The following is a 55,804-nucleotide window of genomic DNA, read 5'->3' on the forward strand; positions in this document are numbered from 1 at the left end:
TCCTGCGCACGGTTCTCGACTGTGCCCGGGTGCTCCCGTTCGGCGAGGCGCTCGCCGTGGCCGACGCCGCCCTGGCCAGTCGGCACCTGCACCCTGAGGAGTTGCTAGCCGCGGCGCCTCGGGCACTGGCCTGCAGGAGACGGGCGCCTCTGAGCTATCGCGTCGAGACGCCCATCGTCTCGCGTTCTGCGAGGAACTCGTCGAGTAGGTCGAAGAGGACCGCGATGACCTGCTGTTCCTGGTCGGCGGGCAGATCCCAGTGCTCCCACTCGTCGCCGAGTGCAAGATGGCGGACCTTGCCGTTCCACCCGTGACTGCATTCGCGGCCCATTCTGGCCGCCAGCCAGTCGGTCCAGCCATCCAGGCCCGATCCACCATGGCGGTGCGCATGCGCGTCGTACCCGAACAGGTAGCCCTCAAGGCCGGTAAGCGTCGTTCGGCCGATGAACATCGCAGGCCTCTTGGCCACCTCTGCCCAGTACTCGCGTTCACTCATCCGCATGAGGTCCATTCGCCAATGATCCCGCTAGCGGTAGCCGTGTTTGAGGAGGTATTTGGCTCCGGCTTCGAAGGATGCCGGGGGCAGGATTTCGAAGGCGAAGGCGTCGGATAGGCGGGTGGTGGTGTTGAAGGCGGTGCAGACTGCGAGGGCGTCTGCGACCTGTTGGGGAGAGGTGCCTGTGGCGAGGACTTGGCGCATGTCGTCGGCTGTCACGGTGCCGTGTTGGGTGAGGTGACCGAGCATCTTCAAGGTTGCCCGGAGGGCGGGGGTTATGGGGGCAGAGTCCAGGTCGGTGAGGACGGCTTGGACCAGGGGCGGGTCTTGGTAGGCCTGGGTGGCGGTTGCGGTGTGGGCTCGGGTGCAGAAGGTGGATTGGTTGAGGTTGGAGATGTAGGCGGCCATCAGTTCTCGGTCGGCTACTGACCAGGCTGACGCGCCGCGCATGGCTTCGTGGGTGAAGAGTTTGGCTTTGGTGCCGTAGAAGTCGGGGCGGTAGAAGACCAGTTTGGCGGCGTCGGGGACGGGGTGGCCGGAGAACAGGCGGATGACGGCGAAGAGGAGCTTGGTACGGCGGCGGTAGCCGTGGTTGAGGATGGCGGGTCGCATCAGCCGTCCTCCCCGGTGGCTTCGGCGAGGGCGGCGAGGCCCGCGTCGTACAGGCGGGTGGATTGGCCGACGGCGGCGGCGATGACCAGTTCGAAGAGCTGGTCATCGGTGAGGCCGGTTGCGGCGAAGTCTTCGTCGGTGATCTGGGTCGGTCTGGTGGCGACTTTGTCGATCAGCGGGTGCCTGGGTTCGGCATTGTCGAACGCGCGGGCTCGCTGGTCGGCGGGCGCCGTACCGGGGCCGTTCAGGATCTGGTTCACCAGGGCTTGATGCGCAGCTCGCTTCTCGTCCATCACAGTCACTATGACGCACGCGACCGGGCGAGATGTGACATCAGGTGCGCGGCGGCTCCTCGACGAAGGGGATCTTGCTGACGCTCTCCTGGTACTGCTCGACCGCGTCCTCGACCGAGAGGTGGCCGAACTGGAGCGAGGTCAGCACGCCTTCGAGCTCGGTGTTGCAGACCTCGGCTGCCGTGACGCGCGCGGCGAGGTCCTGGGACTTGCTCAGGTTGCTCGAGATGACCGAGATCAACGAGACGATCAGTGCGGCCAGACACAGCGGCTGCCAGACGGCCGCGGAGGTGTCGAGGGACAGGTCTTCCTTGACTCGCTCTGTGAATTGCACGCCGGTCAGAGCCGGGCCGGCCACGAAGGCCGCGGCCAGGGCGCTGCTGACGATGCTGATGTTGGTCAGCCGGTTGCGGCGCGGCCGGACGTCGCGCAGAAACGCCGCGATGCCGGCCCGCCGGGTTTCGATCCGCGCCCGCAACTCCGCGCGGACGTCGATGTCTTCAGCCATGGTCCTCCTCCTGCCACTTGCCATGCCGACAAGACGCGCGACGCGGAGGATAAATACCGCTTACGGGAACTCAACCGGTTGCCAGGAACGCGTGGAGGGTGCCGAAATCCGCGTCGGTGAGGCCGCGCTGGGGATCGACGGCGTGCAGCAGGGCTTGGCCTTGGTGGTGGTTGCGCACCCAGGCCTGGTCTGTGGCGGTGATCTCGTCGTCGATCCAGATGAACGTCCGACCGGCGGCGCGGTCGACCAGCGCGCGAGTCTTCCAGTGGAGACCTGCGCGCTCGTCCTGCTCGTCCTGGTCGGACGGCTCCGGCCAGGTCATCACCGGCAACTCCGGGAAACCCAGCCAGGGGGAGATGCAGTCGTTTGCGTCGTTCATCCAGGTGGTGGCCCAGATCAGCTCGCATCCGAGGGCCAGCAACCGGGGGCCGTGCGCTGGGTTGATCCGTTCCACGAGGGGATTGGATCCGGCGCTCAGCGCCGTACTTGCCGGTCGGTAGGTCGGATAGCTCTTCGCGCCGAAGGGGATGAGCGGGCCGTCGACATCGAGGAACAACAGCACTCCAGCACGATAGCGATGAGGCCCCACCAGCGGGATTGGTGGGGCCTCAGAGGATCAGCTGCAGAAGGCGGTGTTGAGGAAGTTGTTGATGGTGTCGTCGGGGTCGTTGCCGTTGAAGTTGGGGGTTACTACGACGGTGGCCTGGTGGTGGGTGTTTTCGGTGGAGAAGGACCAGGACTGGTAGGTGAGGGAGTCGCCGTCGTTGCCGTAGACGCGGGTTCCGCAGGAGGTGTCGCGCCAGGCCAGGCCCAGGCCGTAGTTGCGGCCGGGGACGGCTGGGGTTTTCATCTCGGCCAGGAGGTACGGCGGTAGCAGGTCGCCGTCCAGCAGGGCGGCGAAGAAGTGGTTGAGGTCGGCCGCGGTGGAGATCAGCTCGCCGCCGGCGCCGAAGATCGACGGGTTCATCTCGGTGTAGTCGAGGAGGCCCTCGCCGGTGGGGACGTAGCCGTGCGGGTGCGGCCGCCGGATCCACGGCGACGTACCGGGCAGCTCGGTGCCGTGCAGCCCCAGCGGCACGATGATGCGGCGCTCGATCTCGTCGGCGTACGACGCTCCGGTCACCTTCTCGATGACCATGCCGAGCAAGGTGTAGTTGGTGTTCGAGTAGTCGAAGACCTTCCCCGGCTCCTTCGACGTCGGCGGTTTCGCCAGCGCCCGCTCGACCATCTCCTCGGCCGTCCAGGTCCGCCACCGGCTGTCGAGGATCTCCTGCATCGTCAGGGTGTCCTTGAAGTCGTACAGCGTGCTGGTGTGGTTGAGCAGGTAGCGCAGCTTGATGTTCTCACCGTTCGGGACAACCCCGGGCAGCCACTTCTCCACCGGGTCGTCCAACCGCAGCTCGCCCTCATCCACCAGCTGCAGTACGACGGTTGCCACAAACGTCTTCGTGATGCTGCCGGCCCGGAACTGACCGCGGACCGGGACCTTCCGCGTCGTACCGACCTCGGCGACTCCGCTGGTCCCACGCCACACGCGATGCCCGTCGCGCACCTCCGCCAGCGCGCCCACCCCACTGGCAGCCACGACGGTGTCCAACTGTCTTTGCAGTTCGGTGCGATCCGGTGGTGCGGCAACGGCGGCCACTGGAGCCGCCATCACCGCCGACACCGTCGTCGCAGCCACCAATACTTGCAGCGCTCGCCGCATACCAAGCCCTCCCTGTCAGCAATTGACTACAGGGCAAGCCTCGCGAAGTCGGGACCGCGGCAGATCCGGGAACACCCTCCGTTCTCCCCCAAAGCCGTATGGGGGTAGACGGCAACAAACCGTCAGGCTTCGATCCGGCGGCCCTCGAACGAACCGGTATCGGTCGAGGGATCCTCGCCCGGGGCGAACAGCGTGAAGGTGAAGGTGCCGCGGATCCGGTTGCCCTTCACCTCACCCCGAAGCCGCAGCCGGGCGGTGGGTCCGGTGGATCCCGGTCCGCTGTCGCCGGGGAATCCGGACCACAGCGTCGCGCGCCACTTGCTTCCGTTCTGCGCCCAGGACCCGGTGAACGGTGGTCCTGCCGGGCTGATGTCGTGCGTGATCGCGACTCCGCCCTCAGCGAAGCTGCCGACCGAGACGAGCCTGCCTCCTTGTGGGCCGCCGGCTGCCACGTTGACCAGCCAGCTCCCTGCCAGTCGCTTGGATCCGCCGCTCGCAGCGGCCGGTTGCGTTGCCAGCGCCCCCACCCCGACAACCACGGCTCCACCGGCAGCTGCGCCGGCTCCGTGCAACAGCCGTCGGCGATCGATCGCGTTCGCTTCCATGACTCCCCCTTGTGATGCTGACCTCCCATTGAATCCACCATGCGCCGCGCCATGGAGGCCCACAACCCCATAGGAACCCGCATCACCAACGGGCAGTGCACGACTACGCCGCGGCAGCGGCCTCGGTCAGCTCTTCGGAGGTCGGCTGCAGTTGCGGAGAAGCCAGTGTCAGAAGGACGTTGGCCAAGGCAAACACTGCAGCCGCCAGCAGTCCACGTTCGTAGCCCGCTACCAGGGCTTGTTGCTGGGTGGCACCGTGCGTGAGTTCCTGCGTGGTGTGGGTGATGGACAGCGTGGTGACGATCGCCAAACCGAGCGCACCGCCTACCTGGTACATCGCGTTGACCACACCGGACGCCGCACCAGCCTCGGCCGGCCGCACCTCGGAGACAGCGGTGATCTGACCAGGTACGCCGACACCGAGGATGCCGAAGCCGAAAATCACCAACCCAGGCAGGAGTTCTGAGGAATAGCTACCAGTCGCATCAGCCTGCGACAGCAGCAGCAACCCGGCAACGCTCAACACTGCGCCGGTGAGCTGCACGGTGCGAGTGCCAACACGCTGCACCAGCTGCGACGCCAGTACGGCGCCGACGATCGCCGCACCGCCCATGGGGAGGAAGTGCACGCCCGCCTCGAGCGCACTGTCCCCACGCACCTGCTGCAAGTAGATGGCAGTCAGGAAGAACATCGACAAGAACGCAGCCCCGTTCAGTGCAAGCGATCCGCCCGACACACTCAACGCACGCGACCGGAACAGCCGCAGCGGCACCAGCGGAGCAGCAGACCGCGTCTCCACCAGTACGAAGGCCAGCAGCAACACCACTCCAGCAGTCAGTACGCCGACCACCTCGAACGATCCCCATCCGGACGGCTCCGACCGCACCACGCCGTACACGACCGCCAGCAAGCCCGTCGTGGCAAGCACAGCGCCCAAGGTGTCGAACGTACGGCGACCAACCGCGTGCCGCACGTCGCGCACGAACACCGGGATCACCGCGACGAGCGCAACCACGATCGGCACGTTGACGAAGAAGATCCACTGCCAGCTGAGCGAGTCGACCAGTACGCCGCCCGCCACAACGCCGAGCGTGCCACCAAGACCCGCAAGACCACCCCACACACCCATCGCGATGTTGCGCTCGCGCCCGTGCGCGAACGTCACCGTGAGAATCGCCAGCGCGGCCGGTGACAGCAGCGCCCCACCAAGACCCTGTACGGCGCGTGCGGCGATCAGGAACTCGGGTGAGCTCGACAACCCCGCGACCAGCGAGGTGGCGCCGAACAGGAGCAACCCGGCGACGAACACCCGGCGCGGCCCGAGCAGGTCGGCCATCCGGCCGCCCAGCAGCAGGAAGCCGCCGAACAGCAGCGTGTAGGCGTTGATCACCCATTGCAGGGAGTCGGCGGAGAAGTTCAGGTCCGCCTGGATGTGCGGCAGCGCGACGTTCACGATCGTCACGTCCAGCACCACGATGAACTGCGCGAGGGCCAGCACCGCCAGGGTGGCCCAGGGACTGCGTCGCATGACTACCTCACTCGAGAATTCAGTCTACGTTGTATGTATACGCTGTATGCGTACGCAGTACACGCTAGGTCTACGGTGTAAACTTGTCAACGTGATCAGCAAAGAACCCGCCCGCAGGCTGGACCCGGACAAGGTCGTGGACAGCGCGCTCGCGATCGCGGACGACGAGGGTCCGGCCGCCGTCACGCTCCGCCGGCTGGCCGGTCAGCACGAGGTCACGCCGATGGCGCTGTACCGGCACTTCAAGGACAAGGACGACCTGCTCGCCGCGCTCGGCGACCGGCTGCTGGCGGACGTCGTGCTGCCGGAGCCGTCCGACGAGCCGTGGGACCGTCAGCTGCACGCCGTGCTGACGGCGTTCGTCACCGCGCTGCGAGGGCACCCGCGGCTCGCGGATCTCACCCTGACCCGCATCCTGGTGGCCGAGCCGGGGCTGGTGATGGCCGAGCGGACGATGGAGCTGCTCACCGCGGGTGGGTTCTCGGTCGACGACGCGGCCGAGGTCGGCCGGCAGTCGATCTGCTCCCTGATCACGCTCGTCACCAACGACCCGATCGCGCGGGAGGCGAGCGACCCGATCACCCGTGAGGATTCGTTGCGGCGGAAGCGTGCATCGCTGGCCTCGCTGCCCCCACGCAAGTACCCGCTCGTCACGTCCGCCGCGGACACCCTGGTGTGCCCGACCTCGACGGACCGGTACTACGAGCTCGGCATCGACCTGGTCGTCGCGGGCATCCGCGGCGTACTGAACGAGGAGAAGTAGCTTGGCACTCAGCGTCCTGACCTACCTGGAGCAGCACAGCCCGGACGAGATCGTGCCGGCGAAGGAACAGCCGATCGAGATCCGGCGGGTCGAGGAGGTCTCCCCGGAGTTCGCCCGCTACCTCTACACCGCGGTCGGTGGTCACTGGCACTGGATCGGCAAGCTCGGCTGGAACTGGGACCAGTGGACGGACTGGCTGAGCCGGCCCGGGTTCGAGACGTACGTGCCGTGGGTCGACGGCGTTCCGGCCGGGTACGTCGCCCTTCGCGGCGTCGGCAGCGAGGTCGAGATCGAGAATTTCGGGCTGCTGAAGGGCTTCATCGGCCGCGGCATCGGCGGCCACCTGCTGACTGTCGGCCTGCAGATGGCCTGGACGCTCGACGAGCGGCACGAAGGCGTCGATCCGATCACCCGGGTCTGGGTGAACACCAACACGCTCGACGGACCGGCGGCGCTGGTCAACTACCAGGCCCGCGGCCTCAAGCCGTACAAGACGGTGGAAGAGGAACGCCCCGACGCCGACGGACCGGCCCCCGGTCCCTGGCCCGGCTGGTCCGGCCCACCCGGCGTGGTGCGTGAGGTCCCGGCAGGCTGACGGGACTACGCTCCGAAACGGCGTGAACACAAAACGGCTGGAGGTAGGGCGAGGCCGTCGCGCTGAACGGGATCGAGTCGATCAAGAGGAGCGCCGCCGACGCCAACGTCGACGACCAGACGGACTGAAAAGCGCAATAGCAAAAGGGGTCTCGCCGCGAGCGCGGCGAGACCCTTTTGCTCAGAGACCGGACTCGAACACCACGCCGCGGACCTCGACGCCGAGGCCCTCGATCGCGGCGTCCGGGATCATCGCGGCCAGCTCGTACGCGCGTTCCGCCGAGGCGACGTCGACGATGTAGTAGCCGCCCAGGAACTCCTTCGCCTCCACGAACGGCCCGTCGGTCACCGCCGGAACCCCGTCGCGGACCTTGACCACGGCGGACTTGGCCGGCTCGGTGAGCGCGACCGTGCTGTGGAACTCGCCCGAGTCCTTGATTGTCGCCATGAACTTCTCGTGCCCGGCGCCGATCGCGGCCTGCTCCTCCTCGGTCAGCGCGGCCAGCACGTCGGCGTTGATGTTCAGCACCAGCAGATACTTCACGGTGTCTCCTTCATCCACGGCCCTCGGTCGGAGAGCCTCTCGCCCATCAGTACGGAGCCGGTCGCGCCATCTTGACATCGGTTTTCGCAGCAGAGCAGATAGCGTCGGCCGCATGACCGAACTGAGTCTCACAGACGTCCGGTCCGCCGCCGACCGGATCGCCGGGATCGCCCACCGCACGCCGGTCCTGACCTCGCGAACCCTGGACGAGCGAGTGGGCGCGCGGGTCTTCCTCAAGGCGGAGAACCTGCAGCGCATCGGCGCCTTCAAGTTCCGCGGCGCCTACAACGCGGTCAGCCGCCTGACCCCGGAGGAGCTCCGGTACGGCGTCGCGGCGTACTCGTCCGGGAATCACGCCCAGGCCGTGGCGCTGGCGGCGCAGATCGCCGGGACGAAGGCGGTCATCCTGATGCCGGCAGACGCCCCGCCGACGAAGGTCGCGGCCACCCGCGGGTACGGCGCTGAGGTCGTCACGTACGACCGGTACGCGCAGGACCGGGCGGCACTGGCGAAGGAGCTGGCGTCCGAGCGGGGGCTCACGCTCATTCCGCCGTACGACCACTACGACGTGATGGCGGGACAAGGGACCGTCGCTCTGGAGCTGATCGAGGAGACCGGGCCCTTGGGCGCGCTGCTCGTGCCGGTCGGTGGCGGCGGATTGATGGCCGGCTGCGCGACGGCCGCAACCGCCTTGGCGCCCGGGATCCGGATGATCGGCGTCGAGCCGGCCGCCGGGGACGACCACGCCCGGTCGCTGGCGGCGGGCGAACGGGTGGAGATCGACGTGCCGCGGACGATCGCGGACGGGCAGGCGATCTCGACGCCGGGCGAGCTGACGTTCGCGGTGAACCGGCGGCTGGTGGACAGCTTCGAACTCGTCACCGACGACGAGATCGTGGCCGCGATGGCGTTCGCGTTCGAGCGGCTGAAGATCGTGCTCGAGCCGAGCGGCGCGAGTGCGCTCGCGGCGCTGCTGGGCGGGCGGATCCAGCCGCTGCCGGAGCGCGTCGGAGTGGTGCTGTCAGGCGGGAACGTCGGCCTGGACCGGTTCGTGGCGCTGCTCGGGAACTAGCTGAATTCGCAAGCACCTGAGGGTGCCCTGAGTACGCACTGTGCCCGTTGTCACAGAAAGCGACCAGCGACTGTGACCGAGATCACATGAGAGCGCTCATTTGCCCTCTGAGCCCCGCTGAGACGCGCTCAGGACACCTGGTGTTCACCCTCGATTCCTGATCCGTCAGAGAGGCCCTCAGGGCCTTTCTGGAGGCTCCCTGTGGATTCGAGGGTTTGCGTCGTGATCATTCTGTTATACAGTCGTCGGCGGTTCGGTAAACAACACGAACCGCACCTGTGTCAACGCCGAGCCCTGCCAGGCACAGTTGCTCCCCTCGAACAACCAAGGCAGGGGTGGGGGACCCAGGAGGTTGGGTCTCGACCGTGAGTGGTCGGAACCCTGGGGTGAAGTCCGCGGGAGCGGACCGGGCGATGAATCCCAGCCCGAACCCGACAGCTAACTCCGCAGGCGTCGGGAGACAACCATGCCCGTCACTGCCCGACGGACGTCGCTTTCGCGCGCCGTCAGTCAGACCAGCGAGGTCAGTACCCGGCCCACCGGCCGCACCCTCGCGAAGCACCGCAAGCCCACCAAGCCCGCAAGCCCTCGGGCCGCGGCCGCCGTCCTCACGGTGGGCCTCACGGTCGGCGGTGGAGCCGCCATCACTCTCGCCGCCCCTCCGGCCACCGCTTCGGCGGCCACCACCTCCGCCACCGCCACCGCCACCCCGCGTGGGTACTGGAGCATCCCGAGTCGGCCGCTGCTCCGGTTCCGCGACAAGGGCCCGACCGTCAAGTACGTGCAGAAGGCCCTGCACCTCGGCCCGGACGGCTACTACGGTGCCAGCACCATCCGGGTCCTGAAGAAGTACCAGGCATCCTGGGGTCTCAAGGTCACTGGTACAACGACCCGGGCGACCTGGAGCCGGCTGACCTGGACCGCCAAGCGCGGACTGCTCTACGGTCCCTACGGCAAGAGCAGCGGGACCACCACCTTCCGCGCGAAGGTGCTGCGCGAGGCGGCGAAGCTGAAGGGCACGCCGTACCGCTACGGCGGCACGACCCCGCGCGGCTTCGACTGCTCCGGCTACACCGGCTACGTGTACAAGAAGGCCGGCAAGAAGCTGCCCCGCACGTCGCGTGCGCAGTACAGCGCGACCAAGCACATCAGCCGCTCCACGGCCAAGCCGGGTGACCTGGTGTTCTTCAAGAGCGGTGGCGGCGGCGTGTACCACGTCGGCATCTACGCCGGCGGCAACATGCTGTGGCACTCCTCGAAGCCGGGTGTCCCGGTCCGGAAGGCCAAGATCTGGACCAAGAGCGTGGCCTTCGGCCGCGTCTGATCCAGTCCCGTCAGCGTTTCCCCTCCCCCAGGATCGCTGACCTGAAACCGGTCGCGGGCCGTCGTCCCCCACCCCTCCGACGGCCCCGACCGGTTTCCTTTGCGCTAGTCGTCCAGCAGTCCCGCGTCGTGGGCGAGGATCGCGACCTGGACGCGGTTGGTGGCGTCCAGCTTCACCAGCACGCGGGACACGTGCGCCTTCACCGTCGCCTCGCTCATGTACAGCGTCTTGCCGATGTCGGCGTTCGACAGCCCGCGCCCGACCGCGGCCAGCACCTCGCGCTCCCGGTCGGTGAGTACGACGATCCGCTCCCGCGCCTGCCGCTGCCGGTCCGAGCGCGAGTCCGCCGCGAAGTGCCCGATCAGCCGCCGTGTCACCGCCGGCGACAACATCGCGTCCCCGGCCGCGACCACCTTCACCGCCTGCACCAGCTCCCGCGGTGGCGTGTCCTTCAGCAGGAACCCGCTCGCCCCGGCCTGCAGCGCCCGGAACACGTAGTCGTCCAGGTCGAACGTCGTCAGGACGACGACCTTCGGCGGATCCGGCAGCGCCTGCACCTCCCGGGTCGCCGCCAGCCCGTCCAGGCGCGGCATCCGGATGTCCATCAGGACGACGTCCGGCCGGTGCTTCACCACCATCGCCGCCGCGTCGGCGCCGTCCTCGGCCTCGGCGACCACCTCGAGGTCGTCGTCCGACTCGAGGATCATCTTCAGCCCGGCCCGGACCAGCGCCTCGTCGTCCACGATCAGCAGCCGCGTCATCGTTCCCCTTCGTCCACACGCGAGTCGATACCCGAGTCCAGGCCCGGCTCGACGTTGTCCCGGCCGTCCGGCCAGGGCAGCCAGGCGTCCACCTCCCAGCCGCCGTCCTGCGTCGGCCCGGTCGACAGCCGACCGCCGACCAGTTGCACCCGCTCGCGAAGGCCGACGAGACCCGCGCCGGAGCCTGGGAGCAGTGAACCAGCAGCGACGGGCCGCACATTCGTCACCCGCACCCGGACGCCGTCTCCCCGGCTGCCATGGACGACGACCTCGGTCGAGGCTCCGCGAGCGTGCTTGTGCACGTTGGTCAGCGACTCCTGCACCACGCGATAGATCGTCCGCCCCACCGACGTCGGTACGTCGTCCGGCAGCAGGAACTCGCCCGTCACACTCACCCCGGCACTACGGGACGCCTGCACCAGCCGGTCCAGGTCCGACGCCCGCGGCACGGGAGCCAGATCGGCCCCGTCGACGCTCAGGTCCGACCGCAGTACGCCGAGAACCTCGCGCAGGTCCTCCATCGCCTGCCGGGCGGTCTCCCGGATCAGCCGGGCCGAGTCCTCCACCTTCTCCGGGCCGACCGCCGGATTCACCTCGAGCCCGCCGGCGTGCAGCGCGATCAGCGACACCTTGTGCGCGAGCACGTCGTGCATCTCCTGGGCGATCCGGGCGCGTTCGCCCAGCCGGGCCTGCTCACCGCGCAACTCGCGCTCCGCCTCGGCCCGCTCGGCGCGGTCCCGCAGCGACACCATCAGGTCCCGGCGCGCACCGACGTACGCGCCGATCGCGATCCAGGTCCCGATCAGGAACGGCGCGGTGAACACCGCGACCCAGAGCTCGCCGTCGCCGGAGGCCGTGTTGGCGACGTAGGCGACGTACGACGCGAGGCCCAGGATGACGAGGACCAGGTCGCGGCGGCGGATCGCGAGGGTCAGCAGGGCCAGGCCCATCGGGACGAAGATCCCCGCGGTCAGCATCGCGAGCACCGTGACCGCGGTGACGGTCGCCGGGAACCGCCGGCGCCAGAACAGGACGACGGAGGCGATCACGCCGGCGCCGAGGACGAACCAGTCCTTGACTCCCCAGCCGCCTCCGCCGGACGCGGCCTGGGCGACCACGGTGAGCAGGCTGAAGCCGACGTACAGGACGTCGCGCAGGCGCGCGGAATGCCTGACCCACCAGGCGTACCACCGGCGCAACCGTCGCATTCTGTCAGCGTAGTTGCGGGGCAAGGGTGTTCTCGTCACCCGTTCGGGTGGGTTCAGGGTCGTTCCCCGACGACTTTCGTAGGGGGTGGCCGCAGCCGCTCGTCCGATGTGCGACCGGGGTCGCGAACGGTTGACTCGTTGCCATGATCACCGTCGAGAACCTGACCAAGCGGTACGGCAGCACCACGGCCGTCCAGGACGTCTCCTTCACTGTCCAGCCGGGCAGCATCACCGGCTTCCTCGGCCCGAACGGGGCCGGCAAGTCCACCACGCTGCGGATGCTCACCGGGCTCACCCCGCCGACCTCCGGCACCGCGACCATCACCGGCAAGCGGTACGTCGACCTGCCCAACCCCGGCCGGGTCGTCGGGGTCATGCTCGACGCCGCGGCCCAGCACCCGGGCAGGACCGGACGGGAGACGCTCCTGCTCAACGCGAGCCTGCTCGGAGTCCCGAAGTCCCGGGTGGACGAGATGCTCGAGGCTGTCGGCCTCAGCCACGCCGCCAAGCGCCGGGTCGGGCAGTACTCGCTGGGGATGCGGCAGCGGCTCGGGATCGCGAGCGCGCTACTCGGCGACCCCGCCGTACTGATCCTGGACGAGCCCGCCAACGGCATGGACCCGGAGGGCATCCGGTGGATGCGCGGGCTGCTGCAGGACTTCGCGTCTCGCGGCGGCACGGTGATCCTGTCCAGCCACCTGCTGGGCGAGGTCCAGGCGACGGTCGACCGGCTGGTCGTCATCGGCGGCGGCCGGATCGTCGCCGACGGCTCGCTGGAGGAGCTGCTGGCCGGGAGCGGCACGCTCGTCCGCGGTCTCGACCCGATCGGTCTGAACCAGGCCCTGACCGCGGCCGGGCTGCGTCCCGAGCCGCTCACCGACGGCGCGCTCCGCGTCGACGCTACCGCCGAGCAGGTCGGCCGGGCCGCCGCGGCCGCCGGCCAGATCCTGCTCGAACTCCGCCAGAGCGACGGCGCCGGCCTGGAGGACCTGTTCTTCCAGCTGACCACGCCCGTCGCCGAAGCCGCCTGACCACACCTACTCTTCTGGAGCTCATAGCCATGACCACTCTGACCGAAGCCGCTCCGCCGGCCCCGGCCAAGCACCTGGCCGAGGTGGCGACCGCGCTGCCGCCGGCCCGCGGCCAGTCCTTCCTCAAGCTCGTCGCCATCGAGCTGCGCAAATCCGTGAACACCCGCAGCGGCCGGGTCCTGATCGCCGCCGTCCTGCTGCTCGCCGTCGTCGCGATCGGCTGGCAGCTCACCCACCTGCCGCAGGGGCCTGCCGGGTTCGACGGCTTCCTCGGCGCCGCGTCCAGCGGTGTGATGCTGATCCTGCCGGTCATCGGCGTGATGGCGATGACGAGCGAGTGGACCCAGCGGACCGCGCTGACCACGTTCACGCTGTCACCGCGCCGGATCCGGGTCCAGCTGGCCAAGTTCGTCTCCGCGATCGTGCTGAGCGTCGTGGTGATGACCGGCGTCGTCGCCCTCGCCCTGGCCGGTACGGCGCTGGCCGGAGCGGTCACCGACCACACGACGTCGTACACCGACCTCGGCGGGCAGCTGGCCGGGGCCTACCTGACCGTCGCGCTCAACGTGGTGATGGGCGCCGCCTTCGGCGCGGTGATCGCCCAGACCGCGGTCGCGATCCTGGTCTACTTCATCGCCCCGACCGCCTGGTCGCTGGCCGGTCCGGCGCTGTTCAAGGACAACGCGAACTGGCTCGACGTGTTCGGCGCCTTCGGCCGGATCATCGAGCGGAACCTGAACGGGATGCTGCCCGAGACGCTCACCGCGATCGGGATCTGGATCGTGCTGCCGACCATCGTGGGACTGTGGGCAAGCTCACGTCGCGAGGTCAAGTAACCGGGGCTCGACGCGGTGGGGTGGGCCGGTTTCGAGGGGACCGGCCCACCCCACCGACCGCGTGATCGGACCTCTCGGGGTCCAGCCAGGGGGCCGGTGCGTGTGTCGATCCCGTGCTCCGGGTATCCTAGAAACACGATTACTGACGACTGATCCGTGGGCGCCACGCTGCGTACCCGGTTGACTTGTGCGAGGGGGTCGACGCTATGGGGCGCGGCCGTGCAAAGGCCAAGCAGACGAAGGTCGCTCGCGACCTGAAGTACCGCACCTGGGACACCGACTTGGACCAGCTCAAGCGAGAGCTGTCCGGTGACCAGGGGAGCGACCGTTCTGCCAACGGCGAGAACGACGGCGACGACTACGACGCCGACGACTACCACCCCCGTCGGTAAGCAACAGCTCGGCTGACCTGCTCAGCGCCCTCGCGGGTAGCTGAGCAGTTAGTCGCGCGTCCGACGAGCTCCACCACACCAGCAGTAGCCGGAGCGGTCCCGCCTGCTCGAAAGCAGCGCCGGCGGGACCTTCTCGGTGCCTCGGGTCAGCCGCTCGGCGGCCGGCCTACTTGGCGTACACGCCTTCCAGCGTGACGGTTCCGCCCGGAGTCGGGCCGACCTCGCCGCACACCCACGCCGGGATGTCGCGCGCCGCCAGCGCCGCGATCGCCTGGTCTGCCACCGACGGATCCAGTACGGCGACCATCCCCGCCCCCATGTTGAGCGTCTTCTCGAGCTCGGGCAGGGCCACGTCGCCCAGCAGCCCGACCAGCCCGAAGATCGGGTCCGGCGTCCAGGTCGACCGGTCGATCCGGACCGACAGCTCGTCCGGGATGACGCGGGCCAGGTTCGCCGCGAACCCGCCGCCGGTGATGTGCGACATCGCGTGCAGCGGCTTCGCGTCACCCTCGAACTCGCCGTTCAGCTCCTGGATCAGCTCCAGGCAGTGCTTGGCGTAGACCCGGGTCGGGGTCAGCAGCACCTCACCCAGCGTGGTCCCCAGCTCCGGCACCTCGCGGTCCAGCGTCCAGCGAGCCCGCTGGAAGAACACGTGCCGGACCAGGGAGTACCCGTTCGAGTGCAGGCCCGAGGACCCCATCGCCACAACCACGTCCCCGGCGCGCACCCGCTCCGCGCCCAGCACCTCGTCGGCCTCGACCACGCCGGTCGATGCGCCGGCGACGTCGTACTCGTCCGGCTCCAGCAGGCCCGGGTGCTCGGCGGTCTCGCCGCCGACCAGCGCCGTACCGGCCTCGACGCAGGCTTCGGCGATGCCCTTCACGATCTGCGCGATCGTCTCCGGGACCACCTTGCCGGTGCAGATGTAGTCGGTCATGAACAGCGGCTCGGCGCCGCACACGACCAGGTCGTCGACGACCATGCCGACCAGGTCGAACCCGATCGTGTCGTGCTTGTCCAGCTGCTGCGCGATCGCGACCTTGGTCCCGATCCCGTCGGTCGAGGTCGCCAGCAGCGGCCGCCGGTACGACGTCAGCGCGGTGGCGTCGAACAGCCCGGCGAACCCGCCGAGCCCGCCGACCACCTCGGGGCGGGTCGCCTTCGCCACCCATTCCTTCATCAGCTCGACGGCCCGGTCCCCGGCCTCGATGTCGACTCCGGCGGCAGCGTAGCTCGCCCCTTCACTCACGGTTCTTCTCCTCGGTACGACGTACGCCCGCTACGGACGGCCCTTTACGGACGGCCGATCACGGACGGCTGAGTGCGTCGGCGGCGCCGGCGCCACCGGAAACTGTGGCCAGGCCGTCGATGTCGGTGGCCACCGGCAGCTCCAGCAGGTGCTTGCCGAGCTGCTCCGGGTCCGGCAGCTCGACCGGGTACACCCCGTCGAAGCAGGCGCGGCAGAGCCGCTCCTTCGGCACCGTGGTGGACTCGACCAGCGCGTCCAGGCTGATGTAGCCGAGCGAGTCGGCGCCCAGCGAGCGGCAGATCTCCTCGGTGTTCAGGCCGTTCGCGATCAGCTCGGCGCGGCTGGCGAAGTCGATGCCGTAGAAGCACGGCCACTTCACCGGCGGCGCCGTGATCCGGACGTGGATCTCCTTGGCGCCGGCCTCGCGCAGCATCCGGATCACCGCACGCTGGGTGTTGCCGCGGACGATGGTGTCGTCGACCACGACCAGCCGCTTGCCCTCGATCACCTCGCGCAGCGGATTCAGCTTGAGCCGGATGCCGAGCTGGCGGATGGTCTGGCTGGGCTGGATGAAGGTGCGGCCGACGTACGCGTTCTTGACCAGGCCCGATCCGTACGGGATGCCGGACTCCTCGGCGTACCCGATCGCGCCCGGTACGCCGGACTCCGGGGTGGCGATGACAAGGTCGGCCTCGGCCGGGTGCTCGCGGGCCAGCCGGCGGCCGATCTCCACCCGGGTGGAGTGGATCCGCTGGCCGGAGATCTGGGTGTCCGGGCGGGCCAGGTAGACGAACTCGAACAGGCAGCCCTTCGGGTCCGCCGCGGCGAACCGGGTCGAACGCAGCCCCTCGGCGTCGATCGCGACGATCTCGCCGGGCTCGATCTCCCGGATGAAGGAGGCGCCGACGATGTCCAGGGCGGCGGTCTCGCTGGCGACCACCCAGCCGCGCTCCAGCCGGCCCAGCACCAGCGGGCGGATGCCCTGCGGGTCGCGGGCGGCGTACAGCGTGTTCTCGTCCATGAAGACCAGGCTGAAGGCGCCCTTCACCTTCGGCAGGATCTTGGCCGCCGCCTGCTCGATGGTGAGGTCCGGGTACCCGGCCAGCATCGAGGTCAGGATGTCGGTGTCGGAGGAGGCGCTGTGCTTGGCGTTCGCCTTCGCGTGCTCGACCTCGACGTCCAGGCCGAGATCGAGGTCACCGCCGCCGTTCAGGCTGGCCGCCAGCTCACCGGTGTTGGTGAGGTTGCCGTTGTGACCGAGAGCGATCGACCCGGTCGCGGTGGACCGGAACGTCGGCTGTGCGTTCGCCCACACGCTCGACCCGGTGGTCGAGTACCGGCAGTGGCCGATCGCGATGTGCCCCCGCAGTGAGGCCAGGGTCGCCTCGTCGAACGCCTGGCTGACCAGTCCCATGTCCTTGTAGACGAGGATCTGGCTGCCGTTGCTGACTGCTATGCCAGCCGACTCCTGCCCGCGGTGCTGCAGAGCGTAGAGCCCGAAATAGGTGAGTTTGGCGACCTCTTCCCCCGGCGCCCAAACCCCGAAGACGCCACACGCGTCCTGCGGGCCAAGGTCCTGCGGGTCCAGGTCATGAGTGAGCCGACCATCGCCACGAGCCACGCCAGCAGTCTACGGGACGCGGACCGGCCCTCCGGCCACCACCGACGACGGTGGACTTACCAGCAGGTCATGTGGACCGTGCAGCCCGGTTGCGCACCCACCGCGACGGCGGCCGTGGGCTGCGCGGTGGCGGCCACAAGAAGAAGCGCCGGGGCGACTACTATCAGCAACTTCTTGATCACAAGTTGTCCCTTCGAAATAATTCCGGAACCAACCGCCGGGTCTCACTGTCGAAGCACTGTGTATATGGTCGGTTCCACCAAGTTCTGAGGAGTAGAAACGTGTTCGAGCCGCTGGGGGTGGACGAAGCCACTTTCGCGGTCTATCACGCCCTCCTCAGCCACCCAGACAGTACGCCGGAGCAGATTGCCGCGCTAGTAAAAAGCCCGCTGCCGGAAGTTCACCGGCGGATGGACACGCTGCGCGAGCTCGGCCTGCTGGTGCCGACCTGGACCGACCCGGACAGTGAGCACGCGGTGCACCCGCGGGTGGGGCTGACCGGCCTCGCCGAGCGGCGGCGCACCGAGCTGAACATGGCGCTCGGTGAGCTTCGGGAGGCCGAGGCCTCGGCCGAGATCGTCGCGGAGCAGTACAACGAGCTCCTGACCGCCCGGAGCAGCGGCGACGTCGAGGTGCTCAAGGGCCGGGCGAACGCGTCGCGCCGGATCGAGGAGCTCGGCCTGAAGGCCCGCGAGACCTTCTGGGGCCTGGTGCCGGCGCACATCGACGACACCATCCAGCCGATGGACCGGTCGCCTGACCTGCCGCTGCTCGAGCGTGGGCTGAAGATGCGGACCGTCTACCTGCAGAGCATGACGGCGTCGAAGCAGGCGCTGGACTACGCCGCGGCGATGCACCGGCTCGGCGGTGAGGTGCGGGCGACTCCCACACTGCCGATGCGGCTGCTGATCTTCGACCAGGAGATCGCGATCATGCCGATGGACCCGGAGAACCCGACGGCCGGCGCGGTCATCCACCGGTCCCCCGCCGTCGTCTCGGTGGCCCTCGCGCTCTTCGACTCCTACTGGTCCCGGGCGACCGAGCTGTTCGCCCCGGAGGACCGCGACGACAATACGCCGCTGACACCCCATGAGGCCGAAGTTCTGCGTTTGCTCGCGGGTGGCGCGAAAGACGAACAGGTCGCGCGTTTGCTGGGTATTTCTTTGCGCACTGCCCGGCGAATTACCGCGAACCTTTCCGAGCGTCTCGACGCGGCCAGCCGATTCGAATTGGGCGTGGCCGCGGCCAAACGCGGCTGGGTCTGACCGGCTGGTATTTCCGGGCGAATTCCCCGGGTACGGCGCCCGCGCCCGGACGCCTGTCTCCGCAGGGGTTCCCGGCCGGCGCATCCGGTCTGGACCGCTGGCCGGCGACCCCGGCAGGAAGATGCCAAACGCTTGATTCTCCGCGTTTGGCGTGGTTTAGTTCGCGGCTTTCGCCGTTGACAACGTAATCGGGCTCAGACCGTCTTGAGGGCGGCCAGCAGTTTGGTCAGCGAGTCGCGGGCGTCGCCGAACAGCAGCGTGGTCCGCGGGTCGTAGAGGAGCTCGTTCTCGATACCGGCGAAACCGGGACGCATCGAACGTTTGAGGAAGATGACCCGCTGCGCCTCGTCGGCGTTCAGGATCGGCATCCCGTAGATCGGGGCGCTCGGCGTGGTGCGGGCGGCCGGGTTGACCACGTCGTTGGCGCCGACCACCAGGACCACGTCGGTGGACTTGAAGTCGCCGTTGATGTCGTCCATCTCACGGAGCTGCTCGTACGGCACCTGCGCCTCGGCCAGCAGCACGTTCATGTGGCCCGGCATCCGGCCCGCGACCGGGTGGATCGCGTAGTCGACCTTCACTCCGCGGCTCTGCAGCTCTTCGACCAGGTCACGCAGGGTGTGCTGGGCCTGGGCGACCGCGAGCCCGTACCCGGGCACGATGATGACCTTGTTCGCGTACCCGAGCAGGATCGCGACGTCCTCGGCGCCGCCGGAGATGACCGGCCGCTCGGACGCCGTACCGGCGCCGAGGGTCGAGCCGCCGCGGATCGCGCCGAACAGGATGTTGTAGAGCGAGCGGCCCATCGCGTCGGCCATCAGCTTGGTCAGCAACGTACCGGCCGCGCCGACCAGCGTGCCGGCCACCAGCAGCAGCGTGTTGCCGAGCACGTACCCGCCGGCCGCGACGGTCAGGCCGGTGAAGGCGTTCAGCAGCGAGATCACGATCGGCACGTCGGCGCCGCCCACCGGCAGCACCAGCATCACGCCGACCGCGAGACCGACCAGGCAGAGCAGGACGCCGACCCAGACCCGCGGGTCGGAGACCAGCCAGCCGGCCAGCGCGATACCGCCGATGATCCCGGCGATGAAGAGCACCGGCAGGCCGGGGAACGTCACCGGCCGGGTCGTCATCAGCTCCTGCAGCTTGGCGAACGTGACGATCGAGCCGGAGAAGCTGATCGCGCCGACCAGGATGGTGAACGCGGTCGCGATCGCGGCGACGGTCTGCCCCGCGTGCACCTCGCCGAGCTCCATCAGCGCGACCAGGGCGGCCGCGCCGCCGCCGACGCCGTTGAACAGGGCAACGAGCTGCGGCATGTGCGTCATCTGCACCCGGCGGGACCCGACTACGCCGCCGACGGTGCCGACGGCCAGCGCGATCAGGATCGGCGCCAGGTGGTCCGGCTTGTAGGCGACGAAGGTGATCACCACCGCGAGCACCGCGCCGGCCGCGCCGAGCGCGTTGCCGGCCCGGGCGGACTTCGGCGACGACAGCGCCTTCAGCGCGACGATGAAGCAGACCGCGGCGACCAGGTAGCCGATCTGGGCCCAGGTGGGGATCACTTGCGCAGCTCCTTCTTGCGTGCCCCCGGACCCTTGAACATCTCCAGCATCCGGTCGGTGACCACGAACCCGCCGACCATGTTGACGGTCGCGAGGACGACGGCCAGCAACCCGACCGCGACCACGATCGCGGACTCGGCCTGGCCGGTGACGATGATGGCGCCGACCAGGATGACACCGTGGATCGCGTTCGCCCCGGACATCAGCGGGGTGTGCAGGGTCGAGGAGACCTTGCTGATCACCTCGACGCCGACGAACGCGGCCAGCACGAAGATCGTCAGCAGCGCGATGGACTCGCTCACGGGGCTTGTCCTTCCAAAAGCTCTCGGGTCGGCTCGTGCAGCACGCTGCCGTCGTGGGTGACGCAGCAGCCGCGGACGATCTCGTCGTCGAAGTCCGGATCGAACGCCGCGTTGCGGGTCATCAGCCGGATCAGGTTGGCGATGTTCTGACCGTAGAGCCGACTGGCTGGTCCGGCCAGCTGGCTGGGCACATTCGCGCCACCCCAGACCAGCGCGTCGCCGATGGTCAGCTCGGTGCCGGCGACCGAACCCTCGACGTTGCCGCCCTGCTCGGAGGCCAGGTCGACCACGACCGAGCCGGGCTTCATCTGCTCGACCATCGACCGCGACACCAGCATCGGCGCGGTGCGCCCGGGTACGGCGGCCGTCGTGATCAGGGCGTCCGCGGCCGCGACGTACGGGGTGAGCAGCTCGCGCTGCAGCTGGGCGCGTTCCGGTGTCATCTCGCGGGCGTAGCCGCCGGGGCCGTCCAGCGTCCCCAGCTCCAGCTCGATCGGCACCGCGCCCATCGACGCGATCTCCTCGGCGGCCGCCGTCCGGACGTCGTACGCCTTCACGACGGCGCCGAGGCGCTTGCAGGTCGCGATCGCCTGCAGGCCGGCCACGCCGGCGCCGAGGACGAGGACCTGGGCCGGTGGGACCGTGCCGGCCGCGGTCATGTTCAGCGGGAAGAACCGCGGCAGCCGTTCGGCCGCGACGATCGCGGCGCGGTAGCCGGCGACCAGGGCCTGCGAGGACAGCGCGTCCATCGACTGGGCCCGGGAGATCCTCGGGATCAGCTCCATCGCGAACGCGGTGAGCTTGGCGCGGGTGGCGGTCCGGACCACGTCCGGCGGATTCGTCGGCAGGAACGACATCAGCGCCGTACCGGCGTGCAGCCGCTGCAGGCGCTCGCGCTCCAGGGGCTGCACCGACGCCACGATGGTGGCCGCGTGGTCGGCGCCCCAGGCGACCTCGGCCCCGGCGTCGCGGTACTGCTCGTCGGAGTACAGCGCTCGTTCGCCGGCGGCCGGCTCGACCGCCACCTCATAGCCGAGCTCGATGAGTTTCGCGACTTGTTCCGGCACCAGCGCGACCCGGCGCTCGGCCGGTCTGGTCTCCCGTACGACTGCGATCTTCACTCGCCGAAACCTATGCCAAACACTGGGTCGCCGGAAAGCCCGGTCAGGAACCGTCGGCCAGGTTCTGCAGCAGCAGGGCCTCGGCGAGGCAGACCTTGCGGAACTCGGGCAGGTGCAGACCCTCGTCGATTCCGTGCGCGCGGGTGTCCGGATCCTCCACGCCGGTGACCAGGATCGAGGCCTCCGGGAAGGTCTGCTGGAACTCGGCGATGAACGGGATCGACCCGCCCATGCCCATGTCGATCGGCTCGACTCCCCACGCCGTCTTGAAGGCAGCCCGGGCTGCTTCGTACCCGGCGCCGCGCGCGTTGATGCTGCACGGCTGGCCGGTCTGCCCCTCGGTCACGGTGACCTGCGCACCCCAGGGCGCATGGTTCTCGAGGTGCGACTTGAGCGCCGCACTCGCCTTGATCGCGTCGTCGCCGGGCGCGACCCGCAGGCCCACCTTGGCGCGCGCGACCGGCACCAGGGTGTTGCTGGCCTCGGCCACCGACGGGGTGTCGATGCCGAGGACGGCGATCGACGGCCGCGTCCACAGCCGGTCCACGAGCGAACCCGAACCGGTCAGCCGGACCGAGTCCAGCACACTCGACTCGGACCGCAGCCGGTCCTCCGGGTACTCGACGTCCGCCGCCCGCGAGGCGTGCAGACCGTCCACCGCGACGTCGCCCTTGTCGTCGTGCAGGGTGGCGAGCAGCCGGCACAACGCCGACAGCGCGTCCGGAATCGGTCCGCCGAACAGGCCCGAGTGCACAGCGTGGTCCAGCGTTCGCACCTCGACGTACGCCTCCACCAGGCCGCGCAGCGACACCGTCAGCGCCGGCTGGCCGATGTCCCAGTTGCCGGAGTCGGCGATCACGATCGCGTCGGCGGCCAGGTCCTCGGAGTACTCGTCCAGCAGCTGCAGCAAAGTCGGCGAGCCGATCTCCTCCTCACCCTCGACGAACACCGTCACGCCCACCGGCAGGTCGTTGCCGAAGGCCCGTACGGCGGCCAGGTGCGCGGCGATCCCGGCCTTGTCGTCGGCCGCGCCCCGGCCGTAGAGCCGGTCACCGCGCTCGACGGGCTCGAACGGGTCCGACGTCCACTGCTCGACCGGTCCGGTCGGCTGGACGTCGTGGTGCGCGTACAGCAGCACCGTCGGCTTCCCGGGCGGCGCGGGCTTCTTGGCGATCACCGCCGGCGCACCCTCGCCGGCGCGGACGATCTTCACCGCGAACCCCTCGGCCTCGAACAGCGCGGCGGTCGCCTCGGCGGAGCGCTGGACGTCGGCCGCGCGGGCCGGTTCGTAGCTGACCGACGGGATCCGGATGAGGTCCTCGAGGTCGGCACGGACGCTGGGCAGAACGCGGTCGATCGCCGCGGACAGATCGGTCATGCGCCTACCGTACGGCGTCCGTTCGAGCGGCCGACGCCCGCTACACCCTCGCGCGTTACTCATTGCCGATTTACTCTGGATTTTTCGTAGGTTTCCGCCCAACCTCGAAGGACAACGCCCATGTCCAGACGACTGACAGCCCTGTTCGCTGCCCTCCTCACCTCCGCCGCCACGCTGACCGCCGGACTGCCGGCCAGTGCCGCGATCAGCTGTGACACCGCCACCAGTGGTGGCTCGACCTTCTACGACGGCCCGTCCGCGTCGTACAAGTACGACGCTCGCTTCAGCAACAGCGCGAGCATCCCCAACCTGAGCACGCACACCCCACAAGGCGCCGGCACTTGGTACAACTGGGACGGCACTGGCAAGAACCTGCTGCTGGTCGCCTCCTACCGCACCGGCGCCGACTCGCAGATCTATGGCATCGACCCGTCCACCGGCGCCACTGTCGGCGTGGTCGCGATCGCCGAGTCGCACGTCGGCGGCATCACGGTCAGCAAGGGCTGGGCGTTCGTGTCCGGTCAAGGCAGCAGCATCCGCAAGTACCGGCTGACCGCCTTGCGTGATGCGCTGAAGGCTGCAGGCACGCCGTACCTCACGCAGGTCGGGACTGCTCGGGACGTGGCCGCCTCGTCGTTCATCGGGAGCTACGGCGACTCGCTGTTCTCGGGATCGTTCAACTCCGAGGGCCGCGGGGTCATGTACGAGTACAAGATCGCCGACGACGGGACGCTGACCACGGTGGCCGGCGCGTGGGAGGTGCCGACCAAGACGCAGGGCCTGACGGTGACCGCGAACCACTTCATCTACAGCACGTCGTACGGGCGCACCAACCGCAGCAACATCTACGTGGTGAAGCGCGGCCAGAAGGACCTGGACGCGGCGGCGCTGAGTTGCTTCCGGGCCCCGAGCATGACCGAGGGCATCACGGAGTACAACGGAACGGCGTACCTGGTCTACGAGTCGGCGTCACACCTGTACGGCTCGGACCCGACGACGCTCAACGTCATCCCACGCATGCACAAGGCAAGCATCTCGTCGCTGACGTCACTCGTCCCCTAGGGCGTGTACTCAGCCGACGCCAGCACCGCCGCCCGGTTGCCCGGGTTGTCGTCCCGGACCTGGATCCGGAGCACCTTGTCGCCGTCGAGCAGCCGGTACTGCTCGTCGACGGACGGCCCGTTGCAGCTGTACTTGAAGGTGACCAGGTTCTGACCTGCCACGTCCGGTGGGTCAGGCGGCGCCGTCTTGCAGCCGGTCGGCGGTGTGGTGGTCGTCGGCAACGTCGTGCCGTCGCTGATGCCCAGGAAGACACCCTCGGTGTCCTTGTTGGACTGCCAGTCGGCGGTGCTCGTGGTCACCAGCAACGACGGGCCAGGTCCCTCGGACTTCTGCACCCAGTCCCGCTGAACCTCCACCGACAGGTTGTTGTACTCGACCTTCACCGGACGAGTCAGCACGAGTTGGTACCCGCCGTAACCGCCACCAGCGGCCAGGAGGACCGCGACCAGTGCGGCGATGACCTTGCCGCGGGCTGAGCGCTTCGGCTTGGTCGCGACCGTCGACTGGTTGGCGCCGGCCAGGGCGGTTGCCTGGTCGACGTCGGCGGGCGGCGCGACCGGGGTCGGCATCTCCGCGGCCGGCACCAGGCCGGGCGGGACCTCGCCGGTCGTGTGCGCGTCGCGCAGGGCGTTGAGGAAGCTGTCCAGGTCCGGCCAGCGCTTGTCGCGGTCCGGCTCGAGAGCACGCCGTACGACGACGTCGATCGCGTCCGGGATGTCCTCGCGCAGGGTCGCCATCGACGGCGGCGGGGTGTCGATCTGCATCACGGCGCTCAGGCTCGCAACGCCGTACGGCGCCTGGCCGGTGAAGGCGGCGTACGCGACCGCGCCCAGCGAGTACAGGTCGGCCCGGTGGTCCAGCCGCTCGCCGCGGACCTGCTCGGGCGCGACGTACGCCGGGGTGCCGCCGGGCATCGTGATCCGCGAGACCTCGGCCAGCGACTTGCCCAGCCCGAGGTCGGACAGCATCGCGCGGTCGCCGGCCGGGTCGGTGCGGAACAGCACGTTCGCCGGTTTCACGTCGCGGTGCAGGACGCCGCGGCTGTGCAGGTGCTTCAGGCCGCGGCCGACCTGGCCGATCACCCGGACCACCTCGGCGATCTCCAGCGGGCCGGCCTTGATCCGCTCCGCGAGCGTGCCGCCGTCGGCGTAGGTGAGCACCATGAACGGGCGGCCGTCCTCGGCCTCACCGATGTCGTGGACGCCGACGACGTACAGCGAGTCGACCTTGCGCAGGAACCGGCCCTCGGCCAGGAACCGGCGCCGGACGTCCTCGTCCTCGATCCAGTTGTCGGAGAGGATCTTGACGGCGACCTCGGCGTCCAGCTGCTCGTCCCGGGCCAGCCAAACGGTCGCGAAACCTCCGGCACCCACCCGGCGGACCAGGGAGTACCGGCCGATCCGGGGTGGCTGGTCCATGGCGCAATTATGCTCGATGCCTCCTGCGACTCGTTCGCCGGAGCATCGGGTACGGCGTTTCGGGGCGAACAAAACCGGGTTCCGGAGCGTCCAAACGGGGATGAATGAGGCACGGGTGATCAGCAGAAACCGACCGTTGGTAGCGGGTATAGCCGCGGTCGCGGTCACTGCTGCCGCGGGCGGCGGGCTGCTTGCCGCTGCCGAGTCCCCGCGCACCCAGGGCGGCGGTTCAGCTGCGCCACTGGCCGCGGCCGTGACGGCTACGAGCGGCAAGCTCGACGCCGCCCAGCTTCAGGAAGGTCACGAGCCGCAGATCACCTACGTCCGCGGTCGGACCGTGCTTGGTGGAGTCGGCACTCCGGTGAAGGTGCCCGGCAAGGCTGAGATCGTCGCAGCGGCACGGCTCTGGGACACCACCCTGACCGTGCAGGTCGCCGGCGCGACCAGCAGCTCGCTGATGATCCAGGACCACACCGGCAAGGTCGTCGACCAGATCAAGGGCGTCGACTCGCTGACGACCAGCTCCGACGGCAAGTACGCCGCCTACGCGTCCGGCGGTCAGTACGCGGACGGCAGGCCCGGCGGAAGGGTGTACTTCCAGGAGCCCGGCACGAAGCCGACCGCCGTACTGGATCGCCCCGCGGACTACAACGTGCGGGTGCTGGCCGTGGTCGACCGGCACGTGTACTTCACCGCCGCCCGGAGCCTCGAGGCCGCGGAGACTCTGTTCCAGTGGGACGTCGACGCGAAGGACCTCCGGACCTACGCCTACCTGTCCACACCGGTGTCGGTGGCCTTCCGCAACAACCTGGTGGCCTGGGTCCCGGTGTTCACCGACAGCGGGCTGTGCAGCGCGCTGACGGACACCGACACCGGCCGGCAGGTCTGGCGCACCTGCCAGTACCGGCTGGACCGCTTCAGCCCGACCAACGGCTTCGTCGTCGGCCTGCCGCCCAACACCGGAGCGCCGTACGGCGTGCAACGGACGGCGGCGCTCGACACCAAGACCGGCAAGCTGCTGCGCGAGTGGACCGCACCGTCCCTGCGCGGCGCCGTAGCCGAGGACGATGACCACCTGTTGTTGCTGTGGCACGACCAGCCAGAGCCGCAGTCCCGCTCCGCCCTCGTGCGGTGCACGGTCAGCACCGGTCAGTGCGAGCTGGCCACACCTCTGTCATCCGAGCCCCTGCTGCTCGGATCGTAAGTAAGGAGTCCGGTGATGCGGAGCAACAACAGGCGCCTGGTCATCCTGGTCGCGTCAGTAGCAGTAGCCGCCGTGGCGATCGGCGCAGCCTTCGCCTACCGCCAAGGCCCCGAGTCAGCCCAAGCCGACGCCGCCCCGTTGACCGGCTCCCCGTCGCCGACCCAGAGCTCCACGCCGAAGCCGACGCCGTCGACGACTCCGACGACCGCCAAGCCGACGCCGACCGTGACGCCGACCAGCGCGCCGCCGACGTCCACCGGGCCGACCAAGGTCAAGGTGGACATCAACAAGCTCTCCCAGGGCCGCGAGCCGGCGATCCCGTACCTCGTCGGCCGCGAGGTTCGCGGCGGCGCCGGCAGCCCGCTCAAGATCCCCGGCACCGGCGGCATCATCGCGATCGGCCGGCTGGAGACCGACGCGCTGGCAGCCGTCACGAAGGGCGACGCGGGGACCGAGCTGATCAAGGTCAGTGGTGCCGGCGACGTACGCCGTACTCCGGACGTGTCCTCGCTGGTGACGAGGGCGGACCAGTCCGCGGCGGCGTACGCGGCGGCCCGGCCCAGCTGGCTCGGGGCGCAGGAGAAGGGCGGCATCGTCTACGCCGAGGACCCGGGCGAGGGCGGTTTCCTGAAGTCGTTGAAGCTGCCGGACGCGTGGAACCTGCAGGTGCTCGCCTACGTGGGCGACAAGGTCTACTACCGCGCGGACAGCGACGACACCGGTGCTTGGAGGCTGTACAGCTGGGTGCCCGGTGCGGCGAAGCCCGTCGTGGTCAAGACGGTCACGTCCGCGTCGGCCGTGTCGAGGGACGGCAGCGTGGCCTCCTCGGTGAACCTGATCAACGACGGCGGCAGTTGCTCCTCGATGGTCGAGGTCGACTCCGGCAAGCAGCTGTCGCGCACCTGCGACTACTGGATCACCGGCTTCACCCCGGACACCAGGACGGCGGTCGGCGGACCGGCGTACGGCGACGGCTATTGCAACCTCGTCCAGGCCGCGGTGGACACCCGGACCGGCAAGCTGGTCCGCGAGTGGAACGGCTGCTTCCACCGGATCGCCGCCGAGGACGACCAGCACGTGTTGATCGTCGCCGTGGGCGACGGCCAGGGCGAGACGGAGAACGTCGACCAGGCGATCATCCGTTGCAACCTCGCCACCGCCGCCTGCGAGCTCGCCACCAAGATCGTCACCGACCAGTCCCTGGTGATCGGCACCTGATCTGCCGGTAGCAGATATCCCCGCTGCCGTTGGGGTTTCGCAGCAGACTGTCGGTATGACGACGGTTGCGGTGCTTGCGGACGTGCACGGGGTGTTGCCCGCTCTCGAGGCGGTACTGGCCGAGTCGGATGTGCGGGACGCCGATGTGATCGTGCTGGCAGGAGACATCGCCAGCGGGCCGCAGCCGGTGGAGACGCTGGACTTGCTGGTGTCGCTCGGCGAGCGGGTGGTCTGGGTGCGCGGGAACGCGGACCGGGAGCTGGTGGCGATGGCTCGTGGGACGTTCCAGGGCGAGGCGCCGGATGGTGTCAGTCCGTGGGCGGCTGACCAGTTGCGGCCTGATCAGGTGGAGCTGCTGGCTGGGTTGCCTACCACCGTGACGATTGGCGATGCGCTGTTCTGCCATGCGACGCCGCGGGACGACGAAGAAATGGTGCTGGTGGACAGTCCGATCGCTCGGTGGGCGCAGGTGTTCAGCGGGCTGCCGGACGAGGTCCGGACGGTGGTGTGCGGGCACACGCACATGCCGTTCGCGCGGCAGGTCGACCGGCGCCTGGTGGTCAACGCCGGCAGCGTCGGCATGCCGTACGGCGCTCCTGGCCCAAGCTGGGCCCTGCTCACTCCGGACGGCGTGCAGCTGCGAAGGGCCCCGATGGACAGGAGGAAGGCCGCCGACCGGATCGTCGCCGAGTCGTCGTACCCCGATCGAGAGGCCTGGGTGGCCGAGTACCTCCTGTCGAACTACTCCGACACCGAGGCCCTGGAGGCCTTCAGACCCCGCGCGGAGAGCTGAGCGGTTACCGTCGTGTCGTGTTCGCGCGACGGCGGAAGCATTTTGGGACTCCGGCTGACAAGGCGACGTATGCGACCCTGCATACCGCCTCGCTGGCCACACCGCACCTGCGCGAGGGGCTGACCCCCGCGGCGGCGGGCAAGGCGAGCCGCCACCTCCGGGACCTCCTGGGTACGGCGGCCATCGCCATCTGCGACTCCTCCGGCGTACTGGCGTGGGACGGCGTAGGCGGACCCTACGAGAGCAACCACCGCGGCGACGCGAAGGCGCTGGCCGCCCCGACGCTCCGCACCGGACGTACGGCGGTCCTCGGCGCCCACGACGTGGCCTGTGGCGACCCGCAGTGCCCGATCCGTACGGCGGTAGTCGCCCCGATCGTCACCGAGGAGCGAGTGGTCGCCGTACTGGTCGCCTACAGCATCCGCTCGTCGGCCCCGTTGGTCAGAGCGACCGAGGAGGTCGCCCGCTGGGTGTCCGGCCAGGTGGAGCTGGCGGAGCTCAACAAGGAACGGACCCGCGCGATGGAGGCCGAGCTGCGGGCACTGCGCGCGCAGATCAGCCCGCACTTCATCTACAACGCGCTGGCCGCGATCGCGTCGTTCGTGCGGACCGATCCGGAGCGGGCGCGTGAGCTGCTGCTGGAGTTCGCCGACTTCTCCCGCTACGCGCTCCGGCGCGGCGGCGAGTTCACCACGCTGGCCGACGAACTGCGCAACGTCGAGCGGTACCTGGTGCTCGAGCAGGCGCGGTTCGGCGACCGGCTGAAGGTATCGCTGCTGATCGCGCCCGAGGTGCTGCCGGTGGTGATCCCGTTCCTGGTCGTGCAGCCGCTGGTGGAGAACGCCGTACGGCACGGCCTGGAAGGCACCACCGGGGCCGGCCGGATCACCATCCGGGCCCGGGACCGGATCAACGAGGCCGAGATCAGCGTCGAGGACGACGGCGCCGGCAGCGACCCCGAGGTGATCCGGGCCGCGCTGGCCGGTGAGTCCGGCAGCGACTCGGTCGGCCTCGGCAACGTGGACGCCCGGCTCCGGCAGGTGTACGGCGACGCGTACGGCCTGGTCGTGGAGACCGCCGTCGACGCCGGCACCAAGGTGACCTTCCGGATCCCCAAGTACTCGTCGGGCGTACACGCTGTCCCGCGTTGACCGTGCTGGTGGCGCGAACTAGCGTCGACAGCAATCCCCCGACGGCGTTGCGGCATCGCCGCCGGAACGGGATTCACCTGGGCGGGGCAGGCGACGACTGGGTCGCCTTCTCGGGGCGATCGCGGCCTGCGACAGCGGTTTCGCACGGCTCCACGGCGTTCTGCGGCGGAGCCTCCTGGAGAGGAGCATTGCGCGTGCCGGGTAACAGGGCAGTGATCTACAAGGGCCCAGGCGACGTGGCGGTCGAGACGATCGACTACCCGAGTCTGGAGCTCAAGGACGGGCCAGGGGTCAACCCCGCGAACGTGGGCCGGCAGATTCCGCACGGGGCGATCCTCAAGGTGGTGGCCAGCAACATCTGCGGCAGCGACCAGCACATGGTCCGCGGCCGGACGACAGCGCCGTCGGGGCTCGCGCTCGGTCATGAGATCACCGGTGAGGTGGCCGAGGTCGGCCGGGACGTCGAGTTCATCAAGGTCGGCGACCTGGTGTCGGTCCCGTTCAACATCGCCTGCGGGCGGTGTGTCAACTGCAAGGAGGGCAAGACCGGCGTTTGCCTGAACGTGAATCCGGACCGGCCGGGGTCGGCGTACGGGTACGTCGACATGGGCGGCTGGGTCGGCGGCCAGGCGGAGTACGCGCTGGTGCCGTACGCCGACTGGAACCTGCTGAAGTTCCCCGACAAGGACCAGGCGCTGGAGAAGATCCGCGACCTGGCGATGCTGTCGGACATCTTCCCCACCGGGTACCACGGCGCCGTCACGGCCGGCGTCGGCACCGGTTCGACCGTCTACGTCGCGGGTGCGGGACCGGTTGGCCTGGCCGCGGCCACGTCGGCGTTCCTGCTCGGCGCGGCCGTGGTCATCGTGGCCGACCTGCAGAAGGACCGGCTGGAGCAGGCGCGCAGTTTCGGTTGCGAGACGATCGACGTGTCCGAGGGTGATCCGAAGGACCAGATCGAGCGGATCCTCGGTGTGCCGGAGGTCGACAGCGCGATCGACGCGGTCGGGTTCGAGGCGCACGGCCACGGCACCGACGCCGGCACCGAGCGTCCCGCGACCGTGCTGAACACGGTCATGGACGTCACCCGAGCCGGCGGTGCGGTCGGCATCCCCGGCCTCTACGTCACCGGTGATCCCGGTGCGGCCGACGAGGCGGCGAAGACCGGCTCGCTGTCGATCCGGCTGGGCCTCGGCTGGGCCAAGTCGCTGTCGTTCACGACCGGGCAGTGCCCGGTGATGCGGTACAACCGCCAGTTGATGCAGGCGATCCTGCATGACCGGACACAGATCGCGAAGAACGTGAACGCAACGGTCATCCCACTCGATGAGGCACCGCAGGGCTACAGCCAGTTCGACCAGGGCGCGGCGCGCAAGTACGTGCTGGACCCGCACGGATTGATCAAGTAGCCGCGCAGGCCGACGGGAGCGGGGCCACCGCCCGGCTCCCGTCGTGCCGGGGGTCACAGTCGTGACCGCGGCGAAACGTGCCGGTAACAACTCCCTGCTCTACTGCATGGAAGGTAACCAGCTACAAGGGCGACCCTTTCCACGGAGCAGTGCAGCATGAGCAATGACAGCCGGCTCGACCTCGAGTTCGCCTACACGACGTACCAGGACTCCTGCCGGGACCTGTACTCGCCGTACTACTACTGTCGGCGCCCGCTCGGTCACGACGGTCTCCACGCCGCGGGCTTCGGCTCGAGTCGCCTCCGCTGGGAGCACCAGCCCGACCACGCACAGGGTGCCTCAAGCTGACCTGAGGGCCTCTACTTCCGCGTCGTCCAGGGTGAACGTGAGTGCTCCGGCGTTCTGGGCGGCCTGGCTCGCGTTCTTGGCACCTGCAATCGGCAGTACGCCGTCTTGCTGGATAAGCCACCGCAGTGCGACCTGACTGGGACTCCGGTCGTGCCGATCACCGATCTCCCGCAGCAGCTCGACCAGACGGGCCAGCTCGTCGCTGCTGAAGGCCCGGTTGTACCGCCGCCAGCCCGCTGGTCGGTTGTCGGCCGAGTACTTGCCGGTGAGAGCCCCCGACGCCAGCGGCATGTAGGCGATCAGGGTGGCACCCAGCTCGCGGCAGGCATCGAGCACGCCGTCGGTCTCCGGGTTGCGGTGCAGGAGCGAGTATTGCACCTGGTTGGAGGCCAGCGCCAACCCGTTGCGGGCGAGCTGCGCGTGCGCGGCGCGCATCTGCTCGGCGCTGTAGTTGCTCACGCCCACCGCCCGGACCTTGCCTGCCTCGACGGCGTCGGCCATCAGGTCCATCAACGCCGTGATCGACATCCACCGGCTCGGGAAGTGCACCTGGTACAGGTCGACCGTCGTACGGCGGAGCCGGCCGAGGCTCCCGTCCAGAGTGGCCGGCAGACTGCTCGCCCGGGAGAAGAAGCCGAACGGGAACTTGGTCGCCACCACGACGTTCCGCCCCGCGGTCAGCTCACCGACCCTGCGCTCGGACGCACCCTTTCCGTACATGGCAGCGGTGTCGACGAAGTTCACTCCGGCCTTCAGGCTCACGTCCAGCGCCGCCAGCTGCTCCTCGGCCGTGCTGGTCGGCCCGTAGGCGCTCCGGGCCGGGTTCCAGCGCGGCGCGGTCGACATGTCACCCCACACCATCGCGCCGACACCTAGCCGCGACACACGAATGTCCGTCTGCCCCAATGTCATCGACAGCGTGCTCATCCGGTCACCTCAGCGGTTCAACAGTAGCTCCAAATCGCGATTCGCTGGCATTAGTGTGTGGGCATGGCCGACACTCCCCTGCGCGCGCTGGTCGCGGACGACGAGGAGCCCGCCCTGGCCGAGCTGGTGTACCTGCTGTCGCGGGACGACCGGATCGGCGAGATCCGGACCGCGTCGAACGGTCCGGACGCCCTGAAGATCCTGCAGGCCGCCGACCTGGACGTGGTGTTCTGCGACATCAAGATGCCCGGTCTGGACGGGATCGACCTGGCCAGCGTGCTGTCCAAGTTCCGCCAGCCACGCCCGCAGATCGTCTTCGTCACCGCGTACGACGAGCACGCCGTGGCTGCGTTCGAGCTGCAGGCGACCGACTACGTGATGAAGCCGGTCCGGGCCGAGCGGCTGGCCGAGGCGGTCCGCCGGGTCCTCACCGCCGGCGCACCGGCCGCGCTGCAGTCCCCGGACGAGACCGAGGACGAGGTGATCCCGGTCGAGCTGGCCGGCGTCACCCGGTTCGTCCAGCGCTCGACGGTGCGGTACGTCGAGGCCCAAGGCGACTACGCCCGCCTGCACACCGGCCAGAACTCGCACCTGGTCCGGATCCCGCTCAGCACGCTGGAGGAACGCTGGCGCGAAGCCGGCTTCACCCGGATCCACCGCAGCACCCTGGTCGCCCTCGCGCACGTGGACGAGATGCGCGTCGACGGCGGCCGGTGCGCGGTCCGGGTCGGCGGCGACTGGCTGCCGGTCAGCCGCCGGCACACCCGCGAGCTCCGCGACCTGCTGGTCCGGTCGACATCACTGCGTGGATGACATGAGTACGCCGGAAGGACCGCGCCGCGTCCGGGTGACGAGCCCACGGACCAGCGCGGCCCGCCGCCCGATCATCCCGACCGGCACCCGCGAGATCGACGAGCAGACCCGGCTCGGCGAGGTCTACATGTCCTCGCTGATCCAGTCCCAGCTCCGCCTCGCGCTCGCCGTCATCGCCGGCTCGGCCGTCATCCTCGGCGGCATCCCGCTGCTGTTCGCGCTGGTCCCCGCCACCCGCACCTTCGACGTCTTCGGCCTGCCGCTGCCCTGGGTCATCCTCGGCGTCGTGGTCTACCCGGTCGTGTACGTCGCCGCCCGGATCTACGTCCGCAACGCCGAGCGGATCGAGGCCGAGTTCACCGAGTTCGTCGGACGGCAGTAGATGTCTCCGGCAACAAGTCTGACCGCGATCGCGCTGGTGATCGTCGCCACGATCGGGATCGGCCTGTTCGGGTTGCGGATCTCGCGGACGACCAGCGACTTCTACGTCGCCAGCCGGGTGGTCACCCCACGGTGGAACGCGTCCGCGATCAGCGGTGAGTACCTGTCGGCCGCATCGTTCCTCGGCGTCGCCGGGCTGGTGCTGGTGAACGGCGCCGACATGCTCTGGTTCTCCGTCGGTTACACGGTCGGCTACCTGATGCTGCTCGTCCTCGTCGCCGCACCGCTGCGCCGATCGGGTGCGTACACGTTGCCCGACTTCGCCGAGACCCGATTCGAGTCGGCCGTCGTACGGCGGATCTGCTCAGGTCTCGTGGTCGGCATCGGCACGTTGTACCTGCTGCCCCAACTGCACGGCGCCGGCCTCACCCTGCAGACCGTCACGGGTGCGCCGCCCGACGTCGGTGCTGCGGTCGTCGCGGTGATCGTGGTGATCAACGTCGCCGCCGGCGGCATGCGTTCGATCACCTTCGTCCAGGCGTTCCAGTACTGGCTGAAGCTCACCGCGCTGGCCGCGCCGATCTTCGTGATCCTGATCGGCTGGCGGTCCCTCGACCACTCGGTCGGCGTGCTGGCGTCATTGCAGGGTGCGGGTGCGGAGTGGGCCGAGCCGCTGTCGACCGCGGGCGGCCGCGACCATCCCCTGTACGCCACGTATTCGTTGCTCTTGGCCCTTTGTTTCGGAACGATGGGCCTACCGCACGTGCTGGTCCGCTTCTACACGAACCCGGACGGACGGGCGGCCCGTCGTACGACGGTCGTCGTACTGGCGCTGCTGGGGGCGTTCTACCTGTTCCCGCCGATGTACGCCGTGCTGGGGAGGACGTTCGCGCCGGATCTGGTCGGGAGTGGCGCGGATACCGTCGTACTCGAGCTGCCGGGGCGGATTTTCCCTGGTACAGCAGGGGATCTGCTCGGGGCGCTGGTCGCGGCCGGGGCGTTCGCGGCGTTCCTGTCGACGTCGTCGGGGCTGACCGTGGCGATCGCCGGCGTGATCGACCAGGACCTGCTGCGGAGCCGGTTGCACCGATGGACGGGTGGCGACTACGTCGCGGTGAACAGCTTCCGGATCGCGGCGCTGCTGTCGATGTGCGTGCCGTACCTCGCGTTCCAGTTGACCGGGTCGCTGAGTCTCGCGGACACGGTCGGGCTTGCGTTCGCGGTGGCCGCGTCGACGTTCTGTCCCCTGCTGGTGCTGGGGATCTGGTGGCGGCGGATGTCCACGACCGGCGCCGCCGCCGGCCTCGTCGTCGGTGGCGTCGCGGCCAGTGCCGCCGCGCTGGTGAACGTGATCGGCGGGCCGGAAAGCGGTTGGCCGCAGGCCCTCGTTGGCCAGCCCGCCGCGTGGACGATGCCACTCGCGTTCCTCACCGTGATCGTCGTGTCCAAGCTGACGCCGGACAAGATCCCCGCCGGCACCGCCCGCAGCATGGTCCGCCTGCACACCCCCGAGGCCGTCGACGTCGACCGGGGACTGCCGCTGTCGCCGTACCGCTCGTCGTGAGGATTCGACCGCTCGTCGCAGGACAGTGATCCACCGAACGACTGGTGTGGTCCGCTGAGCGCTCGATGCGCGTGGGCGCTGTCTCCGGGCGCGTGACGGGGGACACAGTACGGACCAGCAACCCCCTGCCGGTCACTCCGCCCGGCCTGACATGTCTGGAGGTCCGCGATGAGTGACACGCGACCCACGGGCGAATCGGGACTGACGACGTACCGGGACGTTCAGGTTTCGCCTGACTTCTCGGAGCTGCGTCGCCGGTTCCGGCGCTTCGTGTTCCCGATGACCGGCCTGTTCCTGGTCTGGTACTTCCTCTACGTCCTGCTGGCCGCCTACGCCCCCGGCTTCATGTCGACGAAGGTCGCCGGCAACATCAACGTCGCGCTGCTGTTCGGGCTCGGCCAGTTCGCCTCCACCTTCGCCATCACGATGATCTACGTCCGCTGGGCCGACAAGCGGGTCGACCCCGATGCCGAGAAGCTTCGCCACCAGATCGAGGGAGTTGACCAGTGAGCGCCCCCCTGTTGTTGCCGCTGGCAACCGACATCGGCAACCCGACCGTCAACATCGCGATCTTCGCGCTGTTCGTGATCGCGACGCTGGCGATCGTGATCAAGGCGTCCCGGAACAACCGGACCGCGGCCGACTTCTACGCCGGCGGCCGGTCCTTCACCGGTCCGCAGAACGGTATCGCGATCGCCGGTGACTACCTGTCCGCCGCGTCCTTCCTGGGGATCGCCGGCGCGATCGCCCTGAACGGGTACGACGGCTTCCTCTACTCGATCGGCTTCCTGGTGGCATGGCTGGTGGCCCTGCTGCTGGTCGCCGAGCTGCTCCGGAACACCGGCCGTTTCACGATGGCCGACGTACTGTCGTTCCGGCTCAAGCAGCGGCCGGTCCGGATGGCGGCCGCGATCTCGACCCTCGGCGTCTGCTTCTTCTACCTGCTGGCGCAGATGGCAGGCGCCGGGGGTCTGGTCGCCCTGCTGCTCGGTATCGACGGCCGGGCCGGCCAGAGCCTGGTGATCGCCGTGGTCGGCATCATCATGATCACCTACGTGCTCGTCGGCGGCATGAAGGGCACCACCTGGGTGCAGATCATCAAGGCCGTCCTGCTGGTGCTCGGCGCGGGCCTGATGACGCTGTGGGTGCTGGCGAAGTACGCGTTCAACCTGTCCAGCCTGCTCGGTGCCGCAGTGGACCGCAGCCCGGCGGCCGGCGAGAAGCTGCTCAACCCGGGCCTGCAGTACGGCGCGACCGGTATCAGCAAGCTGGACTTCATCTCGCTGGCGCTCGCCCTCGTCCTCGGTACTGCGGGTCTGCCGCACGTGCTGATGCGCTTCTACACGGTGCCGAACTCGAAGGAAGCCCGCCGCAGCGTCAGCTGGGCGATCTGGATCATCGGCATCTTCTACCTGTTCACCCTGGTCCTCGGGTACGGCGCCGCCGCACTCGTCGGCCCGGACGCGATCAGGGCCGCCCCGGGCAAGGCGAACTCGGCCGCACCACTGCTGGCCTTCGAGCTCGGCGGCGAGCTGCTGCTCGGTGTCATCTCCGCGGTCGCCTTCGCCACCATCCTGGCGGTTGTGGCCGGCCTGACGATCACCGCGAGTACGTCGTTCGCCCACGACGTCTACGGCCAGGTGATCAAGAAGGGCCAGGTCAACGCGGACGGCGAGGTCCGGGTCGCCCGGATCACCGCGCTGGTGATCGGCGCGGTCGCGATCATCGGCGGCATCTTCGCCAACGGGCAGAACATCGCGTTCCTGGTGGCGCTGGCGTTCGCGGTCGCGGCCAGCGCGAACCTGCCGACCATCCTGTACTCGCTGTTCTGGCGGCGGTTCAACACCCGCGGCGCGCTGTGGAGCATCTACGGCGGCCTGGGCTCGGCGATCATCCTGATCGCGTTCAGCCCGGTCGTCTCCGGCAAGGTCGACGCCAAGACCGGCGCCAGCCTGTCGATGATCACCGACACCAGCATCGACTTCCACTGGTTCCCGCTGGACAACCCCGGCATCGTCTCGATCCCGCTGGCGTTCCTGCTCGGCTGGCTCGGCACGGTCACCAGCAAGGAGCAGACCAATGTCGACAAGTTCGCCGAGATGGAGGTCCGCTCCCTCACCGGCGCGGGCGCCGAGAAGGCAGTACAACACTGAGCCTGTCAGGCAGGCCCTGCTGAACACACGCGAACCTGCCTGACAGCCCCACCCCCGCCCCAAGAGACGGACCCGGCACCCTCCCGCCGGGTCCGTCTTCTGTGTCGCGATGTGTGGGGAGACAGTCGGGACACCCTGGACCTCATCGTGCCGCCCGACTACCGGGAGCGCGGAGTGCCGCGTGGGAGAACTTCAGCTGAGTTTGAGGTTGGGCCAGAGGGCGTAGAAGGCGTCTCGGGATTGGATGCCGCGGAGTTCTTCGGCGGCGTGCAGGCGGCCGAAGGTGAAGGAGTTGCCGCCGTCGAGGTGGACCTGGACGGCGAGCTGGCGGAGGAGGTCGCGGGAGACCACCGAGTCCTGGTGCGCGCCGAGCACCTCCTGGACCTCTTCAGCACGACCGGCCAGGTCATCGGCATAGTCACCCAGCACGGGTACGGCGGACTCCGCGGCATACCGGAGTCGCTTCGCCGCCTTCCGGACCTCATGCAGCTCATGGTCCTGCTCAGCCGTCGTCTCGGCCGCCTTCGACCGGCGCACAGACTTCCGCATCCGCTTCCAGTCGTGGTCGAGCAAATCACCGATCTGCTTCTTCGCCTTCCGGTCGTCACCGACCAGCGGCGGGTTGGCGATCAGCCCGTCGAGAGCGTCCAGCAGCCGGAAGTACCGCTCACTCTCCAACGCCTCCAGCGCCCCCGCCCGCCCCTCCTTGTACACACCGCGCAGGTGGTCGTCGATCCGCCCATCGACCCGCCCCATCACCAACTCCGCCGGCTGCTCGGCGACCGTGGCGGCGAAGTGCTCGCGCTGCACCTCGGCGTCCCGCGCGACCCCGAGCTCACCGGCCAGCCACTTCAGCTCGTCCCGGATCCGGTCCCCCGCCTCGCGGTCGACCACCGGCCGGTACGTCGCCAGCGCCGAGCGGAGCCGCCGAGTCGCGACCCGGAACTTGTGGATCGAGTCCGGGACGTCACGCCGTACCTCCGGGTCGCGCTCCCGGATCGCCTGCACCTGCGCGCCGGCGTACGCACGGAACAGGTCCGACGTGAGCGGCTTCGACGGCAACTCCCAGACGATCGGAGCCGGCACCCGATCACCCAGCGCCCGCGCAAGCTTGCTCGGCCCCGACGCGGGCTTCGCGCCGGCGGACTGCAGCACCGTGTCGGCGTCCTCGAGCAGCGAACGCTCACCGCCGACGATCTCGACCTCCCACTCCCGCCAGCTGTCCGGCTCGGCGCCTTCGACGGTCGCGGTGACCCGGTCGTCGGCGAGCTCCGCCAGCACCTCACCGTCCGCGCCGAGCAGCTTGTGCACGATGCGCTTGGTGTTCAGCGTGACGACCGGGACGAGCTCGTGGTCGCGGACGTGCACCCGAACCGTGCGCAGCACCGAGACCGGCACCGTGCGCGTCGATCGCCCGAGTGGTTGCCTGATCTCGAGCCGCTCGCCGGACGAGACCGGCAGCTTCACGTGCCAGCCGTCGTCCTCGCCACCGGTCCGGCGCCGCAACGTGACCTTGTTGGCGGCCAGGTCCAGCGCGTCGGTGTCGTAGTACACCGCTTCCAGGTCCAGCTCGACGGGCTGCGCGACACTCGCAACTCCGGGCAGCTCGTGCAGCGCGGGCAGGCTCGCGCTTTCGTCGACGTCGTACTTGGTCTCGATCTCGAGCTGCTCGTTGGTCGCCATCCAACCTGTTTACCAGGTGTTCATGAACTGGTCAGTGGATCGCCCGCAGGTCAGCCGCCAATCGTTGCAGATCACGATCGGGTACGGCGTTGCGCGCGGTGCCCGGCCTGGACGGCCAGACCTGGCGGTCGTGGTTGCGTTGCAGGGCCCAGGCGATCAGGACCAGGAACAGCAGCAGGATCAGCATTTTCGGCCTACCGATTTGAAGAAGGTGTAGTGGAAGGTGCCGCCGGACTCGGCGGCTTTCGACAGCTCACGGATGCCCTCGGCCCATTCGGCGGGCGTGCGCATCCCGGCGGCGATCGCGCGGTCCCGGACCGACTCGACCATCGCGATGAACGTCTTGCGGGTGAACCCGTCGACCAGGTGCGGCAGCGTCTCGTCGGCGTACACGGTGCACGGCCAGGCCCGCACGTCGCCGTACCCGGCGTCCCTGAGCAACGGCTGCAGCCGGCGGCCGATCAGCGAGTCGCCGCCGGCCTCGGCCTGGAGGTCGACGAGGCAGTCGATGACTGCTTGCGCCGCCGCGCTCCTCGGGTGGAAGAACGCGGACTCGTGGTCGCCTTCGATCACAGTGATCGTGCCGCCGGGCTTCAGCAGGCGGCCGAGCCGGACCAGCGCGTCGTGCGGGTCGGCCAGGTGCTCGAGGACGAAACACAGGAAGACGTGGTCGAACTCGCCGGTGAGCTCGTGCAGATCGGCGAGCCGCCAGTCGACGCGGGCGTCGGGCGCGACGGCGCTGACGCGCGCCTTGGCCTGGGCGAGCGACTCCTCGGAGATGTCGAGCGAGACGAGGTCGATGCCTGGGCTGCGGGTCACCAGCTGGACCGTTTGCGCGCCGACCCCGCAGCCCGCTTCGAGCACCCGGCTGCCGGCCGGGTAGCTGGTCCCGGCGTGCAGGAGGTCGGCGAGAGTCTGCGCCTGGTCGGTCAGCCGGCGGGTCTCGGCGGGGGTGTAGCCGTGCACGTAGTCAGTTCCCATATCTCCAAGTTGCCGCCACAATGGTCCAGTGAACAGGTCCAATCAGGGCGAAATTGGCCGGTCCAAACCCGGGGCCGACTTTCTCCAGCTGGACCCGGCGGACGCGCCGCCCGGCGGCCTGTCGGACTGGCTGACCGAGCGCCTCCGTACGGCGATCTCCGACGGCCGCCTCCCGATCGGCACCCGCCTCCCCGCCACCCGGGTCCTCGCCGCCGAGCTCGAGGTCTCCCGGGGCGTCGTCACCGAGGCCTACCAACGCCTCACCGAAGACGGCCACGTAGCAGGCCAAGGCCGCGCCGGCACCGTCGTCGTCGCGATACCGATCGGCACCACACCCGGGAAGTCGGCAACCACACCCCGGACCTCGACAGTGGTGCAACAGCCGGGGCTCGACGTGTTCGACACGCTGCGGGCGGCGCCGGCGCGGATCGACCTGACTCCCGGTGTGCCCGACCTGGCCGCCTTTCCCCGAACCGCCTGGCTGCGCGCCGAGCGAGCTGTGCTCAGCGACCTCGAATCGGCGGAGTTCGGGTACGGCGAGCCGGCGGGGACGCCGGCGTTGCGGCGGGCGGTGGCCAACTGGCTGGCCCGCAACCGGGGTGTGACGGCGCACCCCGACGACCTGATCATCGTGGCCGGCGTCTCCCAGGCGATCGGCCTGGTCGCGCAGGTCCTCAGGTCCCGCGGGATCACCGAGATGGCCGTCGAGGATCCCGGCTCACTCGGCTCCCGCCAGCACCTGCAGAACTGGGGTCTCGACACCCCGCCCATCCCGGTCGACGAGGGCGGGATCCGGGTCGACCTGCTGCGCGAGTCCGGCGCCCGGGTGGTGATTGCGACACCGGCGCACCATTTTCCGACCGGCGTCGTACTGGATGGTGAACGGCGGCGCGAGCTGATCCAGTGGGCGGCCGAGGGCGGGTTGATCATGGAGGACGACTACGACGCCGAGCACCGGTACGACCGGCCGCCCGTTCCGGCCCTGCGCGCGATGCTGGCCGACCAGGTGATCTACGCCGGCAGCGTGTCGAAGCTGCTCGCGCCGTCGCTGCGGATCGGGTGGATGCTGCCGCCGGCGTCGTACAAGGACGACCTGATCGACATGAAGCGCCTGGCCGACCTCGGCAACGCCGCGCTGCCCCAGCTCACTCTCGCGCACCTGATGGAGTCCGGCGAGCTCGAACGCCAGCTCCGCTTCCTCCGACGCCGGCACCGCACTCGCCGGGACGCCATGGTGAAGGCCGTGGCGAACTACCTGCCTACCGCAACCGTCCACGGCGCCGCCGCCGGCCTCCACCTGACCATCACCTTCGAGTCCTCGGTGAACGACGTCGAGCTTGCCGCGGCCGCGCTGCAGAAGGGCGTGAAGACTCACCCACTCTCCTGGCACTGCCAGCTCCCGCACGCCCCCGGCCTCGTCCTCGGGTACGCCGCCCGCACGCCCACCGAACTCACCGAAGCCATCGCCACCATCGCCGACGTCATGTGACCGGGCTCCACCAGTTCGCGCGACCGGCCAGCTTCATGAACGCGGGCAGCAGCACGCCCCGGATCGCGGTCGCATCCACCAGCACCGCCACCGCCATCCCGATCCCGATCATCTTCAGATAGACCACCCCGCCGGTCGCGTACACCGCGAACGACAGCGCCAGTACGACGGCCGCCGTCGTCACCAACGGCGCCGACTGCTGCAGCCCCGTCGCCACCGCCCCCACCGTGTCGCCCGTCCGCCGGTACTCCTCCCGGATCCGCGACACGATGAACACCTCGTAGTCCATCGACAGCCCGTAGACGATGCAGAACATCAGCATCGGCATACTCGCCTCCAGCACCCCGGTCGCCGTGAACCCGAGCGGCCCGGACAGGTTGCCCTGCTGGAAGACCCACACCATCACGCCGAACATCACCGCCAGACTGAGCAGGTTCAGCACGGTCGCCTTCAACGGCAGCAGCACACTGCCCGTCGCGAAACAGAGCACCGCGAAGCTCAGTAGCAGGATCAGCCCGAGCACCAACGGAATCCGTTCGGTCAACGCCGACCGCCAGTCGACCATCTCGGCCGGGGTCCCGCCGATGATCGCGTCGTACGGCGTAGCGACCGCGCGCACCCGCTCCACCCACCCGGCGACATCACCTTCCAGGACCTCCTGGGTCGGCGTGACGGTCAGGTAGGCGCCGCCGTTCCGCGCGTAGGTGTCGACCTGCGCGACACCGTCCAGCGTCGACAGCTTCTCGGCGTACGGCGGAAGTGCGGCGGGTTGGGATGCCTCAGGCATGACGACGTACAGGGCGTCGGACTCCTCCTGACCGAAGTTGGCCCGGACCTGGTCGGCCATGATCCGGCTGCTCGCGTCGGCCGGCAGAATCCGCGCGTCCGGCAGACCGAGCCGTAGGCCGAGAGCCGGTGCTGCGAGCAACAGGATCAGCGCGAGCATCGCGCCGCCGGTGAGCACTGGCCGGCGCATCACGTAGTGCGCCAGCCGGAACCAGCCGTTCTTGTTGCGTTGGGCAACCGTTCCTGCAGCGCGATGACCCAGCAGGGCGAGGGCGGCCGGGAGGATCACCAGGGCGCCGACGAGTGCAGAGGCGACGACCAGCACCCCGGCGTACCCGAAGGAGCGCAGGAAGGACAGCGGGAACAACAGCAGGGCGAGCAACGACATGGCGACGGTCAGACCGCTGAAGAACACCGTCCGACCGGCCGTGCGTACTGCCGCGACCACTGCGTCGCCGACTTCCGCGCCGTGCGCCAACTCCTCGCGGTAGCGCGCGATCACGAACAGGCAGTAGTCGACACCGAGGGCGAGACCCATGACCAGGGAGAGGTTCGCGGCGAAGGTGGAGACCTCGGTGAACGCGGCGACCGCCCGCAGCCCGGCCAGCGCACCGCCGACCGCGAAGATCCCGACGCCGAGGGTCACCAACGCCAGCGACACCCGCCGATAGATCAGCACGAGGAGCACCAGAACCATCGGCAGCACGATCACCTCTGCCCGCAGGAAGTCCTCGCGCGCCTGCGCCCCGATCTCCCGGAACACCTCGTCCTGCCCACCCGCCTGCACCGAGATCCCACCCCTCTGCCCGGCAAACTCCTGCGCCAACTCGCCAACCCGAGCCCGCGCCTCGTTCACCTCCCCCGGCACCCGGACGAGCACGAGGGCCTGCCGACCATCCTCACTACGCAACGCCGGACTGTTCTCCCGCGACCAGTACGACGCCACGTCCGCAACGCCGGCCTGGTCGGCGATCTCCTCGGTCAGCGCGAGCCCTGCCGCCCGCACGTTGGCGTCGTCAACGCTCCCGCCGGCCGTCACCAGAAACGCGAGGTTCGGCGGGCCGGTCTGGAACTGGGCGTCGAGGACGCGGCGGGCGCGATCGGACTCCGACGCGGGGTCGGCGATCCGCGAGAGTGACAGCGCGTTCAGAGCACCGGCGGCGATCGCCAGGAGCACCACCGTCAGCACCGCGGACAGTCCGGCGACCAGCCGGCGCCGGCGAACCACGAGCCGGCCAAGCCGTTCAAGGAGAGCTCTGGTGGGTGCGGGCACGGCGGAACCTCCGGGCAGGCGACGGTAGGATGACAGAACACGAGCACTTGCTCGCGTATGGAAAAAATACGAGCATTTGCTCGTGTTTGTCAATCGAGGGGTGACACATGCCCGAGGAGCCGCGGCGGCAGGCGCGTGGGCAGCGGCGGATGGAGCAGCTGACGGACGCGGCCGCGGTGGTGTTCGCCGAGGTCGGCTACGCGAAGGCGACCACCAACGCGATCGCCACGCAGGCCGGCGTCTCACCCGGCACGCTGTACCAGTTCTTCGCCAACAAGGAGGCCCTCGCCGAGGCGCTGGCCGAGCGCTACCGGGTCGAGCTGAAGGCCGCCCACGAGCAGGCGTTCGACCTGAGCATGGTGAAGCTGCCGCTGCCGGAGATGGTCGACCGGATGATCCGCCCGATGGTCGAGGTCAACCTCGCCAACCCCGGTTTCAAGGCGCTGTTCAGCAGCGGCGACCTCCCCGACCGGCTCACCGCCCCGACCCGCGCCCTCCAGCAGGCCGTCACCGGCCGAGTCGCCGAGATCATCGGCGCGCGCGTGCCCAGCCTCCCCGCCGACCAACGCGACACCGCCGCAGCCGTGGCCACCCAGATCTTCGCCGCCCTACTGGGCACGATCGTCTCGGTTCCGGCCACCGACCGCGAACGCTGGATCACCGAGCTGAACCGAGCCCTGGTCGGCTACCTCACTCCCCTGGAAACTCCCTAACCACCCACCCCGCGGCACCCTCCGCTGGCCGCATCCACCGCCATCCGCCGGGGCCGTGAACACCAACCGGTGGGGTCACACCGGAAATAGCCTGTTCAAGCCCACCGGTTCCCGTGACCGCCCCCGACTTGTGGCCGAGGACTGTCAGCGCGGGCGCGGGGTGCTGTGAAAGGAACGGGGGCGCGGGAGGACGAGCTGGGTTGCGCCACCACGGTGACACCGGCGACTAAGTCGCACCTAGAGATCTGCGTCACCGGGTGTAGAGCGGTGACATCGCGAGCGCGAAGGCGGTCATTGTGTCCGGGTCGATCGGCCGGGCGGGCAGCGGGACCAGGTCGACGAGCTTGTCGTCGCCGACCAGGATCGTGGTCCGGCCGGTGGCGGTGTCGACGTACGCCTCGTCGCCGAGCGGGATCGACTGCGCCGTCGGCGCCCTCCGGATCGGCTCCATCAACGCCTTCGCGTTCGGGGTACGGCGTACCGACGTGGAGAGCACGCTCGTCGGGTTGACCCAGCCGCAGACCTGGTCGCCGAGCGCGGTCTGGCCGTCGCGGCGGACCATCGCCGGCGCGCCCATCACCTTCTCGGCCTCGTCCGACCCGCGCTCACAATCCGGCCGCGCGATCAGCGGCGGCGGCTCCGGCAGCCCGGGCGCCTGCCGGACCACTTCCTGCCCGAGTACGACGTACTTCGCCAGCGTCGCCGGTGGTCCGCTGAGCTTGTAGAGCCGTCCCTGCAGCAGGAACACGACGAACGTGCTGGTCCCGAACCCGCCCTCGCCCACCACCGCGGGCTTGGCCGGCTCACCCTTCGTCGCCGCGTAGGCCTTCTGCGCGCCGGTCAGCGTCGCCTTCGTTGCCGGAAGCACCGAAACCCCGACCCGCAGGACCGGCCCGTTGGGGCTGGTGCTCAGCCCGAACTGGCAGACGTCGTACGTCGGCAGGCCGAAGTCGGCCGGCGGGGCCTTCGTCTGGAGCGTCACCACGGGCGTTCCAAGAGTCGCCTGCACCAGCGGCTGGCCCATGCGCACGCACAGCGTCTCCGCGACCTTCGCGGTCGGCGGGGTGCTCGGCGACGGAGTCTCCGACGGCGTCTCGGTCGGCGTCGTACTCACCGACACCAGCGGCGGCACGTTCGGCGCGGTCTCGTTACCGGGACCACTGCAGCCGGCGACGGCAAGCAGCGCGGCAGCCAGGAGGGCAGGACGGATACGCATGGTGGGTCGACTTTAACCCGCTGCGCGCAACTCCCTTTCGCGGACCGCGTGTTCGTCGGTGCGGGCGTCGTACTGCCAGAAGTCGCGCAGCCAGACCGCGGTCGCGACCACCCCGGCGACGCACAGGACGCCGCCGCTCACGATCGACGTCCGGACGCTGGTGAGGTCCGCGACCAGGCCGGACCGGGACTGGCCGCCGAGCGGGCCGAGCGAGTAGGACAGCATCTCGATCCCGGCCAGCCGGCCGCGCATCTCGTCCGGGATGGTCTGGTTCCAGATCACCGCCCGGAACAGCCCGGAGATCATGTCCGCGCCACCGGCGACGGCGAAGAACGCGATCGCGAACCAGATGTTCGGCGCCAGCCCGGCGACACCGACCGAGGCGCCCCAGGTGATGGTCGCGAGTACGACGGCCCGGCCGTGGTGGTGCACCCGCCGGGCCCAGCCGCTGGTCAGGGTCGCCACCATCGCACCGATCGCCTCCGCGCTGTAGAGGAGACCGAGCAGTTTCGGCTCCTGCAGCACCTCGGTCGCGAAGGCCGGGAAGAGCACGATCGGCATCGCCAGGAACATCCCGACCATGTCGACGGCGTACGTCGCAAGCAGGTCGCGGCGGCGGAAGGCGTAGCGGATGCCTTCCCCGATCGCGCGCAGGCTCGGCGGCGTGCTGTGCTCGCTCGTCCGGTACGGGCGAAGCAGCAGGTAGAGCAGGGTCGCGACGGCGAGGCCCGCGAGCTCGACCGTGAACGCCCAGGCGACACCCGCGGTCGCGACCAGGACACCGCCGAGCGCGGGACCCGCGAGCTGGCCGACCTGCAGCGTCAGGGCGTTCAGGGTGACCGCGGCCGGCATCTCCTCGTGTTTCACCACCCGCGGGAAGAGCGCGTCCCGGCTCGGCCGCTGCAATGACGACGCAATCGCGTTCAGACCGCCGCAGACGTAAATGAGCCAGACCTGCGGATCGGAGAGCAGGGTGTTGGCGAGCAGCAGGGCACAAATGACCACTTGGGCAATACCGGTGCCGATCAGCATTTTCCGCCGGTCGACGTGGTCCGCGAGCGCGCCGCCGTACAGGCCGAACACGACGAGTGGTGCGATCGTCACCAAACCCATCGCGCCGACGGCGAAGTTCGAATGCGTCAATTGGTACAGCTGGTACGGCAGTGCGACGTACCCGACCATGCCGCCGAGAAAGAACACCGATCCGGAGATCACCAGAATGCGGAAATCGCGGGAACCACGCCAGGGCGTCAGGTCGACGCGGAGCCGGGAAAGCCGTACACGGACACTTGATGCCACTGGCACATGGTGGCATGCGCCGACTCCGGAGGAAGAACCCTTTTCCTACCTACCGTGGAACCGATTGGTTGCCCACGGCGTCAATCCTCCCGGTCCGGAACAGCCCGGCCGGATAGCGAGCCGCCGCCACCACCGCTTCGACCCAGGCGACCGCTGTCTCCGCCCTGCTGCTGCCGGGCCAGATCCTCAAGCCGGGCCAGTACCGCCGCTCCCAGAACGGCGTCTACACGCTGCTGATGCAGACCGACGGCTACGCCGTCATCAGGCACGGCCGCACCCGCGTCTGGGCGTCCAACACCGCTGGGCGCTGAGTCGCCCCAACCGCTCTGAGCCGCGGCAGCCTACGGGGGATGCCGCGGCTCAGTCCTGTCTGGAGCGCTCAGATGAGCGGGAGCAGTGGGCCGAGGTCGGTGCGTTCGCCGCTGGCGCGGAGCTTGCCGCTGACGCGGGCGTCCGGCCAAGTGGTGCGGCCGAGGGCGAGGTCGATCCAGAGCTCGGGCGGGAGCTCGACCACGGCGCCCGGCGTGCCACGGGTGTGCCGCGGTCCCTCGATGCACTGCACCGCGCCGTACGGCGGGACGCGGACCTCGACCGCGTGGCCGGGGGCCTTCGCGACCAGGAGCTTCAGGAGCTGCTTGGTGAGCAGCTTCAGGTCCGCGCGTTCCGCCGTACCGGCGTCGTACCGCTGCAGGGCCTGGGCGAAATCGGGATCCACGACGTGCCAGCGTACGCGGGAGTTGTCGGGTCGCCCCCTTCGTGGTCGATAATCAGGCGGGAGAGAGGGAAGCGAGGTCGGGATGCTCACGCCCAGGCACCAGGCGCTGCTGATGACGCTGGCGGGAATGACCGTCGGCGTAGCCGTGTTCGGCGGCGTACTGGCGATCAACGGGAACCTGCTGGGGAGCGACACCCCGGCTGGGAACGTGAACAACAGCCAACCCGCGCCGACCACACCGTCCTGCACCGACTGCCTGCAGCCGGACTCGCTGCAGTACACGCTGCAGACCTTCGGCACCAAGAGCGACCCGGTGTCCGCCGAGGTCCCGAGCGGGTGGACCAGCACCCAGGAGGGCACCCGGCCGCGGTTCGTCGACCCGAGCGGCGTCTGGCAGCTCCGGTTCGACACCCGCGGCAGCAGCAAGTCCCCGGACGAGCTGGTGGACAGCCGCGCCCGCAGCATCGACGAGCAGGACCTCAAGGTGATCAGCCGCGACAACGGCACGCTGATCTACACGTACGTCGACCAGACCCGCGGACCGCGGATGGGTCTGTCCCGCTGGATCTCCCAGGACGGCGGCCAGAAGACCGCCGTCGAGATCACCGTCGGCGGCCGCCCGAAGGACGAGGCGGCGCTCCGCGCCGTCCTCGAGCAGGCCACTCAAACGTTGCAGCTACCCACGGCGGACAACGACACCCGCCCGAGCTAACACTTGATGTCGGCGGTCGGCGCCGTACCTTGCAGCAGGTAGCTCTCCACGGCGTTGTCCACGCAGGCGTTGCCGGCCTTGTAGCCGGTGTGGCCGTCGCCGTCGCGGGTGATCAGGACACCGCTCTCCAGCTGGCCCGCCAGCCCGACGGCCCACTCGTACGGCGTTGCCGGGTCGCGCGTGGTGCCGATGACCACGATCGGCTTCGCGCCGGCCGCCTTGATCGCGTGCGGCTGGTTCTCCGGCTTCACCGGCCAGTTCGCGCAGGCCATCGAGCCCCAGAGCAGGAACGACCCGAACCGCGGTGACGCCGCCTTGTACTCCGGCTCCTCCGCCTTCGCCTGCGCGATCGAGGTGATGTCCGGGCGGTCCAGGCAGTTGACCGCATAGATCGCCTCGTTGCTGTTGTTCGAGTACCCGCTCGGCTCGCGGCTGGTGTACTCGTCGGCCAGCGCCAGCAGGCGGGCGCCGTTCCCGGCCAGCCCGTCCAGGACCGCGTCCTCGAGCCGCGGCCAGAAGTCCTTCACGTACAGCGGGTAGATGACGCCGAGCACCACCAGCGCCTGCGTGACCTCGCGCTTCCCGTCGCCCGGCAGCGGCGTCGCGTCACTGTCGTCGATCAGCTTGTCGACCTTGGCGAGCACCTCCTGCTTGGTGCTGCCGAGCCGGCACGACCGCTGCGCGCAGTCCTCCGCGAACGCGTCCAGCGCGGTGTCGAAGCCCTTCGCCTGGGCCATGTTGTTCTGCTTCGACGTCTTCGACGGGTCCACCGCGCCGTCCAGCACCAGGCGGCCGACGTTCTCGGGGAACAGCTCGGCGTACGTCGCCCCGAGGTAGGTGCCGTACGACATGCCGAGGTAGTACAACTCGGAGTCGCCGACGATTCCCCGCAGTACGTCGATGTCGCGAGCGGCGTCCTTGGTCGACACGTGCGGCAGCAGCTCGCCGGAGCGCTGCTGGCACCCGTTGGCGAAGATCTTCGACTCGTCGTTCAGCTCGTTGATCTCGGCCTCGTTGTCCGGGCTGCCGTCGGTCGCGATGTACTTGTCCATCTGCGCGGTGTCCAGGCAGCGCACCGGCGTCGACTGCCCGACCCCACGCGGGTCCCAGCCGATCACGTCGAACTTCCGCAGCAGCTGCGCGCCGAGCACGAACCCGGCCGAGGCGGCGAAGTCCTGCCCCGAAGCGCCCGGACCGCCCGGGTTGATGAACAGCGTGCCGATCTTGCCGGCCCGGTCCCGCGCGAGCACCTTGCGGGCCCGCAGCTCGATCGTCTCGCCGGCCGGCTTCGAGTAGTCCAGCGGCACCTCGATGGTCGCGCACTGCTGGTTCGAGCCGCAGCGCTCCCAGTCCGGTTGCTGCTGGTAGAACTTCTCCAGGCCGGCGGGGATCGGGCCGGCCGGACCCTTGGTCGGGTTGCTGCCGCTGCCGGTCGAGCCGCGCGTGCCGTCCTCACCGGCGTCCTGGGCCCGGCTCGCGATCCCGCAACCGCTCGCCAGCACCGCGAGAACCGCAAACACAGCAACCCCTCGCGTGGCCCGGGAGCTGCTCAGCCCTGCGCGGGGGGTGGTCGTTCTGCGGTAACTCACTGCGGGCTGTCTCCCTCATCGTCATGGTGCAAACGCCGGCGCCGCCGCGGCTTCCGCCGCCTTGGCTCCGCGGCCGCCGTGTCCACGGTCTCCGTCGTCTCCGCGATCTGCGCCGTCTCCGGGGTCTCCGTGGGGTCCGCGGTCGGCGTGGTCACCGCGGTTGCGGCGGGCTCCGTGGCCTCGGGTTCCACGGGTACGTCGTCCGCCGGCACGTCGACGATCGGCGGGGCGTCCGGTGTCGTCATACTGGAGGCTTCGTACTGCTGGCGCGGCGAGCAGACGTCCGCCCGGCTGCAGGCGCAGCGCCGGCCCGACGCCGCCAACCGCACCACCACGGTGTCGCTCGGCACGTTGTGTCCGACCACCACTCCATCACCCGCGGGGGTCTCCACGTGCGTCCCGGACGGCGGGGCCTTGGCATTGAACTCCTGGTAGAGCGGGTGCTCGTACTTCAGGCAGCACATCAGCCGGCCGCAGGCGCCGGAGATCTTCAGCGGGTTCAGCGGGAGGTCCTGGTCCTTCGCCATCCGCACACTGACCGGCTCGAAGTCCTTCAGGAACGTCGCACAGCACAGATCCCGCCCGCACGGCCCGATCCCGCCCTGCAGCCGCGCCTCGTCACGCGCACCCACCTGCCGTAGCTCGATCCGCGCCCGCAGCCCCCGCGCCAGATCCCGCACCAGCTCCCGGAAGTCGACCCGGTGTGGCGCGGAGAAGTACACGATGACCAACTGGTCCACATCCGCGCGGCGATCCACGAAGTCGATCCCGACCACCTTCATCGGCAACCCGTGCTGACGGATCAACCGCTTCGCCGTCACCCGCGCATCAGCCCGCCGCTGCCGGTTCTGCTCGTCCCGGTCCAGGTCCGCGCTGGTCGCGATCCCCTCACACAGCGGCAGCCCGCCGATCTCCTCCGTGACGTACTGCGGCGCCCACACGCACTCCGCCACCTCCGGCCCGTCATCGGTCGGAACCAGCACCTTGTCCCCGACACGCGGACGATGCGGGCCGGGGTCCAGGTAGTAGAGCCGCCCGTACCGCTCGAACGACACCGCCATCACCATGCCCACGGCGCCAGCGTACTTGCACAGCCCGCAGGTAACAGCCCACGCGTGCTACGCGGCGGCTCCTTCGTCGCCCCCACTACTCCCGCTCCCACCCGCCCCCGGCTTATCGCCGTACATTCCCTCCCCGGCTACCGCCGGGGATTTGCGGGCTCCTTCGTCGCCCGCACCCGACTGCTAGGCCGGCGCCCGTCCGCAAGCCAACCCGCCCGTCCCGCCAACCGCGAACTCCGGCCTGCGCCGATCTGAAAGTTCATCACCGTCGCCGGTCACTCCCGGGCAACCCGAGGCGGCACACATCAAGGTGCTCGGCATCGATCACCGTGCCGTGCAGGTCGAGGGGCTACCGTCGGAGCAGCCCAGGTACTTCCTGCAGCACGCGTTCGCGTTCCAGGTCCACGACGCCGGGCACCCGCACCACCGCAACCGGCACGGCCGCGCGGACATCGGATGGGAGGCGACGACGACCAATGGCTGAACCCACTACACCGTGGACCGAGTTCGATTACACCGTGGTCGACGTCGAAGGCAACGGCCAGCAGCCGCCCGACCTTGTCGAGATCTCAGTCGTCGCGATCGAGAACGGCACAATCGCTCGGCCGAAGACCTGGCTGGGCAAGACTACGACCACCACCCACCTGGCCCAGCTCCTGAAAGCTGACGGCGAAACAACGCACCTCACCGTCCAACCGTCCCGCGGACCGATCGGGCGACTCGCCTATGACCTCACCGACGAAGTCTCCGGGCCAGCCCTAGCCTGCCTGCTACCCGGCCGACCGGTACCGCCACCTGACAGGCGGACAGCCAGACAACTGCGTCCATCGCTCACTCTGCATCGCGATCGGGATGAGCGGGGGACGGGTTCCGACCAGGCAGTCACCCAGAGGCGGATTGGGTGGGGTGGGTGGGGGCGCGCGGAGTGGGGGTGACGAAGGAGCCGCCGCGTAGCGCGCGAGGGGAAGTTCTTAGCGTTTGGTGCCTTTGATGGTGCCGGTTAGTTGGTCGAAGTCGGGGCCGTAGGCGGCGCAGACGACCAGGCGGTCTTCGGCGTTCCAGAGTTGGCGGGTGGGGGTCCAGAAGTCCCATTCCAGCTCGGTGGACTTGACCGTGGAGCCGACGTACCTGGCGAACTCCGTGGTGCACGCCTGCTCGCCGGCTTTGTCGACCTCGCGGTCGCCGGGGTACGGGCCGTCGGGGAGGGTGACGCCGGCGATGATCTCGCCGTCGTGCAGGTCGGCGCAGGGGCGGCGGACGACCTCGTCCTCCTCGTCGGCCTCGTCGAAGCACTCGCCGACGGCGAGGTCGTCGATGTACGTCGTGGGCGTCGAGTACGTCGAGCTGGGCTCGGGAGCGCCGTAGTAGTCGTCGTCGCTGGTCGCGCCGAACACGCCGAGGGCCACGATCAGCACGAGGTACAGCAGCCAGCCGATGGTGGTCAGGCCGCCGAGCACCAGCCCGGCGATCGCCATGCCCTTGCCATCGTCCTGGCGCTTCTTGATCTGGACCAGCGCGGCGATGCCGAGGCCGACCGCGACCGGCGCGGCGATGGGGATGCAGAAGCCACCGATCCCGGTCGCCAGCGAGCCGATCGCCATCCCGTTGTTGCCGCCCCTGGACCCCGGATACCCGTACCCGTACGGCGTCGGAAACGCCCCCGCCGGCGGATACCCCGGCTGCCCGTACGGCGGCTGCCCACCAGCCTGCCCGTACGGCGAAGACCCACCCGGCTGCTGCCCATAAGGCGACCCACCCGGCTGCTGACCGTACGCCGCCCCACCCGGCTGCTGCCCGTACGGCGACCCGGCTGACTGCTGTCCGTAGGGCGACTGCCCGGCAGGTTGCTGGGGTTGCCCCGGAGCCGCCCACTGCGTCGCCCCGGGCTGCCCGGACGCCTGCTGCCCCGAAGACTGCCCGGCCGACTGCCCGTAAGGCGACTGCCCCGGCTGCCCGGACGACTGGCCGTACGGCGCCCCGCCGCCAGACGGCTGGCCCGACGGCCCATCGCCCCCAGACGGCTGTCCGGACGCCTGCTCCCCCGGACGCCCGTACGTCGGGAAGGACCTCGGTGTGTCCTGGGGCCGGCCTTGGTCCGGTCCGTACGGTGGTTGGCTCACGTCTCCCCCAGTGCTGTCCCCCGCTGGTGTGCTACCGCTGCGACCCGCGCATGCTACCCGTCAAACGGGTCCCCGGCATGCCGACCAGGCACAGGACGTTGCCGTCAGCAACTGCGCGGTCGCCCAGCACGACGTAGTACATGTCCAGTTCCGACTGCTCGTACGACTTCCCGACGAAAGCGCTGAAGGCGGTCGCGCACTGCTGGGTGGCGACCGTGCCCTTGTCCTCTGCCAAGAGCCCCGCCAGGTTGGCCCGGACCTTGGCGTACGCCTCGCCGGTGTGGGCGACCGCGCAGTCGGCGATCCGCACCACCCGCAGCGTCTCCGCCTCCAGGTCCGCGTCGAAGCACTGCTGTACGGCGACCTCCGAGATGGCAACCGTGCGGCCGATCCCGGCCCGGCGTTCGCCGTACAGGTTCAGGGCGACCGCGACGGCGATCGCGATCGTCCACGCCAGGCTGATCGCCAGCGCGGCGTACGCGAGTCGCTTGCCCCGGCTGCCGGTCCGCTTGATCCGGCGCAGCGCGATCCCGGCCAGCACCACCGCGATCGGAACCAGCCCGGGCAGACTGGTGACCAGCGCAGCCACGGCGTAGCGGTCCTGGCGCTGCTGCGCGGGAGTCGGTACACCCGCGAGCCAGGACTCGGCCGGCGGCAAGGATGGCCGGGCAGGCTGGATCGGGGGCGGTTGCGTCATTCAGGTCCGTTCGGGCAGGGCGCCGAGCGGTCTGCCCGGACACCCAGTCATCGGACCGGCCGGTCTCGGTGTTACAGCCGCTGCCCGCTAACCGGACGCAGATGTCACCCTTCGAACAGCGCGATCGTCATCGCTTCCAGCGCCAGCAAGGGTGCGACGTTGGTCTCGATCGCCTCTCGGCAGGCGGCCAGGGCGTCGATCCTTCGAATCGTCTGCTCCGGGGTGCTCCGGCCCGCATATTGCTCGATGTTCGAGCGCAGCTCGGCGTTGATCAACTCGGCGCCGGCGAGGGTCTGAATCATCAGAGCGTCGCGGTACAAGGCCATCAGGTCAACCAGTGACCGGTCGAGCACGTCGCGTTCCCACCGCTTGGCGCGAGCCTTCTGCTGGTCCTCGAGCTCTTTCAGCGCGGCGTTCGCTTCCCGGGGCTTGGCGCCCTTGGTGCCAACTCCGAGTGCCTGCTCGAGCGCGGCGCGTTCCTTCTCGTCGACCTTCTCGGCGCTGGCCTTCGCTTCGTCCTTCGCCGCCTCGACCAGCTGCTGCGCAGCCTTCAGGCAGGCGCCGAGATCGCGGAGCGCGAACGGGACCTCCAGCACCTTCGTCCGCCGCGCCCGCACCTCCTCGTCGCGCGCCAGCGCCCGCGCCCGGCCGATGTGGCCCTGCGCGGCCCGCGCAGCGAACCCAGCCAGCTCCGGATCGACTCCCAGCTTGCCGATCAGCATGTTCGCCACCGCATCCACCGGCGGCGTGCGCAGCACCAGCAGCCGGCAGCGTGACCGGATCGTCGGTACGACGTCTTCGACGGTCGGCGCGCACAGAACCCAGACCGTCCGCGGCGACGGCTCTTCGATGCTCTTCAGCAGCGCGTCGGCGGCCTGCTCGGTCAGCCGGTCCGCGTCCTCGACGACCATCACCTGCCAGCGGCCCTGGGTCGGGCTCATCGCGGCCCGGCGGATCAGCTCGCGGATCTCGCTGACCCGGATCGACAGCAGCTCGGTGCGGATCAGCGACACGTCGGGGTGCGCGCCGGTGAGCGCCGTACGGCACTCGTTGCACTCGCCGCAGCCCTGGTTCCCGCACTGCAGCGCGGCCGCGAACGCCCGGCCCGCGTTCGACCGCCCGGACCCGGGCGGCCCGGTGATCAGCCAGGCATGCGTCATCCCCGCCACCGCGGCACCCCGCTCGCCGCGCATCCCGGCCTCCGCACCGGCCACAGCCCTCTGCAGTACGGCGACCGCCGGCTCCTGGCCGACCAGGTCGTCCCAAACCGTCATAGGTCCACCTTCGGGAGCATTGGCTGGAGCCGGGCGCGGATTTGGGCGGCGATCTCTTCGCGGTCCTGGGTGGCGTCGACGACGAGGTAGTGCTGTGGCTCGGCCGCGGCCAGCTCGAGGAACGCGTTGCGCACCCGCAGGTGGAAGTCGTGCGACTGGGCCTCGATCCGGTCCCGCTCGGTGAACCGGTCGAGCCCGCTCTTCGGCGGCAGGTCGAGCAGGATGGTCAGGTTCGGCCGGAGGTCGTCGGTGGCCCAGCGGTTGACCCGCTCGACGTCGGTCAGGTCCAGGTCCCGCCCGGATCCCTGGTAGGCCAGCGCGGAGTCGACGTACCGGTCGGTGATGACAACCGCGCCGGCCTTCAACGCGGGCTTGATCACCGAGTCCACGTGCTCGGCCTTGTCGGCGGCGTACAGCAGCGCCTCGGCGCGATGCGAGATGTCGCCGGTGGCCGGGTCGAGGACGATCTGCCGCAGAGTCTTGCCGAGGTCGGTGGCGCCCGGCTCGCGGGTGAGCAGCACCTGCTGGCCCTGCTCCTTCAGCCAGTCGACCAGCAACGCGGACTGGGTCGACTTGCCGGCGCCCTCGCCGCCTTCCATCGCGATGAACAGTCCGGTGGTCGGGTAGACACCCGGGGTCTTGCCGAAGCTCCGCCGTACGTCGCGCCAGAACGGGACCCCTGGTCGGTCGTCCATCTGCCGCCACGCGATCAGCCCGATCACGCCGGCCAGGATCGCCGCGATCAGCATCGTCAGCGCGGCACCGTTGTACGTCCACGACTGCCCGCCGATGGACCAGGTACGGCGGCCGATCGCGCCGGCGGCGAACGGGGCGATGGCCAGGGTCACCGCGAGAACGGTCCGGACCGCGGACTGGACGAACGCGAAGGTCCGGCCGCGCACCGCGTCCGGGACCTCGAGGCCGAGCAGCGTGTAGCCGGAGACCCAGGACGCGCCGGCGCAGAAGCCGAGCAGGATCG

56 protein-coding genes, 1 pseudogene and 1 riboswitch (1 of these 58 cut by a window edge) are annotated in these 55,804 nt (G+C 69.5%); of the genes and pseudogenes, 25 read left to right on the plus strand and 32 right to left on the minus strand.

Going from position 1 to position 55,804, the window contains the following annotated elements; genetic code table 11:
* Positions 1-154 precede the first annotated feature (154 nt).
* The 8 genes from ACWCOV_RS23380 to ACWCOV_RS23415 form a co-directional block, all read right to left on the minus strand.
* Positions 155-511 carry a hypothetical protein gene (locus tag ACWCOV_RS23380; protein WP_449831416.1) on the minus strand — a complete coding sequence of 119 codons (357 nt, stop codon included), beginning with the start codon at positions 509-511 and terminating at the stop codon, positions 155-157.
* Positions 512-526: 15 nt separating this feature from the next.
* The gene (locus tag ACWCOV_RS23385) at positions 527-1,108 is read right to left on the minus strand and encodes a carboxymuconolactone decarboxylase family protein (RefSeq protein ID WP_449831417.1); all 582 of its coding nucleotides are present in this window, start codon (positions 1,106-1,108) and stop codon (positions 527-529) included.
* Complete coding sequence (locus tag ACWCOV_RS23390; RefSeq protein ID WP_449831418.1) at positions 1,108-1,401, minus strand: hypothetical protein; 294 nt, start codon at positions 1,399-1,401, stop codon at positions 1,108-1,110. The genes ACWCOV_RS23385 and ACWCOV_RS23390 overlap by 1 nt, the downstream gene beginning before the upstream one ends.
* Before the next feature lie 40 nt (positions 1,402-1,441).
* Entirely contained in the window at positions 1,442-1,909 is a 468-nt protein-coding gene (locus ACWCOV_RS23395) for a hypothetical protein (RefSeq protein ID WP_449831419.1), read from the minus strand.
* 70 nt (positions 1,910-1,979) lie between these two features.
* Positions 1,980-2,471, minus strand: coding sequence for an HAD domain-containing protein (locus ACWCOV_RS23400; protein WP_449831420.1), 492 nt, complete (start codon positions 2,469-2,471; stop codon positions 1,980-1,982).
* 54 nt (positions 2,472-2,525) lie between these two features.
* Positions 2,526-3,593, minus strand: coding sequence for a serine hydrolase domain-containing protein (locus ACWCOV_RS23405; RefSeq protein WP_449831421.1), 1,068 nt, complete (start codon positions 3,591-3,593; stop codon positions 2,526-2,528).
* Between the two features lie 146 nt (positions 3,594-3,739).
* A complete protein-coding gene (locus ACWCOV_RS23410) occupies positions 3,740-4,222 on the minus strand; it encodes a hypothetical protein (RefSeq protein ID WP_449831422.1) in 483 nt (160 codons plus the stop codon).
* 103 nt (positions 4,223-4,325) lie between these two features.
* Positions 4,326-5,750, minus strand: a complete 1,425-nt coding sequence (locus ACWCOV_RS23415; protein WP_449831423.1) for an MFS transporter — start codon at positions 5,748-5,750, stop codon at positions 4,326-4,328.
* Positions 5,751-5,841: 91 nt separating this feature from the next.
* Between ACWCOV_RS23415 and ACWCOV_RS23420 the strand changes: the two genes are divergently transcribed.
* The 3 genes and pseudogenes from ACWCOV_RS23420 to ACWCOV_RS23430 all read left to right on the plus strand — a co-directional run.
* Entirely contained in the window at positions 5,842-6,513 is a 672-nt protein-coding gene (locus tag ACWCOV_RS23420) for a TetR/AcrR family transcriptional regulator (RefSeq protein ID WP_449831424.1), read from the plus strand.
* Between the two features lies 1 nt (position 6,514).
* Positions 6,515-7,108: a GNAT family N-acetyltransferase gene (locus tag ACWCOV_RS23425; RefSeq protein ID WP_449831425.1), complete on the plus strand. Its 594-nt coding sequence runs from the start codon at positions 6,515-6,517 to the stop codon at positions 7,106-7,108.
* Positions 7,109-7,164: 56 nt separating this feature from the next.
* Positions 7,165-7,236 (plus strand): annotated as a pseudogene (locus ACWCOV_RS23430) (DUF1508 domain-containing protein); the annotation flags it as partial.
* 52 nt (positions 7,237-7,288) lie between these two features.
* On the opposite strand, the gene ACWCOV_RS23435 reads toward ACWCOV_RS23430, so the two are convergent.
* Positions 7,289-7,651 (minus strand): YciI family protein, encoded by a 363-nt coding sequence (locus ACWCOV_RS23435; RefSeq protein ID WP_449831426.1) that lies wholly within the window; start codon positions 7,649-7,651, stop codon positions 7,289-7,291.
* A 112-nt stretch (positions 7,652-7,763) separates the two neighbouring features.
* Between ACWCOV_RS23435 and ACWCOV_RS23440 the strand changes: the two genes are divergently transcribed.
* Entirely contained in the window at positions 7,764-8,723 is a 960-nt protein-coding gene (locus ACWCOV_RS23440; RefSeq protein ID WP_449831427.1) for a pyridoxal-phosphate dependent enzyme, read from the plus strand.
* Positions 8,724-9,021: 298 nt separating this feature from the next.
* Positions 9,022-9,190: riboswitch (cyclic di-AMP (ydaO/yuaA leader) on the plus strand.
* Complete coding sequence (locus tag ACWCOV_RS23445) at positions 9,190-10,047, plus strand: C40 family peptidase (RefSeq protein ID WP_449831428.1); 858 nt, start codon at positions 9,190-9,192, stop codon at positions 10,045-10,047. Its footprint overlaps the riboswitch before it by 1 nt.
* A 104-nt stretch (positions 10,048-10,151) precedes the next feature.
* Here ACWCOV_RS23445 and ACWCOV_RS23450 read toward each other — a convergent pair whose 3' ends face one another.
* Positions 10,152-10,808, minus strand: a complete 657-nt coding sequence (locus ACWCOV_RS23450; RefSeq protein ID WP_449831429.1) for a response regulator — start codon at positions 10,806-10,808, stop codon at positions 10,152-10,154.
* A complete protein-coding gene (locus ACWCOV_RS23455) occupies positions 10,805-12,016 on the minus strand; it encodes a sensor histidine kinase (protein ID WP_449831430.1) in 1,212 nt (403 codons plus the stop codon). Before ACWCOV_RS23455 ends, ACWCOV_RS23450 begins: the two co-directional genes overlap by 4 nt.
* A 143-nt stretch (positions 12,017-12,159) precedes the next feature.
* On the opposite strand from ACWCOV_RS23455, the gene ACWCOV_RS23460 reads away from it, so the two are divergent.
* The 3 genes from ACWCOV_RS23460 to ACWCOV_RS23470 all read left to right on the plus strand — a co-directional run bounded on the left by ACWCOV_RS23460 (position 12,160) and on the right by ACWCOV_RS23470 (position 14,275).
* Positions 12,160-13,047, plus strand: a complete 888-nt coding sequence (locus ACWCOV_RS23460; RefSeq protein ID WP_449831431.1) for an ABC transporter ATP-binding protein — start codon at positions 12,160-12,162, stop codon at positions 13,045-13,047.
* A gap of 29 nt (positions 13,048-13,076) precedes the next feature.
* Positions 13,077-13,883, plus strand: a complete 807-nt coding sequence (locus ACWCOV_RS23465) for an ABC transporter permease (RefSeq protein WP_449831432.1) — start codon at positions 13,077-13,079, stop codon at positions 13,881-13,883.
* Positions 13,884-14,089: 206 nt separating this feature from the next.
* The gene (locus tag ACWCOV_RS23470) at positions 14,090-14,275 is read left to right on the plus strand and encodes a DUF3073 domain-containing protein (protein ID WP_360524662.1); all 186 of its coding nucleotides are present in this window, start codon (positions 14,090-14,092) and stop codon (positions 14,273-14,275) included.
* A gap of 166 nt (positions 14,276-14,441) precedes the next feature.
* Here the strand turns inward: ACWCOV_RS23470 and purM are convergent, their stop codons facing one another.
* Positions 14,442-15,524, minus strand: coding sequence for a phosphoribosylformylglycinamidine cyclo-ligase (gene purM / locus ACWCOV_RS23475; RefSeq protein ID WP_449831433.1), 1,083 nt, complete (start codon positions 15,522-15,524; stop codon positions 14,442-14,444).
* 58 nt (positions 15,525-15,582) lie between these two features.
* A complete protein-coding gene (purF, locus tag ACWCOV_RS23480; RefSeq protein WP_449831434.1) occupies positions 15,583-17,145 on the minus strand; it encodes an amidophosphoribosyltransferase in 1,563 nt (520 codons plus the stop codon).
* A 281-nt stretch (positions 17,146-17,426) separates the two neighbouring features.
* On the opposite strand from purF, the gene ACWCOV_RS23485 reads away from it, so the two are divergent.
* Positions 17,427-18,410: a helix-turn-helix transcriptional regulator gene (locus tag ACWCOV_RS23485; RefSeq protein WP_449831435.1), complete on the plus strand. Its 984-nt coding sequence runs from the start codon at positions 17,427-17,429 to the stop codon at positions 18,408-18,410.
* Between the two features lie 194 nt (positions 18,411-18,604).
* Here ACWCOV_RS23485 and ACWCOV_RS23490 read toward each other — a convergent pair whose 3' ends face one another.
* From ACWCOV_RS23490 to ACWCOV_RS23505, 4 genes are read right to left on the minus strand one after another with little or no spacing between them, the layout of a single operon-like run.
* Positions 18,605-19,975 (minus strand): NAD(P)(+) transhydrogenase (Re/Si-specific) subunit beta, encoded by a 1,371-nt coding sequence (locus tag ACWCOV_RS23490; RefSeq protein WP_449831436.1) that lies wholly within the window; start codon positions 19,973-19,975, stop codon positions 18,605-18,607.
* Positions 19,972-20,277: an NAD(P) transhydrogenase subunit alpha gene (locus ACWCOV_RS23495; protein WP_360524648.1), complete on the minus strand. Its 306-nt coding sequence runs from the start codon at positions 20,275-20,277 to the stop codon at positions 19,972-19,974. Before ACWCOV_RS23495 ends, ACWCOV_RS23490 begins: the two co-directional genes overlap by 4 nt.
* Positions 20,274-21,398: an NAD(P) transhydrogenase subunit alpha gene (locus ACWCOV_RS23500; protein ID WP_449831437.1), complete on the minus strand. Its 1,125-nt coding sequence runs from the start codon at positions 21,396-21,398 to the stop codon at positions 20,274-20,276. Before ACWCOV_RS23500 ends, ACWCOV_RS23495 begins: the two co-directional genes overlap by 4 nt.
* 43 nt (positions 21,399-21,441) lie before the next feature.
* On the minus strand, positions 21,442-22,776 hold the full coding sequence (locus ACWCOV_RS23505; RefSeq protein ID WP_449831438.1) for a M20/M25/M40 family metallo-hydrolase: 1,335 nt from the start codon (positions 22,774-22,776) through the stop codon (positions 21,442-21,444).
* Positions 22,777-22,896: 120 nt separating this feature from the next.
* Between ACWCOV_RS23505 and ACWCOV_RS23510 the strand changes: the two genes are divergently transcribed.
* Entirely contained in the window at positions 22,897-23,838 is a 942-nt protein-coding gene (locus ACWCOV_RS23510) for a hypothetical protein (RefSeq protein ID WP_449831439.1), read from the plus strand.
* Here ACWCOV_RS23510 and ACWCOV_RS23515 read toward each other — a convergent pair.
* The gene (locus ACWCOV_RS23515; RefSeq protein WP_449831440.1) at positions 23,835-25,256 is read right to left on the minus strand and encodes a serine/threonine-protein kinase; all 1,422 of its coding nucleotides are present in this window, start codon (positions 25,254-25,256) and stop codon (positions 23,835-23,837) included. The two genes, ACWCOV_RS23510 and ACWCOV_RS23515, sit on opposite strands and share 4 nt — an antisense overlap.
* Before the next feature lie 115 nt (positions 25,257-25,371).
* Between ACWCOV_RS23515 and ACWCOV_RS23520 the strand changes: the two genes are divergently transcribed.
* The 6 genes from ACWCOV_RS23520 (at position 25,372) to ACWCOV_RS23545 (ending at position 31,379) form a co-directional block, all read left to right on the plus strand.
* Positions 25,372-26,460 (plus strand): hypothetical protein, encoded by a 1,089-nt coding sequence (locus ACWCOV_RS23520; RefSeq protein WP_449831441.1) that lies wholly within the window; start codon positions 25,372-25,374, stop codon positions 26,458-26,460.
* 15 nt (positions 26,461-26,475) lie between these two features.
* Entirely contained in the window at positions 26,476-27,678 is a 1,203-nt protein-coding gene (locus ACWCOV_RS23525; protein WP_449831442.1) for a hypothetical protein, read from the plus strand.
* A gap of 55 nt (positions 27,679-27,733) precedes the next feature.
* Positions 27,734-28,471: a metallophosphoesterase family protein gene (locus ACWCOV_RS23530; protein ID WP_449831443.1), complete on the plus strand. Its 738-nt coding sequence runs from the start codon at positions 27,734-27,736 to the stop codon at positions 28,469-28,471.
* 17 nt (positions 28,472-28,488) lie between these two features.
* Entirely contained in the window at positions 28,489-29,622 is a 1,134-nt protein-coding gene (locus ACWCOV_RS23535; RefSeq protein WP_449831444.1) for a histidine kinase, read from the plus strand.
* Between the two features lie 194 nt (positions 29,623-29,816).
* Positions 29,817-31,031, plus strand: a complete 1,215-nt coding sequence (gene fdhA, locus ACWCOV_RS23540; RefSeq protein ID WP_449831445.1) for a formaldehyde dehydrogenase, glutathione-independent — start codon at positions 29,817-29,819, stop codon at positions 31,029-31,031.
* A gap of 156 nt (positions 31,032-31,187) precedes the next feature.
* Positions 31,188-31,379: a hypothetical protein gene (locus ACWCOV_RS23545; RefSeq protein ID WP_449831446.1), complete on the plus strand. Its 192-nt coding sequence runs from the start codon at positions 31,188-31,190 to the stop codon at positions 31,377-31,379.
* Here ACWCOV_RS23545 and ACWCOV_RS23550 read toward each other — a convergent pair.
* The gene (locus ACWCOV_RS23550) at positions 31,371-32,306 is read right to left on the minus strand and encodes an aldo/keto reductase (RefSeq protein ID WP_449831447.1); all 936 of its coding nucleotides are present in this window, start codon (positions 32,304-32,306) and stop codon (positions 31,371-31,373) included. The two genes, ACWCOV_RS23545 and ACWCOV_RS23550, sit on opposite strands and share 9 nt — an antisense overlap.
* A gap of 63 nt (positions 32,307-32,369) precedes the next feature.
* On the opposite strand from ACWCOV_RS23550, the gene ACWCOV_RS23555 reads away from it, so the two are divergent.
* The 5 genes from ACWCOV_RS23555 (at position 32,370) to ACWCOV_RS23575 (ending at position 37,217) form a co-directional block, all read left to right on the plus strand.
* Positions 32,370-33,119 (plus strand): LytR/AlgR family response regulator transcription factor, encoded by a 750-nt coding sequence (locus ACWCOV_RS23555; RefSeq protein WP_449831448.1) that lies wholly within the window; start codon positions 32,370-32,372, stop codon positions 33,117-33,119.
* 1 nt (position 33,120) lies between these two features.
* Positions 33,121-33,501, plus strand: a complete 381-nt coding sequence (locus tag ACWCOV_RS23560) for a hypothetical protein (RefSeq protein WP_449831449.1) — start codon at positions 33,121-33,123, stop codon at positions 33,499-33,501.
* The gene (locus ACWCOV_RS23565) at positions 33,502-35,064 is read left to right on the plus strand and encodes a sodium/solute symporter (protein WP_449831450.1); all 1,563 of its coding nucleotides are present in this window, start codon (positions 33,502-33,504) and stop codon (positions 35,062-35,064) included.
* Positions 35,065-35,232: 168 nt separating this feature from the next.
* Positions 35,233-35,574 (plus strand): DUF485 domain-containing protein, encoded by a 342-nt coding sequence (locus tag ACWCOV_RS23570; protein ID WP_449831451.1) that lies wholly within the window; start codon positions 35,233-35,235, stop codon positions 35,572-35,574.
* On the plus strand, positions 35,571-37,217 hold the full coding sequence (locus ACWCOV_RS23575; protein ID WP_449831452.1) for a solute symporter family protein: 1,647 nt from the start codon (positions 35,571-35,573) through the stop codon (positions 37,215-37,217). Before ACWCOV_RS23570 ends, ACWCOV_RS23575 begins: the two co-directional genes overlap by 4 nt.
* A gap of 192 nt (positions 37,218-37,409) precedes the next feature.
* On the opposite strand, the gene ACWCOV_RS23580 is transcribed toward ACWCOV_RS23575, so the two are convergent.
* From ACWCOV_RS23580 to ACWCOV_RS23590, 3 genes are read right to left on the minus strand one after another with little or no spacing between them, the layout of a single operon-like run.
* Positions 37,410-38,900 carry a CYTH and CHAD domain-containing protein gene (locus ACWCOV_RS23580; protein ID WP_449831453.1) on the minus strand — a complete coding sequence of 497 codons (1,491 nt, stop codon included), beginning with the start codon at positions 38,898-38,900 and terminating at the stop codon, positions 37,410-37,412.
* Positions 38,901-38,931: 31 nt separating this feature from the next.
* Positions 38,932-39,087 carry a hypothetical protein gene (locus ACWCOV_RS23585; protein ID WP_449831454.1) on the minus strand — a complete coding sequence of 52 codons (156 nt, stop codon included), beginning with the start codon at positions 39,085-39,087 and terminating at the stop codon, positions 38,932-38,934.
* The gene (locus ACWCOV_RS23590) at positions 39,081-39,881 is read right to left on the minus strand and encodes a methyltransferase (RefSeq protein ID WP_449831455.1); all 801 of its coding nucleotides are present in this window, start codon (positions 39,879-39,881) and stop codon (positions 39,081-39,083) included. Before ACWCOV_RS23590 ends, ACWCOV_RS23585 begins: the two co-directional genes overlap by 7 nt.
* A gap of 28 nt (positions 39,882-39,909) precedes the next feature.
* On the opposite strand from ACWCOV_RS23590, the gene pdxR reads away from it, so the two are divergent.
* Positions 39,910-41,370 carry a MocR-like pyridoxine biosynthesis transcription factor PdxR gene (pdxR, locus tag ACWCOV_RS23595; RefSeq protein ID WP_449831456.1) on the plus strand — a complete coding sequence of 487 codons (1,461 nt, stop codon included), beginning with the start codon at positions 39,910-39,912 and terminating at the stop codon, positions 41,368-41,370.
* Here the strand turns inward: pdxR and ACWCOV_RS23600 are convergent.
* Positions 41,363-43,429 (minus strand): MMPL family transporter, encoded by a 2,067-nt coding sequence (locus ACWCOV_RS23600; protein WP_449831457.1) that lies wholly within the window; start codon positions 43,427-43,429, stop codon positions 41,363-41,365. The genes pdxR and ACWCOV_RS23600 overlap by 8 nt on opposite strands.
* Before the next feature lie 107 nt (positions 43,430-43,536).
* On the opposite strand from ACWCOV_RS23600, the gene ACWCOV_RS23605 reads away from it, so the two are divergent.
* Entirely contained in the window at positions 43,537-44,142 is a 606-nt protein-coding gene (locus ACWCOV_RS23605; RefSeq protein ID WP_449831458.1) for a TetR/AcrR family transcriptional regulator, read from the plus strand.
* Between the two features lie 250 nt (positions 44,143-44,392).
* Here the strand turns inward: ACWCOV_RS23605 and ACWCOV_RS23610 are convergent, their stop codons facing one another.
* From ACWCOV_RS23610 to ACWCOV_RS23620, 3 genes are all read right to left on the minus strand, one after another.
* A complete protein-coding gene (locus ACWCOV_RS23610) occupies positions 44,393-45,358 on the minus strand; it encodes a hypothetical protein (RefSeq protein WP_449831459.1) in 966 nt (321 codons plus the stop codon).
* Positions 45,359-45,370: 12 nt separating this feature from the next.
* Positions 45,371-46,657, minus strand: coding sequence for an MFS transporter (locus tag ACWCOV_RS23615; RefSeq protein ID WP_449831460.1), 1,287 nt, complete (start codon positions 46,655-46,657; stop codon positions 45,371-45,373).
* Positions 46,658-47,036: 379 nt separating this feature from the next.
* Complete coding sequence (locus ACWCOV_RS23620) at positions 47,037-47,372, minus strand: sterol carrier family protein (RefSeq protein WP_449831461.1); 336 nt, start codon at positions 47,370-47,372, stop codon at positions 47,037-47,039.
* An 82-nt stretch (positions 47,373-47,454) separates the two neighbouring features.
* Between ACWCOV_RS23620 and ACWCOV_RS23625 the strand changes: the two genes are divergently transcribed.
* On the plus strand, positions 47,455-48,084 hold the full coding sequence (locus tag ACWCOV_RS23625) for a hypothetical protein (RefSeq protein WP_449831462.1): 630 nt from the start codon (positions 47,455-47,457) through the stop codon (positions 48,082-48,084).
* Here the strand turns inward: ACWCOV_RS23625 and ACWCOV_RS23630 are convergent.
* Together ACWCOV_RS23630 and ACWCOV_RS23635 are read right to left on the minus strand one after the other, a co-directional pair.
* On the minus strand, positions 48,081-49,604 hold the full coding sequence (locus tag ACWCOV_RS23630; RefSeq protein WP_449831463.1) for an alpha/beta hydrolase: 1,524 nt from the start codon (positions 49,602-49,604) through the stop codon (positions 48,081-48,083). The genes ACWCOV_RS23625 and ACWCOV_RS23630 overlap by 4 nt on opposite strands.
* A gap of 65 nt (positions 49,605-49,669) precedes the next feature.
* Positions 49,670-50,740, minus strand: coding sequence for a PSP1 domain-containing protein (locus ACWCOV_RS23635; protein WP_449831504.1), 1,071 nt, complete (start codon positions 50,738-50,740; stop codon positions 49,670-49,672).
* A 304-nt stretch (positions 50,741-51,044) separates the two neighbouring features.
* Here ACWCOV_RS23635 and ACWCOV_RS23640 point away from each other — a divergent pair, with 304 nt between their 5' ends.
* A complete protein-coding gene (locus ACWCOV_RS23640) occupies positions 51,045-51,218 on the plus strand; it encodes a hypothetical protein (RefSeq protein ID WP_449831464.1) in 174 nt (57 codons plus the stop codon).
* Between the two features lie 487 nt (positions 51,219-51,705).
* Here ACWCOV_RS23640 and ACWCOV_RS23645 read toward each other — a convergent pair whose 3' ends face one another.
* From ACWCOV_RS23645 to tmk, 4 genes are all read right to left on the minus strand, one after another.
* Positions 51,706-52,854 (minus strand): DUF4190 domain-containing protein, encoded by a 1,149-nt coding sequence (locus tag ACWCOV_RS23645; protein ID WP_449831465.1) that lies wholly within the window; start codon positions 52,852-52,854, stop codon positions 51,706-51,708.
* Between the two features lie 31 nt (positions 52,855-52,885).
* A complete protein-coding gene (locus tag ACWCOV_RS23650; RefSeq protein ID WP_449831466.1) occupies positions 52,886-53,551 on the minus strand; it encodes a DUF4190 domain-containing protein in 666 nt (221 codons plus the stop codon).
* A 104-nt stretch (positions 53,552-53,655) separates the two neighbouring features.
* The gene (locus ACWCOV_RS23655; RefSeq protein WP_449831467.1) at positions 53,656-54,825 is read right to left on the minus strand and encodes a DNA polymerase III subunit delta'; all 1,170 of its coding nucleotides are present in this window, start codon (positions 54,823-54,825) and stop codon (positions 53,656-53,658) included.
* Positions 54,822-55,804: the 3' portion of a dTMP kinase gene (gene tmk, locus ACWCOV_RS23660; RefSeq protein WP_449831468.1), read on the minus strand. It continues 982 nt past the right edge of the window; 983 of the gene's 1,965 nt are visible here — the last part of the coding sequence; its start codon lies beyond the right edge, outside the window; the stop codon is at positions 54,822-54,824. The genes ACWCOV_RS23655 and tmk overlap by 4 nt, the downstream gene beginning before the upstream one ends.

The sequence above is a fragment of the Kribbella sp. NPDC002412 genome (assembly GCF_053592935.1).

What these genes read in the sequence shown, in the direction of transcription:
- ACWCOV_RS23530 (WP_449831443.1), top strand. Translation starts at nt 27,734, where the DNA reads ATGACGACGGTTGCGGTGCTTGCGGACGTGCACGGGGTGTTGCCCGCT.
- ACWCOV_RS23525 (WP_449831442.1), top strand. Translation starts at nt 26,476, where the DNA reads ATGCGGAGCAACAACAGGCGCCTGGTCATCCTGGTCGCGTCAGTAGCA.
- ACWCOV_RS23650 (WP_449831466.1), bottom strand. Translation starts at nt 53,551, where the DNA reads ATGACGCAACCGCCCCCGATCCAGCCTGCCCGGCCATCCTTGCCGCCG.
- ACWCOV_RS23590 (WP_449831455.1), bottom strand. Translation starts at nt 39,881, where the DNA reads ATGGGAACTGACTACGTGCACGGCTACACCCCCGCCGAGACCCGCCGG.
- ACWCOV_RS23415 (WP_449831423.1), bottom strand. Translation starts at nt 5,750, where the DNA reads ATGCGACGCAGTCCCTGGGCCACCCTGGCGGTGCTGGCCCTCGCGCAG.
- ACWCOV_RS23515 (WP_449831440.1), bottom strand. Translation starts at nt 25,256, where the DNA reads ATGGACCAGCCACCCCGGATCGGCCGGTACTCCCTGGTCCGCCGGGTG.
- ACWCOV_RS23465 (WP_449831432.1), top strand. Translation starts at nt 13,077, where the DNA reads ATGACCACTCTGACCGAAGCCGCTCCGCCGGCCCCGGCCAAGCACCTG.
- ACWCOV_RS23440 (WP_449831427.1), top strand. Translation starts at nt 7,764, where the DNA reads ATGACCGAACTGAGTCTCACAGACGTCCGGTCCGCCGCCGACCGGATC.
- ACWCOV_RS23545 (WP_449831446.1), top strand. Translation starts at nt 31,188, where the DNA reads ATGAGCAATGACAGCCGGCTCGACCTCGAGTTCGCCTACACGACGTAC.
- ACWCOV_RS23610 (WP_449831459.1), bottom strand. Translation starts at nt 45,358, where the DNA reads ATGCGTATCCGTCCTGCCCTCCTGGCTGCCGCGCTGCTTGCCGTCGCC.
- ACWCOV_RS23460 (WP_449831431.1), top strand. Translation starts at nt 12,160, where the DNA reads ATGATCACCGTCGAGAACCTGACCAAGCGGTACGGCAGCACCACGGCC.
- ACWCOV_RS23380 (WP_449831416.1), bottom strand. Translation starts at nt 511, where the DNA reads ATGGACCTCATGCGGATGAGTGAACGCGAGTACTGGGCAGAGGTGGCC.
- ACWCOV_RS23455 (WP_449831430.1), bottom strand. Translation starts at nt 12,016, where the DNA reads ATGCGACGGTTGCGCCGGTGGTACGCCTGGTGGGTCAGGCATTCCGCG.
- ACWCOV_RS23505 (WP_449831438.1), bottom strand. Translation starts at nt 22,776, where the DNA reads ATGACCGATCTGTCCGCGGCGATCGACCGCGTTCTGCCCAGCGTCCGT.
- ACWCOV_RS23445 (WP_449831428.1), top strand. Translation starts at nt 9,190, where the DNA reads ATGCCCGTCACTGCCCGACGGACGTCGCTTTCGCGCGCCGTCAGTCAG.
- ACWCOV_RS23510 (WP_449831439.1), top strand. Translation starts at nt 22,897, where the DNA reads ATGTCCAGACGACTGACAGCCCTGTTCGCTGCCCTCCTCACCTCCGCC.
- ACWCOV_RS23635 (WP_449831504.1), bottom strand. Translation starts at nt 50,740, where the DNA reads ATGGTGATGGCGGTGTCGTTCGAGCGGTACGGGCGGCTCTACTACCTG.
- ACWCOV_RS23385 (WP_449831417.1), bottom strand. Translation starts at nt 1,108, where the DNA reads ATGCGACCCGCCATCCTCAACCACGGCTACCGCCGCCGTACCAAGCTC.
- ACWCOV_RS23390 (WP_449831418.1), bottom strand. Translation starts at nt 1,401, where the DNA reads ATGGACGAGAAGCGAGCTGCGCATCAAGCCCTGGTGAACCAGATCCTG.
- ACWCOV_RS23625 (WP_449831462.1), top strand. Translation starts at nt 47,455, where the DNA reads ATGCTCACGCCCAGGCACCAGGCGCTGCTGATGACGCTGGCGGGAATG.
- ACWCOV_RS23585 (WP_449831454.1), bottom strand. Translation starts at nt 39,087, where the DNA reads ATGCTGATCCTGCTGCTGTTCCTGGTCCTGATCGCCTGGGCCCTGCAA.
- ACWCOV_RS23580 (WP_449831453.1), bottom strand. Translation starts at nt 38,900, where the DNA reads ATGGCGACCAACGAGCAGCTCGAGATCGAGACCAAGTACGACGTCGAC.
- ACWCOV_RS23555 (WP_449831448.1), top strand. Translation starts at nt 32,370, where the DNA reads ATGGCCGACACTCCCCTGCGCGCGCTGGTCGCGGACGACGAGGAGCCC.
- ACWCOV_RS23470 (WP_360524662.1), top strand. Translation starts at nt 14,090, where the DNA reads ATGGGGCGCGGCCGTGCAAAGGCCAAGCAGACGAAGGTCGCTCGCGAC.
- ACWCOV_RS23410 (WP_449831422.1), bottom strand. Translation starts at nt 4,222, where the DNA reads ATGGAAGCGAACGCGATCGATCGCCGACGGCTGTTGCACGGAGCCGGC.
- ACWCOV_RS23655 (WP_449831467.1), bottom strand. Translation starts at nt 54,825, where the DNA reads ATGACGGTTTGGGACGACCTGGTCGGCCAGGAGCCGGCGGTCGCCGTA.
- ACWCOV_RS23565 (WP_449831450.1), top strand. Translation starts at nt 33,502, where the DNA reads ATGTCTCCGGCAACAAGTCTGACCGCGATCGCGCTGGTGATCGTCGCC.
- ACWCOV_RS23570 (WP_449831451.1), top strand. Translation starts at nt 35,233, where the DNA reads ATGAGTGACACGCGACCCACGGGCGAATCGGGACTGACGACGTACCGG.
- ACWCOV_RS23395 (WP_449831419.1), bottom strand. Translation starts at nt 1,909, where the DNA reads ATGGCTGAAGACATCGACGTCCGCGCGGAGTTGCGGGCGCGGATCGAA.
- ACWCOV_RS23550 (WP_449831447.1), bottom strand. Translation starts at nt 32,306, where the DNA reads ATGAGCACGCTGTCGATGACATTGGGGCAGACGGACATTCGTGTGTCG.
- ACWCOV_RS23605 (WP_449831458.1), top strand. Translation starts at nt 43,537, where the DNA reads ATGCCCGAGGAGCCGCGGCGGCAGGCGCGTGGGCAGCGGCGGATGGAG.
- ACWCOV_RS23450 (WP_449831429.1), bottom strand. Translation starts at nt 10,808, where the DNA reads ATGACGCGGCTGCTGATCGTGGACGACGAGGCGCTGGTCCGGGCCGGG.
- ACWCOV_RS23560 (WP_449831449.1), top strand. Translation starts at nt 33,121, where the DNA reads ATGAGTACGCCGGAAGGACCGCGCCGCGTCCGGGTGACGAGCCCACGG.